Raw genomic sequence first — 55466 nt, forward strand, 5'->3', positions numbered from 1 at the left:
CGCGAATTCCGGTGTCCCGAAGTTTGGATGCATTGGGTCGGGTACAGCGCACCACTACGGCGATCGAGAAACGCCGCCGAATCGTCAGAAGGGTGCAGAGAAATGCCTTCGGCTTCCGGCAAGGACACGGCCCGGCGCGCCGGTGCGTCCTCCAAGAGGGCGTCCGCGTCGAGGACCGCGTCCGCCGCCAAGAAGCGCACCTCCGCCGCAGCGGCCGCGAAGACCACCGCCACCTCGAAGACCGCCGAGGCCGCCAAGGGCGGCAGGAACCTCAAGGACGTCAAGGACGCGAAGAGCCTGAAGAGCGCCGGGAAGGCCGCGGGAGCGGTCAAGGACGGCGCGGGCTCGGCCGCCACGAACGCGGCGGCCTCCGCGCGCCGCACCGGCGAGACCGTCGGCCGCGGCGTCCAGGACGGCGTGACCACCGCCGCGCGGCAGCTGTCCGCCGTCCCCGCACTGGTCGGGAAGCTGGCGGCGCTCGCCAACGTGAAGCGCGTGCTGGCCGCGACCGGGGCGGTGGCCGCCGGTGTGACGGCCGCCGCCGTGGCCCGCAAGGCCACCCGCAAGCAGACCCGCCGCGGCCGCCGGCACTGACCGCGCCGCGGCGACCCCCCCGCGCCGGGGGACGGCCCTGACCGGCCGGAACCCGGCGCCCTCCAAAGGAGTTGATGACATGACTGGGCCCATCGCCCAGCAGACCTCGGGCACCAGCTACGTGCAGAACGGAGGCGGCGGCGGGCGCGGCACCAGCGGCCTCGCCGACGTGGTCGACCTGATCCTGGAAAAGGGACTGGTCATCGACGTGTACGCGCGCGTCGCGCTGGTCGGCATCGAGATCCTCACCGTGGACGTGCGGATCGTCGTCGCCAGCGTCGACACCTACCTGCGGTTCGCGCAGGCGGTCAACCGCCTCGACATCGCGCACGACGGCACCGCGCAGGGCCTGCCGGAGTTCGTCGGCGGGCTGGAGGAGTCCGGCGCCAAGCGCAAGACCAAGGGGATGCTCAGCGGTGCGCAGGAGCGCATCAAGGAGACCCTCGGCGGCGACGATGACGACTCCGACTCCAAGTCGAAGCGGCCGGCCCGCCGGCGCGGGAGCAAGGACGAGGAGGACGACAAGTGAGCGCCTCCGAACCCACCACCCCCACCGCACCGCAGTACGTCTACGGCGTCGTCCGCTCGGACGCGGAGCTGCCCGAGGGCCTCACCGGCCTGGACGGGCAGCCCGTCAAGCTCATCCGGCACGAGCGGGTGGCCGCGCTCATCAGCGACCTGCCGCAGGGCCGGGCGCTCGGCGAGCGCGCCGACCTGGTCGCCCACCAGAGCGTCCTCCAGGCGTTCGTGGACGCGGGCGCCGCGGTGCTGCCGTTCCGCTTCGGCGCGGCGATGGCCGGCGCCGACGCCGTCCGCGACGAGCTGCTCGCGGCCAATGCCGACCGGCTCGCCGCCGTCCTGGAGTCGATCGACGGCCGCGTCGCCGTCCGCGTCAAGGGCCGCTACGAGCAGGACGCGGTGCTACGCGAGGTGCTCGCGGGCGACCCGGAGATCGCGGAGCTGTCCGAGCGGCTGCGCGGCGTCCCCGAGGACGCCGCCGACGCCGTCTACTACGACCGCGTCCGGCTCGGCGAGATGATCGTCGGGGCGCTGCGGGAGCGCCGCGCGAACGACTCCGCGCGGCTGCTCACCGCGCTCGCGCCGCTCGCCGAGGCGGTCTCCGCGCACGAGCCCGTCCGGGACGAGGACGTCGTGGACGCCTCGCTCCTGGTCGCGGCCGGCGAGCGGGACCGCTTCGAGAAGGCGGTCGAGGGCCTCGCCGAGGAGAACCGGGACCGCATCAGCCTGCGGCTCGTCGGGCCGCTGCCGCCGTACGACTTCGTCCCGGAGGGCTGATGGGCCTGTTCACCGGGCTGCTCACGCTGCCGCTCGCCCCCGTCCGCGGGGTCGTGTGGCTGGCCGAGGTCATCCAGGAGCAGGCCGAGGCCGAGCTCTACGACCCCGGCCGTCTCGCGGCCGAGATGCAGGGCATCGCCGACGCCGTCGCGGCCGGTGAGATGAGCGACGCCGAGGCCGCCGAGGCCGAGGAGGGGCTCATCGCCCGGCTGCGCGGCAACGGCCCGGGATGACCGCCGGTGCGACGTCCGCGAAGAAGACCACGACCGGGGTGCGGAGGGACGCCATGACATCCGCTCAGGAGGCGGCCGAGCAGGCCGTCGCGCAGGTCGCGGACCTGACCGGCCGCGACCCGGAGAGCGTCGTCGGCCTCGAACGGCTGGAGGACGGCTGGGCCGTCACGGTCGAGGTCGTGGAGGCCCACCGCATCCCCGACTCCGCCGACATCCTCGCCTGCTACCGCGTCGAGCTGACCGGTGACGGCGACCTGGCGGGCTACCGCCGCACGCAGCGCTACTCGCGCGGCCACGTGGACGGACGCCACCGCACCTGAACGGAGCGGCGGGCGTCCGTCCGGGCCGCCGCCACGAGGGGGAACCGCCTTGACCGACATGTCCTGGACCGGAGCGCGGTCGCCCGCGCGAACCGTGTCCGCCGACAGGCAGAGCGCGAACCTCGCCGACATCCTCGAACGCGTCCTGGACAAGGGCATCGTGATCGTCGGCGACATACGCGTGAACCTGCTCGACATCGAACTGCTGACCATCAAGCTGCGGCTTCTGGTCGCCTCCGTCGACCGCGCCAAGGAGATGGGCATCGACTGGTGGGAGCACGACCCGTCGCTGTCCTCGCGCGCGCGGCCCGCCGCCGAGGGCTCCCGGACGGCCGTCGGCGGCGCCGGGCGGGACGAGCTGGAGGCCGAGAACCGCCGCCTCCGCGACCGCCTCGCCGCGCTGGAGGCTGCCTCCGCCTCCGCCGACGCCTCGCAGCGGACCGAGATCAGGGACGTCCCCGAGGACGCGCAGGACGGCGCGCGGAAGGACACATCCGAGCACGCACGGAAGGAGAGGCCGTGAGCGGGACCGCGATCTATCTGTACGGGGTGGCGCGCGGGCTGGCGCCGTCCGCGCTGGACGGCGTGACCGGTGTCGGCGGCGCGCCGGTCCGGACGGTCGTCCACCCGGAGTCGGGGCTCGCGGCGCTGGTCGGCACGGTCGGCCTCGCCGAGTTCGGCGAGCGGGAGCTGCGCGAGAACCTGGAGGACCTGGGCTGGCTGGAGGCGACCGCGCGCGCCCACCACCAGGTCGTCGCGCTCGCCGCGCGCGAGGCGCCGACCGCGCCGGTCCGGATCGCGACGCTGTACCGCGACGACGACCGCGTCCGGGACGTCCTCGACCGCGACCGGGACCGCCTGGCCGAGCTGCTCGACCGCATCACCGGACGCACCGAGTGGGGCGTGAAGGCGTACGCCGACGCGGGCGCAGCCGCCGCCCAGGAAGCGGCGGCCGTCCAGGAGCCCGAGCCCGCCGCGGACGAGTCGTCCGGCACGGCCTACCTGCGCCGCCGCCAGGCGCAGCGCCGCACCAGGCGGGCGGCACAGGACCGCCTCACCGAGTACGCCCGCGACGTCCACGCCGAGCTGGCCGACCACGCCGTCGCGTCCCGGCAGCACGCCGCGCAGGACCCGCGCCTGTCCGGACGCCGCGACACGCTCATCCTCAACATGGCCTACCTCGTCGACGACGAGCAGGCCGAGGGGTTCCTCGCGGTCGCCAGGGCGATCGACCGGCGGCTGCCGGACGTGACCGTCGAGCTGACCGGCCCCTGGCCGCCGTACTCGTTCATCGACACCGCCGAGACGACGCCCACGGCCGCACACGCGCCCGAGCCCGCGGCCGGGGCGGAGGGGACGCGCCGGTGACGGCCGTCCTGGACACCGGCGACCCGGCCGTCCCGGCCGAGCGGCTCGCGCTGGTCGACCTGCTGGACCGGCTCCTCGCCGGAGGTGTCGTGCTCACCGGCGACCTGGTCATCTCCATCGCCGGGATCGACCTGGTCCGGGTCGACCTGCGGGCCGTGATCACGACCGTCCGCGATCAGCTCGACCTTGCGGAGGGGGAGGAGGAACCATGATCGACAAGTCCCGGGTGTACTCGCCCGCCGCGCACCGCACCGCCCGCCGGCTCGACACCGACCCGGAGAACGTCGAGCGCGACCTGGTGAAGCTCGTCCTGACCCTGGTCGAGCTGGTCCGGCAGCTGATGGAGCGGCAGGCGCTGCGCCGGGTGGACGACGGCAGCCTGACCGACGAGGAGACCGAGAGCCTGGGCCTGGCCCTGATGAACCTGGAGAAGGCCATGGCGCACCTGCGGGACCACTTCGAGCTGGCCCCCGAGGATCTCAACCTGGACCTCGGCCCGCTCGGCCCGCTCCTCCCGGAAGGCTGACACCGGAAGGACGACCCCCCGGAAGGACGCCCCCCGGAAGGACGCCCCCCGCCTTCGTCCCGGGGGCCTGGCGTACCGCTAGGTTCCCGGGCATGGTGAGTCCCCCGAAGTGGCCCGTGTCCGCGAAGGGCGTCGCCGCCGTCGACGGCCGCGTCCTCCTGCTGAAGAACGAACGCGACGAATGGGAGCTGCCCGGCGGGCGCCTCGAAGCGTCCGACGCGACGCCCGAGGCGGCGGTGGAGCGCGAGATCGAGGAGGAGTCCGGCTGGCGCGTCCAGGCCGGGCCGCTCCTGGACGTGTGGATCTACACGCCGCTGCCCGAGACGCACCCGCGGAGCCGGGTGGTGATCGTCACCTACGGCTGCACCGTCCTGACCCCGGACGTCGAGCCGTTCCTGAGCCACGAGCACAAGCAGATCGGGCTGTTCGCCGCCGCCGACGTCCCGGGGCTGCGGATGCCGGACGGCTACAGGAAGTCCATCGCCGCCTATTTCGCCCTGACCTGATACTCACTCTTAGTCCGCGCTTGATCGCTCTGGATGGTTAGGCGGCGGTACCTCCTGGAATATCCAGGGGCATGGCCGGTACGCCTCGGGACGAGTACGCCGCGGGCAAGGCGCTCCGCAAGCGCGTCAAGCGGAGCGCCCACGCCGACTGGACGCCGCCCGCGGACCGCCGCGACCCGGCCGCCGCGATCTTCGCGCAGGACGCGGACCGGCTGCCCGACCTCGTCCCGATCCGGCACGAGCGGATGGCCGCCGGCGCCTTCCCGTTCCTGCGCGGCGCGGCGGCCGTCATGGCCGGGGACCTGGCGGCGACCCCGTCCACCGGGCTGCGCGTCCAGGCGTGCGGCGACGCGCACCTGCTGAACTTCGGCCTCTACGCCTCGCCCGAGCGGATCCTGGTCTTCGACGTCAACGACTTCGACGAGACGCTGCCCGGACCGTGGGAATGGGACGTCAAGCGGCTCGCGGCGAGCCTGGCCGTCGCCGCGCGCGAGCAGGGCTTCGGCGACAAGGACGCCCGCCGGACGGCGCGCAAGGCCGCCACCGCCTACCGGGAGCGGATGCGCGAGCTCGCCGGGATGTCGAACCTCGCCGCCTTCTACACGATGACCAAGGCCGCGGACGTCTACAAGCTGATCAAGAAGAAGGGCGCGCGCAAGCAGGCCCGCAAGCTGTTCCACCACTCGCGCGGCCGCGGCAACCTCCAGGCCGTCGAGAAGCTGACCCGCCGCGAGGGCGGCTCGCTGCGGATCGTGGACCAGCCGCCGCTGGTGGAGCACGCGGGCGCGTTCGACGCCGCCGGGCTCGTCAAGCGCTCCCTGCGCGACTACGCCGGCACCCTGCCGGAGGACGTCGCGACCCTCCTCGACCGGTACCGGTACATGGACGCCGCCCGCAAGGTCGTCGGCGTGGGCAGCGTCGGCACCCGCTGCTTCGTCGTCGTCCTCCAGGGCCGGGACGCCGACGACCCGCTCGTCCTCCAGGTCAAGCAGGCGATGCGGTCGGTGCTGGAGCCGTACCTGTCGCCGAGCGCCTACCCCGACCAGGGCCGCCGGGTCGTGGCCGGGCAGCGCCTGCTCCAGTCGGTCAGCGACGTGTTCCTCGGCTGGTCGGCGGACGGCGCGCACGACTACTACTGGCGGCAGCTGCGCGACATGAAGGGCTCGGTGGACGTCACGTCCATGAACGAGTACGGCCTCGGCCTGTACGCGCGGCTGTGCGGCGGCACCCTGGCCGTCGCGCACGCCAACACCGGGCCGCGCCTCCGCATCGCGGGCTACCTCGGCCGCTCGGACACCTTCGACGACGCCATCGCCGACTTCGCGATGGCCTACGCCGACCAGAACGACAAGGACTACGCCGTCTTCAAGTCCGCCGTGGCGTCCCGCGACTGAGGCCGTCCGCGCCCCGTCACGACCCGCGGCTGAGGCCGTCCGCGCCCCGTCACGTCCCGCGGCCGAGGTCCTCCGGGCTCTGCCTAGTGGACGACGTCGAAGACGTTCTTCTGCAGGCCGTTGGAGTAGGCCTCGTGCTCGACCAGCTTGAGGTGCTGGGTGTCCTTGTCGGTGTCGCTGAACAGGCGCTTGCCCGCGCCGAGCAGCAGCGGGAAGACCAGCAGGTGGTAGCGGTCGATCAGGCCCGCGTCGGACAGCTCGCGGTTCAGTTGCGCGCTGCCGTGCATGATGATCGGCCCGCCCTCGGTCTTCTTCAGCTCGGCGACCGCGTCGAGCGAGCGCAGGATCGTCGTGTCGCCCCAGCCGTCCACCAGGTCGCCCTCGGTGAGCGTGGTGGACACCACGTACTTCGGCAGCGTCTTGTACCGGGCGAACTCCGCCATCTGCGGCCAGACCTTGCTGAACGCCTCGTAGCTGACGCGGCCGAGCAGCATCGCGCCGGCCTCCTCCTGCTCCCGGCCCTTGATCTCGAACGCCTCCGGGACGAAGTCGATGCCCTTGAACGTCCAGCCGGAGTTGCGGTAGCCCTCCTCGCCGCCGGGGGAGTCGACCACGCCGTCCAGGGAGACGAAAGCGGTACTGATCAGGGTGCGCATGGCGGCCTCCGGAGGCTCGTGGATCGCTGGTCAGGTCCGGTGCGGCTCGTCCGCACCGGATGGACCAACTTTAGGGGAGACCTGCGACGACATCCGCGAGCACCGGCCCCCGGGGCGCTAGAGGTAGAGGCCGGTGCCGTGCTCGGGGCGCTCGCTGGCGATGGCGTGCAGGTCGCGCTCGCGCATGACGAGGTAGTCCTCGCCCTGGATCTCGACGACGAACTGGTCCTCCGGGTGGAACAGGACGCGGTCGCCGACCTTCACGGTGCGGACGTGGTGGCCGGTGCCGCAGACCTCGCCCCAGTGCAGCCGGTTGGACTGCTCCACCGTCGCGGGGATGACGATGCCGCCGGTGCTGCGGCGCTCGCCGCTCTCCTTCTCGACCTTGATCATCACGCGGTCGTGGAGCATCTGGACTTCGAACTTGGCCTGCTGTGACACCCTCGGAACATACCAGTCCCGGCCGGTTCGCCCGTCCCGGCGGCGGCGCGCGGTGGCCGGCCGGGTCAGCAGGCGGGCGGGATGGCGGCGATGGTCAGCGCGACGGCGGCGAGCGGCGCGGCGACGGACGCGATCGCGGCGGCCCGGGCCAGCGGACGCGCCAGGCGGCCCGTGCGGGGCGGATCGTCCAGCCGCGCCAGCCGGTGCGTGAGCGGCCGGTCCTCGGCCGGGCCGTCCGCGCTGGTCGGGCCGGTTGCGGCGAGGGTGCCGGACGGGCCGGGGAGCAGGGTCAGGCGTTCCAGCGCCGACCGGACGGTCCGGGGCCCGTGGCGTCGGACGGCGGCGTCGTCGGCGGCCATCTCCAGCAGCAGCGGCACGGTCGCCGCGGCCCGGCGCAGGGTGGGCAGCCAGGGCAGGGCGGCGTGGCTGAGGTCCAGCAGCATCAGCAGGGCGTGGTGGCGCTGCCGCAGGTGGGCGCGCTCGTGGGCGAGGACGGCGGCCAGCTCGTCCGGGGCGAGGCCGGAGCGGGCGCCGCTGCTGATCACGATCGACCGGGCCCCGGCGGGCAGGCAGTAGGCGACCGGGAGCGGGTGGTCCAGGAGCAGGACGTCCGGGTGCCGGTCGTCGGCGCGCGCGACCAGGCCGAGCATGCTGCGGTGCCGCCTGCGGCTCCGGACCGTCCGCCAGGCGCGGGGCACGCCGCGCGACAGCCGGACCGAGCACAGGACGGCCACCGCGCAGCTCGCCAGCGCGCCCCACAGCAGGCCGCGGTGGTGGTGCGGGGTGAGGCAGGTCGACAGCAGCTCGGCGAACCCGTGGCCCGCGGCGGGCGGCCAGAACAGCACCAGCGTGACCAGGCCGAACAGCGACGCCCACAGGCCGAGGATGGCGCCCGTCCAGCACAGCACGGCGCTCGCCGGATGGCTGCGCGGGAACGCGGCGCCGTCCAGCGACGGGCCCGCGCAGCACCCCAGCACGACGATCAGCACGACCAGCTGGACGGCGAGAACGAGCACCCCGTCAGCGCCCCGTCCCCGAGTCGCCCGCGCCGCCCGTCGCCCCCGCGCCGCCCGTCGCCCCCGCGCCGCCTGGGCTGCCCGTCGCGCCCGTGGCGCGGTTCGTGCCCGGTTCGTCCGGGGAGGTGCGGGCGTTGAGGGCGTCCAGCATGCGGCGGGCGTCGGCCTCGGGGACGCTCTCGACCAGCCGCGCCAGGATCGCGCCCTGGTCGGGGGAGTCGGTGAGGGCGTCCAGCATCAGCGCGACGGTGAACTCGTCGCGGCTCTGCGTCGGCGCGTACCGGAACGCCTGCCCGTCGGGGACGCGGCGCAGCAGGTCCTTGCGGGTGAGCCGCTCGGCCACGGTCTGGACGGTGTTGTAGGCGAGCCGCCGGTCGGCGGTGGCGTTGAGCCTGTTGAGCAGCTCGCGGACGCGGAGCGGCTCGTCCGCCGCCCACAGCGCGTCCATGATCGCCCGCTCCAGCGCGCCGCCGAGATCCCCCACGAGTCCCTCCCTGCCGTTCCCGCCCGGCCCATTGTCCCGCACCGCGCGGGCGCGGGCGGCGGGCGGCCCGGTCAGGGGCGGACGGCCCCGGCCCACGGCCGCCCGGCGATCGGGCTGATCTTGACGACGTCGCCGGTCTGCGGCGCGTGCACCATCTTCCCGCCGCCGATGTACATCCCCATGTGGTGCAGGTCGGAGTAGAAGAACACCAGGTCACCGGGCTGGAGCTGGTCGCGGGACACGTGCGTCCCGGCGTTGAACTGGGCTCCGGTGTAGTGCGGCAGGTTGATGCCGACGCGGGCGTACGCGTAGAGCGTCAGCCCGGAGCAGTCGAAGCCCTTGATGTTGGCGCCCTGCGCGATCCCGTACGTGGGCCCGGACGCGCTGCCCCCGCCCCACGAGTACGGCACGCCGAGCTGCGCCAGCGCGTACCGCACCGCCTGCGCGCCCTTGCCCGACCCCGGGACGGACGGCGCCTTGCCCGGCTTGTCCGGTGTCGGCGCGTCCAGCTGCCCCTTGGCCTTCTCGTACAGCTTGGTCACGCTGTCGCGCTTCTTCGCCAGCGCCGCGCTCAGCGCCTCGACCTGCCGGGCCCGTTCCTGCGCGGCGAGCCGGGCCCGCTGCGCGCCCTGGACGGCCTGCATCAGAGCCGAGACGCGGGTGCCGTTCTGCGTGGCGAAGTACCGCAGCGTGGACGCCTGGTCGAGCAGCGACTGCGGGTCGGACGTCGCGAACATCCGCTGCGTCGGGTCGGTCTCGCCGTTGATGTAGCTGGTCGCGGCGACCCGGGCGATGTCGCGCCGGACGGCCTCCAGCGCGCGATCCTGCTGCCGGGCGATCCCGTCCGCTACTTTCGCGGCGCGGCGGGTCTCGGCGAGCTTCACCCTGAGCCCGTTGTACTGCTCGGTGAGCCGTTCGAGCCGGTCCTTGAGCGCCGCCGCGTCCGGCTTGGGCTTCACGGGCGCTGCGTGCGCGGCCGGGACGGGCCCGAGCAGCGCGACGGCGGTGATCCCTGCCGTGACGACCGTCCAGCGCCGGGGAAGGACACGGCGCACGGCCCCGGAGCCGGGCTGGCGGGGGACGGGGGTTGCGGGGGTTGCGGGGCGCACGGGCGTCTCCCTTCGCGGCCGGGCCGGGCGGGCGGCGGCCGGGGGTGTGCGGCTGGCGTCCGGGCCCGCGCCCCTCGGGGTGGGACGCGGGCCCGGACCGTGGACTCCCGACGGCCCTCGGGGGAGGGCGCGGCGGTGCCGGCGCGGCGTCCGGACCGTCCGGCCGCCTCGCAGGCTCCTACAGAGCGTAGGAGGTTCGCCCGACGAATGCCACCCGAGCCCCATCAATCACACAAATCCCCCGCTCCGCAGCGCCCGCGGCGCGCGGAGGGCGCGGGGTGCGCGGAGGGCGCGGAGGGCGGCTAGGCGCCGAAGGGCTTCGCGTAGCGGATCGTGCCGGACGGCAGCGGGCGCGCCGGGTTCAGCGAGAGCGCCATCAGCGCCTCGTCCGGCACGTCGAAGCCCGCCCGGATGCCGTGCCGCGACGCCGGGGTGAAGCCGAAGCGCGGGTAGTACGCCGGGTGCCCGAGCACCACGACGTACCGTTCGTCCTGCTCGGCGGCGTGCTGGAGCGCGGCGCGGATGGCCGCCGAGCCCGCGCCGGAGCGCTGGTGCTCCGGCAGCACCGAGCACGGGGCCAGCGCGAGCGCCGGGGTGCCGCCGATGTGGCAGCGGGTCAGCAGCGCGTGCCCGACGACCTCGCCGTCCGGGGTGGTCGCGACGACCGAGAGGCCGTCGATCCACGCCTCGTCCCGGCGGAGCGCGTCGACCAGGTCGGCCTCCGCGGGCGTGTCGAAGGCGGCGCGGACGACCTCCCGGACGGCCGGCGCGTCGGCCTCCGTCTCGGGGCGCGTGATCCAGGTTCCAGAGTTGCTCGACACGATCCGATCCGTTCTGTGAGAGGCGCGCCGGCGCGGGTCAGGATCGGCGGCGGCGCGTCCGCGTCCGCGTTTCGCAGGCCGCGAGCAGCTCGGCCGCCTGGACGGCCTGCTCCGCCTGCGGCCCGAGCGTGTGCGCCGCGACCTGCTGGACGTACCGGGCCTGCGCCGCCGCCTCCGCGGCCTGCCCGAGGTTCAGCAAGATCCAGCCTATGAGCTGGCGGGTGTCGAGCGTGTCCTCGTGCTGTTCCCCGAGTGTCGCGACCTGCGCCGGAAGCAGCGCCTGCGCGACCGCCATGGCCTCCTGGTCGCGTTCGAGCATGTGCAGCGTCCACGCCAAGGTGCTGCGGCTCTCCAGCGCCGCCGGGTCCTGCGGGCCGAGCGCCGCCTCCCGGTCGGCCAGGACGCCTGCCGCGATCGGCAGCGCGTCGGCGTGCCGTCCGAGCATGAACAGGCATGTCGCGGTGAGGTGCCAGCTCGCGAGCGTGTCGGCGTGCCGCTGCCCGAGCACCCGCGTCCGAGCCTGGGCCGTCGCGGTGAGGACGGGCAGCGCCTCGGGCTCCCGGTCCAGCTCGTACAGGACGCGCCCGAGCAGGTGCCGCGCGTCCAGCGTCGCCGGATGCTCGGCGCCCAGCAGCCGCTCCCGCTCCCGGACGACGTGGTCGGCGAGCGCCAGCGCCAGCTCGGCCCGCTGCTGCTCCAGATGCTCGCCCGCCACCTGGAACTCCTGCTCCAGCGGGACGCTCGGCGGCGCGGGCGGCGCCAGCGCGGGCGCGCCGGGCGCGGCGTCCGGCTTGAGCATGGCTTCGAGGCGCCGGGTCACCACGTCCGCGTCGGCCGGACGGTCCGCCGGGTCCTTCGACAGCAGTTCCAGGACCAGCGCGTCCACGTCCTCGGGCACCTGCGGGTTCACCGCGCGCGGCCCGGTCGGCGGGACGCTCAGGTGCGCGTTGATCAGCGCCGGGATGCCCTTCTCGGTCAGGAACGGCGGCCGCCCGCACAGCATCTGGTGCAGCAGGCAGCCGAGCGAGTACAGGTCGGTGCGCCCGTCGATCTCGCCGGTGGAGATCTGCTCGGGCGCCATGAACACCGGCGACCCGACGACCGCGCTGCCGGTCAGGCCGGTCGCCGACTGCATGAAGCGCGCGATGCCGAAGTCGCAGACCTTCACCCACCCGCCCGAGGTGAGGAACAGGTTCGCGGGCTTGATGTCCCGGTGCACGATGCCGCGCTTGTGCGCCGCCGCGAGCGCGCCGCACACCTGCACCGCGTGCGCGAGCGCCCGCTCGACCGGCAGGCCGTCCGGGTGGCGGGCGAGCAGGCGGGCCATGTCCTCGCCGTCCAGCAGCTCCATGACCAGGTAGAGCAGCCCGTCATCGGCGTCGATGTCGTGCACGACCGTGATGCCCGGATGCTGGAGCACCGCCGCGAGCTGCGCCTCCCGCCGGAACCGCGCCACCACGTCCGGCCCCGCCTCGGTCGCCGCGGGCAGCACCTTCACCGCGACCGGACGGTCCAGGCGCCGGTCGGACGCGCGCCAGACCTCCCCCATGCCGCCGCGCCCGATCCGCTCCTCCAGCAGGTACCGCCCACCCAGCTCGCGCCCCGCGTACACCGCCGCTCCCTCCACCCGTCCGACCCGAGCGATTGTGCCGTGCGAACCGCCCGAAAGCAGACCGACCCCCTGCTGCCGGGGCGTAGGGGATTCCCCCGGACGATCCCGGGGGAGTGCCCCAGTGTGCCGCGAACCGCTTCTTCCTAGCGTCGGGGGACATGAGATTCCCCCCGATCATCACCGCCGGCGCGGCCGTCCTCGCCGTCCTCACACCCGCCCCGGCCCGCGCGGCTCCCGCAGCCGCCGGGTGCTCGCCGGACCATTCGGCCGTCCGGAAGGCCCTTGACGTGCTGACCTCGTCCGGCGAGGCGCCCGGTGCGGCCGTCCGCGTGGACGATCCGCGCTGCGGCGCGTGGTCCGCCGCGTCCGGACGCGCCGACCTGAGCACCGGACGCCCGATGTCCACCGGCGAGCGCGCGCGGATCGGCAGCATCACCAAGTCGTTCACCGCGACCGTCGTGCTGCGGCTCGCCGCCGAACACCGCCTCTCGCTGGACGACACCGTCGACCGCTGGCTGCCCGGCCTCGTCCGGACGGCGCGGTACGACGGCCGCCGCATCACGATCCGCTCGCTGCTCCGGCACACCAGCGGCCTGCCCGACCACGTCGACGCGATCCCCGATGACGGTTCCGCCCGCTGGCGGCACTACGAGCCCGAGCAACTCGTCGCGATGGCGCTGAAGCTCGACCCGCCGGACGCGCCGTGGCACTACTCGTCCACCAACTACGTCCTCGCGGGGATGATCGTCCGGAAGGCGACGGGCCGGAGCGTCGAGGACGAGACCGTCCGGCGCATCCTGCGCCCGCTCGGCATGCGCGACACCTACTGGCCCGGCGACGAGACGTCCATCCGCGGCCCGCATCCCCGCGGCTACGTGCACCAGGACGGCCGCTGGACCGACTACACCGACCTGAACACCAGCTTCGGCGGCGCCGCGGGCGCCCTGATCTCCACCACGCGCGACGTCAACCGCTTCTACTCGGCGCTGCTCTGCGGACGCCTGCTCCCGCCGCGCCTGCTCGCCGAGATGCGCACGACCGTCCCCGCCGACCCCGAGCGCATCTGGCCCGGCGCGCGCTACGGCCTCGGCCTGATCAGCACGCCGCTGCCCTGCGGCGGCCGCTGGACGGGCCACGCGGGCGGCACGCCGGGCTTCGCGGCCGTCGGCGCGGTCGGCCCCGGCGGACGCGCCGCCACCGTCTCCCTCAACGCCGACCCCGACACCCTCCAGGCCCAGAACCACATGCTCGACGTCGTCCAGACCGCCCTGTGCGAATGACAAGGAGCCCAGACGTGCGTGCCCTCACGGCCCTCGGCCTCACCGCCGCCGCCCTCGTCCCGGCCGTCCCGGCGGCGGCCGCGGACCCGCTCGACGCCTTCCACCACCAGAAGCTCCGCTGGACGACCTGCCACATGAAGGAGCTGGACGACGCGGGCGCGCGCTGCGCCGACGTGACCGTCCCGCTCGACTACGCGCGCCCCCGCGGCAGGACGATCAAGGTCGCGATCTCCCGGCTGAAGGCCACCGGCCCGAGGCTCGGCACGATGCTGATCAACGGCGGCGGCCCCGGCCCGGCGATCGACATGCCGCCCTACATCCGCTCGATCACCCCCAAGGCCGGACCGCGCTTCGACCTGATCGGCATGGACCCGCGCGGCCTCGGCCGCAGCACCCCGGTCGACTGCGGCTGGCCCAGCGGCACCTGGATCCGCGCGGCGGGCGGCGACCGGCGCGGCTTCGACGCGTCCGTGGCGTCCGCCCGCTCCCTCGCCGGCCGCTGCCTCGCCAAGTACGGCTCCTACCTGCCGTACATCTCCACCCGCAACATCGCCCGCGACATGGACGTCGTCCGCGCCGCCTTGGGCGAGCGGAAGATCTCCTACAACGGCGCGTCCTACGGCACCTACCTCGGCGCGGTGTACGCGACGCTGTTCCCCGGACGCCTCGACCGGACCGTCCTGGACAGCAACGTCGACCCGGACCGCTGGTCCCCGCGCCTGATCCACGGCACCGAGGAGGCCAACGAACGCGCCCTCGCGCACTGGGCCGACTGGACGGCCCGCCGCGACACCGCCTACCACCTCGGCCGCACCCGCGCCGAGGTGCTCGCGACCGTCCACCGCGTCCTGGCCCGCGCCGGACGCTCACCCCTCCTCGTCGGCCCCTACAAAGTGGACGACACGGTCGTCCCGACCCTCCTGTTCAACCTGCTCAGCGACGACCGCGACCAGCCCCGCACCGACCTGGCGAGGACGGTCGCCGACCTGAACCGCGCTGCGAACGGCGCGCACGTCCCCGCGTCCGGCGCCCTCGGCGACGCCCTGAAGTTCCTGCTCACCGGCGCCGACTCGCGTTACGGCAGCGGCCAGGCCGCGATCATCTGCGGCGACGCGCCCGCGCCCCGGAACCCCGAGACCTACTGGCGCGACATCCAGCGCGAACGCCGCGTCCACCCGGTCTTCGGCTCCCTCGGCGCGAACATCGGCCCCTGCGCCTTCTGGCCGTCCCCGCGCGAGCCCCGCACCAAGGTCCGGACGACCCTCCCGAGCCTCCTCATCGGCGCGACCGGCGACACCCGCACCGTCTACGCCGGCAGCCTGGCCCTCCACCGCGACCTCAAGGGCTCCCGCCTGCTCACCCTCAAGAACGCCGACGTCCACGCCCCCTACCAGGCCGCCTACGGCAACCCCTGCCTGACCACCCACGTGGACACCTACCTCCTCACCACCCACCTCCCCCCAAACACCACCTGCCCCTAACCCGCCCCCATGAACAGGACGGAACGGACAATGGGCGCGGGAGTCGCGGGTCCGGATCTCGGATGTGGATGAGGTGGCGGCTGAGCTGGGGATCTCTCGCCGCCACGTGCATGGGTTGCTGATGCGGCGGCGGTCGGGTTCGGGGGTGGCGAGGGATCTGCTTGCCCGCCGGCGCCGCTGACCTGTGACAGCGGTCGGTCGTGCGTCCCTCGGGCGGGGGAGGTGAAGGGCGGGGCGCTTCCCCCGCCGGGAGCGGACGCTCAGCCTGTCGGGGGAAGTCGGCGACGGCAACGCCCTGACACGCTCGAAGCATGATCGAACTTGTGGGGGCGGAACGGGGCGCGCGGCCTGGGGACCGGCGGTGGCCGCATTGGACAGGTCATGCGGCGGCGGGATGGGCTGCGGTGGAGCCATCCGCTCCACCGCAGCGCGTACGACGGATGGCCTGTCTCGGGGCCGCCGCGTTCCTCCCCTACGCGGTGAGGTTGGGAACTGCATGACGGACATGCGAGAGATCGAGGCGTTTCTCACCGTCTGCGAGGAGGTGCACTTCGGGCGGGCGGCCGAACGGCTGGGGCTGTCGACCTCCCGGGTGAGCTTCCTGGTCAAGCGCCTGGAGCGGCGGCTCGGGGCGCGGTTGTTCGAGCGCACCAGCCGCCGGGTGGGGCTCACCGAGCAGGGCGAGTACCTGTTCGCGGAGATCCGTCCGGCGACGGTGCGCATCGAGCGGGCCCTGGCGGACGTGAGCGCCTGGAGCGGCAGGCGGCGGGAGATCCTGCGGGTCGGGTTCGCCACCACGCTCCTGGAAACCATGGCAGCAGACCTGACGGCCGCGTTCGAGCGGCGCCACCCGGAGTGCCGGGTGGTCCAGTCCACGCATCCGGCCGCCGAGATGCTGCGCTGGCTCGGCCGGGACTGGAACGTCGACGTCATGGTGACCTGGATGCCGGGGGAACCGGCGCTGCTGGCGGTCCCCGGGCTGGAGGCGGGGCCGGTGATCTGGCGCCAGCCGCGCGGGGTCGCGCTGGCCGCCGATCACCCGCTCGCCGATCGTCCCGCCCTGGACGTCGAGGAACTGGCCGACCACGAGGTGCTCTCCTTCGTCGGGATCCCGCAGGGGTACGCCGACGCCTGGACGCCGCCGGTCACCCCGGCGGGGCGGGCGATGAGCCTGCGGCGCGTGCGCGCCACCTACGTGGAGGAGATGATCCGCATGGTGGCCGAGGATGGCGTCGCCCACCTCACCTTCACCTCCCTGCCCGACCGCTACCAGGTGCCCGGTGTGGTGATGGTCCCGGTCATCGGGCTGCCGCCGATGACGGTGGCCGCGATGTGGCCGGGCACGACCACGCGCCATCCGCTGGCCCCCGCCTTCGCCCAGGCGGCGTTCGCCCGCTCGGTCGAGGCGGGCTGGCCGGTCGGCGCCGATCGTGATGGCGGACGGCCCGATCGTCATCCGAGTCGGCTTTGATCATCTCGCCCCTTCCTCGACAGACTCCGGGAGAGGCCGCCGCCCGACCGGGCGCCGGCCGTGTGACAAGGCCGCAGGAAAGGCATCGCACCATGGCTGAAAGCACGATCCGCCGCTTCCAGATCGAGATCTCCCAGGCCGACCTTGACGATCTGCGGGACCGGATCCGCCGTACCCGCTGGTCAAGCGAGGTCCCCGGCCAGGGGTGGAGCCGCGGGGTCCCCGTCGACTACCTCAAGGACCTGGCCGGCTACTGGGCCGACGGTTTCGACTGGCGCAAGGCCGAGGCGCGGCTGAACGAGCTCCCGCAGTTCCTGACCACCATCGACGGACAGGACGTCCACTTCGCCCATGTCAGGTCGGAGAACGCCGACGCGACCCCGCTGCTGCTGATCCACGACTGGCCCGGCTCGTTCGTCCAGTTCGTCGAGGTGGTCGAGAGGCTGTCGGCCGACTTCCACCTGGTGATCACCGACACCCCCGGCGTGGGCTTCTCCGGCCCGCTGAGCGCGCCCGGCTGGAACACCGGCAAGATCGCGTCCGCGTTCACCGAGCTGATGGCACGGCTCGGCTACCGGCGGTACGGCGTCCAGGGCAACGGAGGCGGCGCCTGGATCGCCGCCGAGATGGGCCGCCAGGCCCCGGACGCCGTCATCGGCGTCCACCTCAACGGACTGATCACCTTCCCCTCCGACGACCCCGCCGACTTCGCCGGCCTCACCGAGGTAGAGCAGCAGCGCCTGGCCCGCCTCCAGGAGTTCCGCGACGACAAGATGGGCTTCAACGCCATCCAGTCCACCCGGCCGCAGACCCTCGCCCACGGACTGCACGACTCACCCGTCGGGCAACTGGCCTGGATCGTCGAGAAGTTCAAGGAATGGACCGACACGGCCGCCGACCTTCCCGAGGACGCCGTCGACCGGGACCACCTGCTGACCAACGTGAGCCTGTACTGGTTCACCGGCACCGCGGGCTCCTCGGCCAACCTCTACTACGAGATGGCCCACGACCCGTCCGGCTACGCCCCCAAGCCCCGCGGCACCGTCCCCACCGGCGTCATCGCCACCGCCACCACCGACGTCGCCATCCGACGCTTCGCCGACCGCGACCACAACATCACCCACTGGACCGAGGTCGAACGCGGCGGCAACTTCCTGTCCCTCGAACAGCCCGCCCTCCTCGCCGACGACGTGCGCACCTTCTTCGCCTCCCTGACCTGACACCCCCTCCCGGCCGGCGCCCCCGGGCGCCGGCAACACCCCGGCGAGGCGACGGACGACACGCAGATGGCCGTCCTGGTCGCCGAGTCGCTCCTCGAACGCGGCGGCCTGGACCTGGCCGACATGTTCGGCCGCTTCCGCCGCTGGGCCGCCGCCGACCCGAAGGACATCGGGTTGCAGACCGAGGCCGTCCTGACCAGCGGGTACGAGTGGGACCTCGCTGCCGCGCGGCACTTCCAGACGAACATGTACGCGGCCGGCAATGGTGGCCTGATGCGCGCCGCGCCGTCGGCGGTGTACTTCGCAGGGCAGGGGCGGGACGCGTCGATGGAGGCGGGACGCCGAATTACGGCGCTGACACATGGGGACGGGGCGGCGTGGGAGGGCACGGCGATCCTGCACGAGCTGATCCGCGTGGCGCTGGACGGCGCGGACCCGCTTGCGGCGATCCCCGCCGCGCTTGCGCAGGTCAAGGACGCGCATCGGGAGCGGTACGCGCGCGTGCTCGACCCCGCCTGGCATCCGGACGATGCGACCGAGACCAACGGCGCGGTGTGGGCGTGCCTCGGGTCGGCGGTTTGGGCCGTCCGGAACTCGGACGGGTTCGCGGACGCGCTGCGCATGGCGATCGATCTCGGTGGCGATACCGACACGGTTGCGGCGGTTACGGGAGCGCTCGCCGGGGCGGTTCGTGGGGTGGACGGGGTGCCGGAAGGGTGGCGGGAGGTGTTGCATGTGCCGCTGGTCGGGTTTGGGCGGGTTTTGGGGTTTGTGGGGCTGGCGGAAATGGGTGAGGCGTTGGCTCGGGGAGGGTGTTACGGGCGGGCGTGATGGATGGTTTCGGGTCCTCCTTGTTGGGTTCGGGCTGGTCGGTAGGGGAGTAGGGGGTGGCGGGCCCTAAACGTTGGTGGCCGTTTGTGGATGGTGGGTGAGCGCGTTCGCAGATCCGGGCCGTGGTGGGCGATGTCCGGCCGGTCGGCATCGGGGGTGCGTTGTGGTCGCGTTGGTTTCGCCTGCACGTTTTGGGAACGCGCTGGGCGCGGACGTCCAGGAGGAGTACCGGGGGCGGTTCGAGCGGTGGGGTGATCGGTCCAGCGTCAGGGTGAAACCGGCGCCCGTCCTCCAGGACGGGGACGGGGAGTACTTCTTCTCGCCGGAGCTGGTTCCGGCGGCGGCGCATCCGCTGGTGGCGGGGCTCGGGGACGACGCCGTCCGGCGGTTGCTGGTGCACCGGCTCTACGACTACCTGACGTTCACCGTGGTGCTGGAGCAGGTCGCGGTGATGCCGGTGTCGACGCTGATGAGCCAGGGGCGGCTCGGGGTGGCGCTGCCGGCGGGGCTGCGCGCCGACGCGTTCAAGATCACGACGGACGAGGCGTGGCACGCGCAGTTCTCGTTCGACCTGATGGACCAGGTGGCGCGGCGGACGGGGGTGCCGGTCCGGCTGCCGGAGCGGCCGGCGTTCCTGCGCGGCCTGGCGGAGATCGGCGCGCGCGTCGACCCGGACCTGCGCGGCCTGGACGAGGTGGTCTTCACGATCGTCAGCGAGACGCTGATCTCCGCGCTGCTGTCGGACCTGCCGAAGGACGTCCGGCTGCCGGCCGCGGTGCGGGAGTCGGTCGCCGACCACGCCGCCGACGAGGGACGGCACCACGCGTGCTTCGCCGACCTGCTGACCCGGGTGTGGCCCGCGCTGAGCCGCGACCAGCGGCGGCGGATGGGCCCGTGGGTCCCCGCGTTCGTCCGGACGTTCCTCGAACCCGACCGGCGCGCGCTCGCGTTCGCGCTCCACGAGGTCGGGCTCCCGCCGGACGGCATCGACCAGGTGCTCGCCGAGGCGTACCCGGACGACGCCGTGCGCCGCGCGGTCGCCGACGGCGCGCGGGCGACCGTCCGGCACTTCGCGCGCGCCGGCGCCCTGGACGAGCCCGGAACCCGGGAGGCGTTCCTCGCCTCCGGACTCATCGACGAGAGGTACCCGCTGTGACGACCATCCGCAGAGCGCGCCCGGAGGACGGCAAGCCGATCCGGCGCATGGTCTTCGACGTCCTGTGCGAATACGGCGTCCCCGCCGACCCGGACGACTCCGACGCCGACGTCATGGCGTTCGGGGAGTCGAAGGTCCCGGGCGTCGTGCACCTGGTCGCGGAGGCCGGCGGGAAGCCCGTCGGCTCGGCGATCCTGACGCCCTACGACGCGCGCCGGATCAAGCTCTCCAAGCTGTTCCTCGGCCCCGGCAGCAGGCGGCGCGGCCTCGGCCGGGCGCTGCTGGCGGCGGCGGTCGCGGAGGCCCGCGCCGCCGGCTACGCCGAGATCTTCCTGACCACCCGCGGCCTGTACCGCGAGGCCGTCGGCCTCTACGAGGCGAACGACTGGCTGCGCGGCCCCGACCAGCCGCCGCCCGGACCCGACCGGCTCTACTTCCTGCGATTGGACACCCGATGAAGAAGATCCTGCACGTGCACTCCCCGGGCGGCGCGCCCCTGGAGCACGCGTTCCCGAGGCTCGCCGGATGCGGCGAGCTGCACGTCCTCGCCGTCGGGCCGCTGCCCGACCACACCCGCGACGCGTGGCTGCCGCACTGCGCCGGGCTGACCGACCGCGGCGCGGAGCTGCTGCGCGGCGAGGCGCTGGTCGAGGCGATCACCGCCGAGGCGCGCCGGATCGGCGCGGACGCCGTGACGTTCCTGTCGGAGTTCCTCGTCCTCGCCGTCGCCGAGGCGACCCGGCGGCTCGGCCTGCCCGGGCCCGGCGCGAACGCGATCCGCGCCCGGGACAAGCGGCTGATGCGCGAGGTGTGGCGGGACGCGGGCGTGCCCGTACCGTCCTTCCGGCGGATCGACCGGCCCGCCGACCTCGCGGACGCGTTCGACCGGCTCACGCCGCCGATGCTGCTGAAGCCCGCGTTCGGCGCGGGCTCGGTCGGGCACGCCGTGCTGCGCGACGCCGCCGACCTCGCGTCCGCGCACGACACCGTCGTCCGGACGGTCGGGCAGAGCCTCGACCGGTACGGGTTCGGCGAGATCGGCCTGCCGGACGCGGTGGAGCGGGTGCTGGTCGAGGAGATCGTCGAGGGCTCGACGGACGGCTGGTACGACGACTCCGGGTACGGCGACTACCTCAGCGTCGAGGGCATCGTCGCGGACGGCGTCTACCACCCGGTCTGCATCACCTCGCGGATCCCGACCGTCCCGCCGTTCACCGAGCTGAGCAACAACGCGCCGTGCGTGCTGCCCGAACCGCTCCAGCGCCGGATCGAGGACGTCGCGCACCGCGCCGTGGACGCGCTCGGCCTCGACACCTGCGGGACGCACACCGAGATCAAGCTCGCCGCGGACGGCGCGATGTTCGTGATCGAGTCGGCCGCGCGGTTCGGCGGCTGCATGGTGACCCGCGAGATCGAGGCCGTGTTCGGGATCGACCCGATCGCCCTGCTCACCCGCTGCCTGCTCGGCGAGCGCCCGGCCCTCCCGCCCCGCATGCTCCTGGCGGACGACGGCGAGCGGGCGGCGGCGTCCCTCGCGCTGGTGCCGATCACACCGGACGGCGTGCCCTGGACGTCCAGCCCGGTCTGGGACGCGTCCGCCGCGGACGTCTCCCGGCTCGTCTCGCCCGGCAGCACGATCGAGATCGTCCGCGGCCTCAGCGTCCCGGACGGCACCCGCATCCCGCCCTACGACTTCGCGAACGGCGCGGACAACTGGGCCGGGATCTTCTTCCTCACCGCCAAGGACGCGCCGACGCTCCTCACCGACTGCTACGCGGTCCTGAACGGCCTGGAGGGCCTGCTCATGAACGTCCGACCGTCCATCGCGCGCGCATGAGGGCCGTCGTGGTCATCGGCAGCGGCGAGCAGGCGTACCGCGAGTACCTGCTCGCCGGTGCCGCGCGCGAGGCCCGCCTATGGCTCGTGGACGGCGCGACCCCGACATGGCAGTCCCCGTACCTCGCCGGGGCCGCGACCGCCGACATGTCCGATCCCGACTCCGTCCTCGCCGCCGTCAGAGCGATCGGAGAGGCGGACGACGTCGGCGGCGTGTTCTGCTACGACGAATCCGTTGCGCCCGCGGCCGCGTACGTCGTCCAGGAACTCGGCCTGCCCGGCATGGACGTCGCAACCGTCTGGGCCTGCCGCGACAAGCACCGCACGCGCCGAATCCTCGCCGCGGCCGGCATCCCGCAGCCACCGTCGATCGCGGTCCGCTCGCTGGACGAGGCGCGCGACGCCACCGCCCTGACCGGGTTTCCGGCCGTCCTCAAACCCCGTGCGCTCGGCGCGAGCATGGGCGTCGTCATGGCCCGGACGCCCGCCGAGCTGCCGTCCGCGTACGCCGAAGCGCGCGCGGCCAGGCACGACCGCGTCCCCGGATTCGACGACGGCGTCCTCGTCGAGGGCTACCTGGACGGCCCGGAGATCAGCATCGACGGCATCCTGACCACCGCCGCCCGCACCGAGGCCGCCCGCACCGAGGCCGCCCGCACCGAGGCCGCCCGCACCGAGGCCGCCCGCACCGAGGGCACCCGCACCGAGGGCGCCCGCACCGAGGGCGGCGACTCGGGGGCGGAGTACCGTCCGCTGTTCCTCGCCCGCAAGGAGCTCGGCGCGCCGCCGCACTTCGAGGAGACCGGCCACACCGTCGACCCGCGCGACCCGCTGCTGCGCGACCGGGCCGTCCTCGGGCTGCTCCGCGCCGCGCACCGGGCGCTCGGCGTGCGGGACGCGATCACGCACACCGAGATCAGGCTGACCGCCGCCGGCCCGCGCCTGATCGAGGTCAACCCGCGGCTCGGCGGCGACCTCATCCCGTACCTCGGGATGCTCGCGTCCGGCATCGACCCCGGACGCGCCGCCGCGCGCACCGCGCTCGGACTGCCCGTGCCGCTCGACCCCGACCCGCGCGCCGTCGTCGGCATCCGCTTCCTCTACCCCGACGACGACTGCGAGGTCGAGTCCGTCACGCTCCCCTCGCCGGACGACCATCCCGACCTCCTCGAAGCGGCCGCGACCGTGCACCCCGGCGCCTCCCTGAGAAGGCACCCGCCCGACCGCTACGGCCACGTCATCTGCAAGGGCCCCGACACGGCCTCCTGCCGGTCCGCGCTCAGGCAAGCGGCCCAGGCCGCCCGCCTAACCGCCCGCTCGTGCGAGCCGGCATGACCGTCCTCGATCCACCCCGGCTGCTGACGCGGCCCGTGCTCGTCCTGGCCGCCGGGGTGGCGGTCAACCGGATGGGGGCGTTCGTCCAGATCTTCCTGGTCGTCTACCTCACCGCGGAGGGCTACTCCGCGAGCCGGGCGGGGATCGCGCTCACCGCGTTCGGGGTCGGGTCCGTGCTCGGCGTCCTGCTCGGTGGCGCGGCGACCGACCGGTTCGGCGCGCGGCCCGCGATCATCGGATCGTCGCTGCTCAGCGCGGTCCAGGTCGCCGCGATCCCGGTCACGGGGCCGTTCCCGGCGCTGCTGGCGGTCTGCGCGTCCGCCGGACTGGTCGCGCAGATGTACCGGCCCGCCGCGCTCGTCACGCTATCCGCGCTCGTCCCGCCCGGCCGGCGCGTCCTCGCCACCGCGGTCTACCGGTTCGGGTACAACGTCGGCGCGACGCTCGGCCCGCTGCTCGGCGTCCTGCTGTTCGGCCTGGCGCCCGCCCTCGTCTTCGCCGTGGACGCCGCGAGCTCGGCCCTCTTCGCCCTGGTCGCCTACGCCTGGCTCCCCGCCACCCCGCGCGCCTCGTCCACCACCCGCGAAGCCCCGCCCGAGCGCTCGGCACGCACCGACAGCGGCCCGTCCTCCGGCCGCGAGCCGTCCACCACCCGCGGCCCGTCCCCTCCCCACGGAACGGCGCTCACCCGCGGGACGGCCGCCAACCGCGGTGGGCCGGGCAAGCGCGGGCTGTCCTTTGACGGCGAGGCCGCGGTCGGGCGCGGGGGGTCGGGTGAGCGCGGTGCGCGGACGAGGCGGGCGGGATATCGGGCGGTGGTCGGGGATCCGCGGTTCCTGGGGTTCGCGGTGGCGCTGCTGCTGATCTCCGTCGTGGAGATCCAGTACACCTCCGTGCTGCCGCTGGAGGTCCGCGGGCGCGGGCTGCCGCTCGGCCTGTACGGGGGGCTCGTGGCCGCGAACGGGCTGATCGTGATCGCCGCCGAGATCCCGGTCACCCGGGTCGTCCAGCACTGGAACCGGGGGACCGCGATCCCCGCGGGCATCGCGCTCATCGCCGCCGGCATCACCGGGTTCGCCCTGCCCGGCGCGGCGGGGCTGGTCGCGGCGACGCTGGTTTGGACGGCCGGGGAGATGGTCGCGGCGCCGTCCGCCGCCGCCTACCCGACCCTGGTCTCGGACGATGCGACCCGCGGCCGGTACATCGCCCTCTCCGCGGGCGCGCAGGGTCTCGGGTACGCCCTCGGACCGGCGCTCGGCATCGCGCTCTGGGCCCGGAATTCCGGCGCCTTCTGGCTCGCGTGCGCCCTGCTCGGCCTGCTCGCCGCCGTCCTCGCGCGCTGGACCACGGTCCGGGCGCCGTCCACGCCGGGGGCGGGGATGCTTGACCGCCGGGGTGGGGAGCAGGAGCATGGAGCAGGCGCATAGCCGCGTCAGGAAGCGGAACCGGGGTCTGCCCGGCGGATGAACGGACCGGTGCCGGTGCTGGGTGAGCGAACGGCCCGCCTGCGCGCACTGATCGCCGACCGCGCTGACGGTCAAGGCGTTCCGGTCTCGCTTTCGGTCGTCTGCGAGACCTGCGTGGCGACGGTGGACGTGGACGGTGCCCAGGTGTCGTTGTGGGACGAGGACGGGCAGAGCACGCCGCTCTGCTCGGTGGGGCCGCTCAGTGATCGACTCGAGGAGCTGCGCTTCACCACCGGGGAGGGCCCGGCGATCGAGGCGCTCCGCACGGGCGGTCCGGTACTGGTTTCGGATCTGGACGACGGGCGGAGCGCGCGGCGCTGGCCGCTGTTCGTGCCGGGAGCGCTGGACCTGGGCGTGCAGGCGATGTTCGCGCTGCCGCTCCAGATCGGTGCGGCACAGCTGGGCGTCCTGGAGCTGAACCGGCACCGCCCCGGGCCGCTGGACCGCGAGCCGCTCGCCGACGCGCTGTCGTTCGCGGGCCTGGCCCTCCAGACCGTCCTGGACGAGCAGTCGGGCTTCCGGGGGCGCCGGGTCGTGGACGGCCATGCCCTGGACGGCAATATCCTGGACGGCTGGTTCAGCGACCTGTTCTCGCCCCGCCGAGCGGAGGTGCACCAGGCGACGGGCATGGTCGCGGTGCACCTCAACGTGGGCATCGCCGAGGCGCTGGCCCGGATGCGGGCCTACGCCTACGCCCACGACGAGCCGCTCGGCCGGGTCGCGTCCCGCATCATCTCCGGCGAGCTCCGACTCGAATCCGACGACAGGGACAAGGGAACAGATGACCGCTGATTCTGGACGGGACCCGGAAGCGAGGCCCGAACGTCCCGTGGCGGAGCCGGGGGACACCGCGACGACCCGCGAGGAGCGGCTGGCGCTGACCTTCGTCGAGCTGGCCGACACCCTCACCGACGACTTCGACGTCATAGCGTTCCTGGACAACCTCGCCCGGCGCGCGGTGGAGCTGCTGGACCTGGCGGCGGTCGGGCTGATGCTGACCGACCACGAGGGCCGGCTGCACGTGATGGCCGCCTCGGACGAGCAGGCCCGGCTGCTCGACCTGTTCCAGCTGCAGAACGAGGAGGGGCCATGCCTCGACTCGTTCCGCAGCGGTTTCCCAGTGATCGCGAAGGACCTGGAACGCGAGGGGGACCGCTGGCCGCGCGCGTCCCAGGCCGCGCTGGCCAACGGCTTCCACGCCGTCGCGGCGCTGCCGCTGCGGCTGCGCGACCAGGTGATCGGCGCGATGAACCTGCTCAGCGCCGAGCCCGGACGGCCCGGCCCGCGCGAGGTCGCCGTCGGCCAGGCCTTCGCGGACGTCGCGACCATCGGCATCCTGCAGCAGCGCGCCCTCCAGGAGCAGCACCTGCTGGCCGAGCAACTGCAGACCGCGCTGAACAGCCGGATCATCATCGAGCAGGCCAAGGGCGTCCTCGCCGCCCGCCGGAACATCGACATGGAAGCGGCGTTCGCGCTGCTCAGGGACCGTGCGCGGAGCACCAACCGGCGGCTCTCGGAACTCGCCGCCGCCGTCGTCCGGGGCAAGGCCGACGTGGCGGACCTCCTGGCCGGGGGGCAGAAGGCCGAATAGGGCCCAATCGGCCGTCCGCGCCCTTGGCGGACGCAGCGCACGGGCATACGCTCCGTATGTCGGTCGGCGAACTCCCCGACGAGGGGGGCAAGCAACAGCCGCTGCCCCGGACCCCGGCAGCTCTACCAGATGTGGAGAGCGATGGTCCGACGGGCGGACGGCGTGTGTGCCAGGGCGAGATGCCGTGCATGACCGCCCCCGCTCCTGCTGAGCCGTCACGGTCCTCCGGGCCGTGACGGGATCGCCGCGGGGTGCCCTCCCCCCACTGCCGGCCCCACCCGCCCCCGGGACGGCAGCCCACCCTGCGGCGATCCCTCAGCCGACCTGACCCCCAGGCCACCTGGGTCCCTCGGCCACCCGGCCCGTCCACCCTCCGCCATCCAGGCGCCTTCACCTTCGGCCACCCGGCCTCCCCCCGGCCTCTTGGCTCTCGGCCGTCCCGGCTTCCTCCGCCGCTCTGCTTCTCCACGCCGAAGCGTCCTCGCGGGCGCCTACAGGGTGTGGACGGAGCGCGGAGCGGCGTAGTCGATCGGGCCGTGATACCTGGTCGCGGCGCGCTTCGTCGCCTCGTCCGGGATGAGGAACGGGCCGACGTGCGTGACCAGCAGGCGCCGGGCGCCCGCCGCCCGCGCGGTGTCCCCGGCGTCCTCGGGCGTGTGGTGGACGGCCTCGTCCGGCGGGAGGCGATCCGGGGTGTCGGCCTCGCAGAGCAGCAGGTCGCAGCCGGCGGCCAGCTCGGTCAGGGCCGTGCAGGGGGCGGTGTCGCCCGAGTAGGCGAGCGTCCGTCCCGCCGCCTCGGCGCGCAGGGCGAAGGCGGGCATGCCGTGGGACACGGCCCGGCTGGTCAGGCCGACCCCGCCGACCTCGGCGCGGTGCCCGTCGGACAGCTCCTCGATCGCGAACGCCGACTCGACCGGACTGCGCCGGGACGAGTTGGTCAGGAAGCGCGCCAGCCGGTCGGCGATGCCGGGCGGCCCGTACAGCGGGATCGGCGCGTCCAGCCGGATGTCGGCGTAGAGCGCGCCGTAGTAGGCCGTGAGCAGGTCGGCGGTGTGGTCGGCGTGCAGGTGCGAGACCCAGATCGCGTCCAGCTCGTCCAGCCGGACGTGGCGGCGGAGCTCGGCGAGCGTGCCCGTCCCGGCGTCCAGCCAGATCCGGGTGCGCCCGGCGGTGAGCAGGTAGCCGGAGCACGGGTTGCCGGGGTCCGGGTACGGGGTCGCGGATCCGAGGACGGTGAGGCGGGGCGTGTCGGCGGGCATCCGCGCAGGCTAGCGGGAAAAACCCCGCCGGGTAGTGTCCATTTCCGCGTCCTCCGTCCGTGGACGGGGTGCGCGCCGCGGCGGCGCGGGACGCGAGAGGGAGACGGCGTTGAAGTACATGATGATGATCTACGCGGGCTCGGTCGGCGAGGAGGTCGCGTCCGGCGAGGAGGCCGCGTCCGGCGCCGCAGACACCGCCGGGTTCGAGGCGTGGCAGCGCTACCACGAGCAGGTCCGGGACGCGGGGATCCTGGTCTCGTCCGAGTCCCTGGCCGACCTGGTCACCGCCACGACCGTCCGGGTGGACGAGGCGGGCGAGCGGACGGTCACCGACGGCCCGTTCGCCGAGTCCCGCGAGGTGCTGGGCGGCTTCTACGTCATCGACGTCCCCGACCTGGACGCCGCCCTCGACTGGGCCGCCCGCTGCCCCGGGTCCCGGGGCGACGGCGCCGTGGTCGTCCGCCCGGTCGCCGACTTCGGAGCCTGACCGTGCCCGCGTCCTCCGCCCGGAACGAGGACTCCGGGTCCGGTTCGGGGCGGGTGCGGGTCGAGGAGGTGTTCCGGGAGGAGCACGGGCGGCTGCTGGCGGCGCTCGCCCGCCGGTTCGGCGATCTCGACCTGGCCGAGGAGGCCGCGGCGGACGCGCTGGAGGCGGCCGTGACCCGCTGGCCGGTGGACGGCGTCCCGCCCAACCCCGGCGGGTGGCTGATGACGACGGCCCGCCGCCGCGCCGTGGACAGGCTGCGCCGCGACAAGGCCCTCGCCGTCCGGCTGGCGATGCTGCGGGTCGAGGCCGAGCGCGCGGAAACCGCCCCGGACGCGTCGGGGGCGTTCGAGGTGTCCGGCGCGTCCGGCGCGTCCGGCGCGTCCGGGGCGTCAGGCGAGGCCGACCTTCCGGACGAGCGGCTCCGGCTGTTCTTCACCTGCGCCCATCCGGCGCTGCCCGCCGAGGACCGGGTGGCGCTCACCCTGCGCTTCCTCGGCGGCCTCGGCACGCCGGAGGTCGCGCGCGCCTTCCTGGTGCCGGTCGAGACGATGGCGAAGCGGATCACCCGCGCCAAGAAGAAGATCACCCAGGCGCGGATCCCGTTCCGCGGGCCTGCTCGCGTTGATGCTGCTCGTGCACGCGCGGCGCGCGACGCGCATCGGCCCGGACGGGAGCCTCGCGCTGCTGGCCGACCAGGACCGCACCCGCTGGGACCGCGAGATGATCGCGGAGGGCCGCGCCCTGGTCGTCACCGCCCTCACCGGCGGACGCCCCGGCCCCTACGGCGTCCAGGCGGCGATCGCGGCGCTGCACGCCGAGGCGCCGGACGTCGAACGCACCGACTGGCCGCAGATCGCCGCGCTGTACGACGTGCTGCTCGCGCTCGCGCCGTCCCCGGTCGTGGCGCTGAACCGGGCCGTCGCCATCGCCATGCGGGACGGCCCGGAGGCGGGCCTGGCACTCCTCGACGACCTCAAGGACGAGCCGAAACTGCGCGCCTACCACCCCTACCTGGCCGCCCGCGCCGACCTGCTGGACCGCCTCGGCCGCCTGCCCGAGGCGGCGTCCGCCTACCGCGCGGCCCTGGAACTGGCCGGAACCGAGCCCGAACGCGCCCACCTCCGCCACCGCCTGGCCGCCATCGAGGAACAGCCGTAACAGGCCGGGCCCGGTTGGCCTCCCGGCTTCCTCAGCGGGCGTCGATCCAGACGGGGTTGGTGAGGGCGGCCATCGGTCCTGGCGTCCCGTCCGCGGCGGCCGCGTGCCGGACCTCCGCGCGGACGTAGGTCGCGTAGGACGGCGTCGTCCGCCACTCGAATGTGCCGGCGCCCGAGTCGGGCAGCGCGGACGTGAACAGCGGCCCCTGGTCGGTGATGAACCGGACCGTGCACCCCGAACCGACCCCGGACACCTCCAGCCGGACGGTCACCTCGGCGTCGGCCCGCGCCGAGAGCCGCTCGCCGATGCCGGCCTTCCGCCCGCCGCCGGACACCCCGAAGTCCAGGTTCACCTTGGACGACTCGGCGATCCAGCTCCGCCCGGCGCGCAGCCCCGCGAGGATCGCCGGGCGCGTCAGGTCGTCCGCCAGCACGACGGTCTGCGGCAGCCCGACGACCTGCGGCTCCCGGTGCGCGTCGCTGTTGCCCATCGCGGGCAGCCAGCGCTTCCGGCCTCGCGCGGCGGCGACGAGCTGGTTGTCCCAGTCGCCGATCGACATCTCGTCGTCGGGGGAGTAGGTGGAGTTCCACACCTCCATCGCGTCCGCCTGCTCGTAGCCGTACTTCCAGAACGAGCCGATGGACGTCCCGTGCGGGTGCGCCGGGACCACGATCCCGCCCGCCTCGCGGATCTGGTGCGCGTACCGCTCCCACTCGTCGTCCCGCGCGCGGTAGCGCCAGTCGATGAACGTGCCGGGCTCGATGCCGAGCGCGAGGACGTGCCCGTTGCGGGTGGTGACCTCCTCGCCGGTGAGGATCAGCAGGTCGTCGCCCCACAGCCCGCCCCACGCGCCGTGCGAGGACGAGGTGTTGTGCTCGGTCGTGGTGATGAAGTCGAGCCCGGCGGCGCGCGCTGCGGCGGCGACCTCGGCGGGCGTCCGCTTGCCGTCGGAGTAGACCGTGTGCAGGTGGCAGTCGCCGCGGTACCAGGCGCGGCCGCGGCCCTTGGCGCGCGCCGGCGGGTACACCGGGCGCGGCGCCGCGCCCGCCTTGCCGTACCGCAGGGTGATCGTCACGTTGTAGTTCACGCCCTGCGGCGCGACCGTGTACGGGCCGAGGACGATGTGCCAGGTCCCGGGGTTGACCGGCCCGGCGAGGTAGCCGGGCGTCGCCTGCTCCGCGCTGATCGCGAACTCGGTGCGCGCGCCGCCGGACCAGCCGCGGAACCCGCGCCCGCCGAGCTTGGTGCCGCGCTCGTCGAAGATGCCGATGTCGCACGCGTTGCCCTGCGTCCCGGACGGCACGGTCGGCCGGTCGTAGGAGTAGGAGACCGCGATCTCCCGGACGCCGCGCGGCACCTCCACCGGCAGGTACACGTAGTCGGCGGCGCCGGTCGGCAGGTGCCCGCTGACCGTCTTGGTCACCTCCCCGGACCCGGGCGGCGGCGTGCCGGGAGCCGCGCCGGGCGCGTCCGCGTGCGCGAACGTGACGGGGTCGAGGGTGAGCACCCCCGCACCCGCGATCACCGAGAGCCTGAGTACGTCGCGACGCCGCATGCGTGCCTCCAACCGGAACGGGAACCGCCGGTCAGCGTCGTCCCCGCCGGTTACGGGCGCGCGACGCGATCACGATCATCCGATGGCGCCCAGGCGAAGCCGCCGCTCCTTCCGCCGGCCGGAACGCCGCCGGCTACGTGGGCCGGCTAAGGGGAGGTGGCGGCCAGGCAGGAGTGGACGAAGTCGCGGACGGCCGCGTCGTCGTCCCGGTGCGGCGGCCAGGCGACGCCGACGCGGCTGGGGGAGACGCCGGTGAGCGGCCGGTACACGACGCCCGGACGCGCGTAGTACCGGGACGCGGATTCCGGCGCGAGCGCGATTCCGTAGCCGTTCGCGATCGCGTTGAGCCATTCGTCCGGCTGGGCGGTGACGGCGCCGATGCGGGCCGCTTGTCCGTGGCGTTGATCGGACGCGAGCCAGTAGTCGCGCCATTCTCCCGTCTCCGGCGGTGCGGCGACGAAAGGCTCGTCGAGCAGTTCGTGAAACGCGATGACGTCGCGTTCCGCGAGGGGATGCGCGGCCGCGAGGGCGAGGCAGCGCGGCTCGGTGAACAGGTCGCGGACGTTCCAGGCGTCCGAGCCGGGGAACGGGAGGCGGACGAGCGCCGCGTCCACCTCGCCCGACGCGAGTCCCGCCGTCGGGTCGCTCCAGGCGGCCTGGACCGTGTCGACGCGCCATCCGGGACGCCGTCCGGCGAACTCCGCGATGATCTGCTGCGTGGCCTCGTTCGCGCCGCTCGCCACGAACCCGACGCGCAGCACATGGACGGCCCGCCGCGCCTCGGCCCGCGTCTCCCGGACCGTCCGGTCCCAGGCCGCGAGCAGCGACGGCACGCGCCCGGCGAGCGCGCGGCCGGCCTCGGTGAGCGCCATCCCCGTGTGCGACCGGACGAACAGCTGCACCCCGAGGACGTCCTCCAGCCGCTTCATCTGCTTGGTGAGCGCGGGCTGCGACACCCGCATGAGCTCGGCGGCGGCCGTCAGGTTCTCCTCCTCGGCGACCGTGGCGAAATACCGCAGCAGCTTCGAGTCGAAGTCCATTCCTCCAGGTTATCGACGCGGGAATTGGACGGTCCCGAGGGCCTGCAGAAGGCTGGGCGGCGCAACGTCCCCCGGTTCGGGAGTGATTGTCCATGTTCGCTGCTTACGTCGCCGTGACCGCCGTCGCGATCGCGGCCAACCTCGCGATAGCCGTCGCCGACTTCGCGCGGGCGCCGTTCGTCCTCGCCAACGCGGCCGAGGTGCGGATGCCGATGCGTCTGCTCCCGGTCGTCGCCGTCCTCAAGACCGCCGGGGCGCTCGGACTGCTGGCCGGGCTGCTCGGCGTCCGCTGGCTGGGCGCCGCGGCGGCCCTCGGGCTCACGCTGTTCTTCGCCTGCGCGCTCGGCGCGCACGTCCGCGCCCGCGTCTTCTACAACATCGCCTTCCCAGGCGCCTTCTTCGCCGTCTCCCTCGCCGCCCTCCTCCTCGCACTCGCCCGGCTCTGACAGACGGTTTTGTTCCCTTGACTCGGCGTTCCTGGGAGGATCTCCCCGGAACCGAACGACGAAGGGAGCGCCGCGGGATGGAACCGCTGCGGGACGCCGACCCCCGGCACGCGGGCCCCTACCGGCTCGCCGCCCGGCTGGGCGGCGGCGGGATGGGCGAGGTCTACCTGGGCACCTCGCCCGGCGGGATGACCGTCGCGGTCAAGATCGTCCGGCGGCACCTGCTCCAGGGCGACCCGTCCTTCCGGCGCCGGTTCGCCCGCGAGGTCGACGCCGCGCGCAGCGTCGGCGGCTTCTACACCGCGCAGGTCGTGGACGCCGATACCGAGGCCGAGCAGCCCTGGCTCGCGACCGCCTACATCCCCGGGCCGTCCCTGTTCGACGCCGTGAGCGGGCGCGGCCGGCCGATGCCCGAGCAGGCGGTCCGGGTGCTCGGCGCGGGCCTCGCCGAGGGGCTCGCCGCGATCCACGGCTTCGGCGTCGTGCACCGCGACCTGACCCCGCGCAACGTGATCCTCGCGGACGGCGGCCCGCGCATCATCGACTTCGGCATCGCCCGCGCCCTGGACGCCGCGCCGAACCCGGCCAGCGGCCTGATCGGCACCCCCGAGTACATGTCGCCCGAGCACGCGAAGGGACGCGCGACCGGCCCGTCCGGCGACGTGTTCTCGCTCGGGTCGGTGCTCGCGTTCGCCGCCACCGGACGCAGCCCGTTCGCGGCCGAGTCGACGCTCGCCGCGCTGCACCGCGTCATCGACGACGCGCCCGACCTGCGCGACGTCCCGGCCGGGCTGGTGCCGGTGATCGCCGCCTGCCTCGCCAAGTCCCCGGACGCGCGCCCGGACGTCACCGAGGTCCTCGAACGCCTCGCCTCGCCCGCCGAAGCGGTCACCGAATGGCTGCCGCGCGACCTGACCGACATGGTCACCGACTACAGGGCCCGCTCGATCGAGGTCCTGCGCGGGACGCTGCCCTACACGGAACAGATCGACCAGCCGCCGAAACCCAGGGAACGGCCCGATCCACGGCCCGACTCCGTGGTGGTCGCACCGAAGCCCGACCCTGCCAGCCCGCCGCCGAGCCCTGTGGCGCCGAGTCCGGCGGTGCAGAAGCCAGCCGAGCCGACCCCGGTCGCCTCGTCGAAGGCTCCACCTCAGAAACCGGCCACTCCACGACAGGCCCCAACGAAAGCGGCCGCCCCGAAACCGACCCCGCCGAGAGTGGCCGCCTCGAAACCAGCCCCGCCGAAGCAGGCCGCCGCGAGACCGGCCGCACGAAAGCGTGTGGCGGCGAAACCGGCCGCGACGCCGACTCCGGCGCCGAAACCGGCGGCACCGCCCAGGCCCGCCACGCAGCCGAGACCCTCGTCCGCCGCGTCCTCGACCACCAGGCCGTCAAGCCCGGCGAGCAGCGGAGGGACGACAGCGGCATCCGCGTCGTCCAGCTCATCCGGTTCGTCCGACAATGGCTTCGGCAAGGGGGCCGCCGTCGTGGTGGCGCTCATCCTCGGCTGGGTGCTGCTGCACTTCTACGTGGGCGGCGCGCGCCAGGCGAGCATCGGCGACTGCGTCTACCTGTGGAACGGCCGGACGTGGAACAAGGAACCGTGCAAGCACCCGATGATGGGGGAGCCCAGTTTCGTGGTTGTGGGCCGCTACGTCGACGGCAGCAACGCCTACCGTCCGCCCGCCAACTCGCTCTACCCCAGCAGCCTCTACAGCACGACGACGCCGTGCGTGCTCGCCGACCGGAAGGCGTACTTCCCCGCGACGAAGAAGAGCGTCGGCGTCACCCTGTGCCTGCGCGCCTTCGTCAAGAAGAAGAAGTGACCGCGCGGACGCTCGGTCAGGAGTGCGTGGGACTGGCGGGGGGCGTGGCGGTGAAACGGAAGGTGACGTCGGCGGGCTCGCTCGCGGACGCCGCGTCCCGTGCGACGGACGTCGAGATCTCGTAGACGACCTCGTGGTCCTCGCCGTCGCCGCGGCCGGTCCAGCGGCCGAACGGGCGGTCCCGGCGGGCGAGGTCGAGCAGCGTCCCGCTGAAGACGGGGAACGGCATCAGGCCGCCCGCCTGCTCGAACACCCCGACATGCACGTTCCTGGACATCGCACCCGGCTCCGGGCACTCGACCTGGAGGCCGATCACGGCGTCCTCGGCGTCCCGGTAGCGGACGACGACGCTGCTCACGCCGTGCTCGCCGGGTGCGAGCCCCTCCAGGTGGAGGTTCGCGGCGGCTTCCGTGCCGCCGGCCAACGACAGCACCGGGCCGGACGCGGCGGCCGACGGCCCGGGGGCGGGGACGGCGGCCGAGGGGCCAGGGGCGGACGCGGACTGAACGGTCATACGACTACTCCTCCGACACTCTCTGCTTAGTTTTGCTAACAAAAATGAGAGGTCGGATATTCCGCTCAGCCGCGGGCCCGCAGCGCCTCCCAGGCGCCCCCGATGATCTCCGTGAGCCCGGACCGCGCGGGCTCCCAGCCAAGGTCGCGGCGGATCGCGGCGGCGTCGCACAGCAGCACCGGAGGCTCCGGCGACGGCGGCCGGTGGACGACCGGCACGTCCCGTCCCGTCACCGCCTCGACCGCCATGACCACCTCCATGACGGACGTGCCGACGCCCGAGCCCACGTTGTAGGTGCGATGCGTCCCGGGCGTCCCGGCGGCCAAGGCGGCCTCGTACGCGCGCGCGAGATCGTCCACATGCAGGTACTCCCGGACGGCCGCGCCGTCGCCGTTCACCTCCAGATGCGGAGCCTGCCCAGCGGCCACCGCTAGCGCGCGCGGGATCAGGCGGGTCGGGTCAGGGTCGCCTCGTCCGTCCACTGAGCCGGACACGTTGAACGTCCGCAGAACGACCGCACCGATCCGTCCCGTAGCCGCCTGGTACCGGACGACCTCCTCGGCCGCCAGTTTGGACGTCCCGTAGGGGCTCGACGGTGCAGGTGGCTGCGTCTCTGGAATCGGCTGCGTTTCAGGCGTCCCGTACACGGCCGCTGTAGAGCCGAACACGACCGTGGGCGTGCCCTTGAGCGCGTCCAGCAGATGCACGGTGCCCTGGACGTTCGCAGTGAAGAACCGCAGCGGCTCGGTGAACGACTCGCGCACGCGCGTGAGCGCGGCCAGATGGCACACCGCGTCGTACGCCTCGTCCAATTCGAGAGGCGCGAGCAGGTCACCGACCACGAGACGCACGCCGAACGGCAGCGTCCTGTCGTGCGCGCGCACGAGACCGTCCACCTCGTGCCCGGCGGCGACCAGTCGCCGCCCTACCGCGTACCCGACGTAACCCGAAGCCCCCGTGACCAGAACCCGCATCCTCCCAGCATGACGAGCGGACGCGCCCCCAGGCAACGAACCCGCCCGAGCACGCCCACGCCCCTTACCGCACGCGCGCGAAGACGGCTCACCGCACGCGCGCGGAGACGGCTCACCGCACGCGCGCGTAGACGCCCGGGTAGCCGGGGCGGGCGCAGCCGTAGGCCCATGAGGTCAGCGCGACGACGCGTCCGTTCACCAGAAGCGGTCCGCCGCTGTCGAACTGGCACGTGTCGGCCTTCGGCGAGCCCGCGCACAGCATGTCGGACGCGTCGTACGACGACCCGTAGGCCGAGGCGCACGCCGCGTCCCCGCGCAGCGGAACCGTCGCCGCGTGCAGCCGCGTGTTGAACCAGTCCGATTCCGACGTCGTCCCCCAGCCGACGACCTCGCCCTCGCGCGCGTCACCGGCCTGCCCGGTCGCGACGGTGGGCCGGTTCACGCGCCGCGAGAGCGTCAGGACGGCGAGGTCGTGGTGCTCGACGTCCTCGTTCTTGAACTTGGTCTCGTGGTAGCGCGGATCGACCCACACGCTCTTCACACCCGCGGACTCGCCGCCCTTGGCGCGCAGGTCGCTCAGCCCGAACGTCACCTTCAGGACGCCCGGAAAGCCCTTCACGGACGCGACGCAGTGCGCGGCCGTCAGCATCTTGTCGGGCGCGGTGAGCACGCCGCCGCAGTACTGCCCGGCGGGACGCACGAAGAAGAACGGCGAGCCGACGGCCCCCAGCCACGGGTACCGCGCGGCGGACACCGCGTGCCCGTGCACGACCGCCGAGGCGGACGCGACGGGCAGGACGGCGGTGAGGGACGCGGCGGCAGCGGCGGTGAGAGCGGCACGGCGCAGGGGGGAGGGGAGTGCCATGGAGCGAATGTAGGAAATTACTGGAGCTGGCGCACGTTTTTCCGTCCGGTGCGGCGGCCCGTGACGTCCCGGCGCTCGTACCGCGGGAAGTTCAGCAGCGCTATGAGCGCGAGGATGAGACCGCCCGTGCGCAGCGCGAACGGCCCCGGGGACGACGGCCAGCCCTCGTGGTAGAGCACCGTGCTCGCCAGTACCAGGTAGCTGCGGCCGATGACGGTCAGCACCGTCGCGATGATTGCCAGGCGGCAACGCTGAAGCGCCACCTGCAACTGGCCGAGCGCTAGCGCGGCGAGCCCGAGCGTCAAGTACGGGTAAGGCGTGTTGAGGACGGCGACGACGTCCCGGTGCGACTGCTCGAACACCAGCGCCATCCCCCGGATGCCCGCCTCGGCCAAGCCCGCACACGCGCCCGCACCGATCCCGTAGGCGACCCCGGCCAGCCGCTTCGCGTGCCGTCCGCCCGCGCGCCGGTCACCGACCAGCCACACCAGCACCGCGATCAGCAGCGCCGGCAGCGTCACCCCGACGACCGGCCACGGGTTCGCCAGCGTGTTCCGCCAGCCCGTGTCCGCCACCGCCGTCGAGCCCTCCCCGGCGGACAGCCCGACCAGCACCGTCGCCACCACGAACAGCGCCACGCTCGTCCACTCGCGGCCGGTCATCCGCTCGCCGAGCACCCACACCGCGTAGATCACCAGCAGCACGAGGCTGACCGCGAACACCGGCTGCGCGACCGCCAGCGGCAGCGCCTCGAACGCCACGACCTCGCCCGCCAGCCCCGCGAACAGCAGCAGCCCGCCGCCGAACCACACCGGGTCGGTCAGCATCGTCCAGGCGACATGGAACGGACGGCTGCCCCGCAGGGGCGGCATCCGCCGGGCCGCCGTTCGAAACACCACAAATGCGACGTAATACGTACTGGTCGCGAGCAGGGCGAGAGCGGCGTAACCGAGGTCGTGGCCCATCGACGGGACCTTTCGGGGCAGGACGGCGGGGGAGTTTTGGGATGACACCATTCCGTGTCACCCGGTTCCGTGACAATCCCCTCACGCGATTTCCCACGACTCATCCGTCATCCAACGAGCCGCCTCGCGCGTCCTAACGTCTCACCCCACCCGTCGCTCGGGCCCCGCGCGGTGTCAGTTCCGCTCGGTGGGGTCCCACTTGCGGCCGGAGCGGGAGAACCGGCCGACCAGCGACGGCGGGATCACCTTGCTCAGCCCGACGATCGCCTTGTACTGGACGCTCGGGACGCTGACCTCCACCCCGCGCCGCAGGTCCCGCAGCCCCTCGTCGACGACCTGGTCCTGCTCCAGCCACATGAACTCGGGAATGCCCGAGATGTCCATTCCGGCGCGCTCGTGGAACTCGGTGTGCACGAACCCGGGGCACAGCGCCATGACCCGGACCTTCTCCGCGCCCGGCCGTCCCGCGATCTCCGACGCGGCGCCCTGCGAGAACGACACCACCCACGCCTTGGACGCCCCGTACGTGCCGCGCGTCGCGAACGCCGCCACCGACGCCACGTTGATCACGCCGCCGCGGCCGCGCTCCAGCATCGGCGGAAGCGCCGCGTAGGTGAGCCGCAGCACCGCCTCGCAGTGCACCCGCAGCATCTTCACCTCGTCCTCGACCGGCGCGTCCAGGAACGCCCCCCGGTTGCCGAACCCGGCGTTGTTGACCAGGAGGTCCACGCCCTCGCGCAGCCGCTCCTCGGCCTTGCCGACCCCCTCGTCCGTGGCGAGGTCGGCGGGCAGCGTCTCCGCCCGGACGCCGTACTTGTCGCGCAGCTCGCGCGCGCACGCGTCCAGCCGCTCCGCATCGCGCGCGAGCAGCACCAGATCGAATCCGTCGGAGGCCAGTCGGCGGGCGAACGCGGCGCCCAGGCCCGCCGTGGCGCCAGTGATCAGAGCAGTCGGCATGGCTTCGAGCCTAGGCCGTCCGATACCGCGCGTCCCGTTGCGGGGCCGCGCTGTTGCGTCCCCTCAAGAAATCGCGCGGATCCGGCCGGCGCGTCGCCCGCCGGTAAGCGAAAGTGAATCCCGGCCAGTTGTTGACGATCCGCCCGTCTTCCGTCATGTACCAGCTCTGGCAGCCGCTGTTCCAGACGGTCGTCCGCAGCAGCTCCTGCATGCGCCGGTCGAACTCGTCCTGGACGTCCGGCCGCACCTCGATCCAGTCGAGCCCCGCCCGGCGCATCGCCGCCACGCACCCCACCACGTACCGGAACTGCGACTCCAGCATGTAGATGATCGAGTTGTGCCCGAGGTTGGTGTACGGGCCGTACAGCAGGAACAGGTTCGGGAACCCGCTGACCGTGATGCCCAGGTGCGCCGACGCGCCGCCGTCCCGCCACGCCTTGTCGAGCTCGCGCCCGTCCCGTCCGACGATCCGCATGGGCGCCAGGAAGTCGGTGGACGCGAACCCCGTCGCGTAGACGACCGCGTCCAACTGCCGCGCCGTGCCGTCCGCGGTGACGACGCCGTCCTTGGTCATCCGCTTCACCGGCTCGGTCACCAGCTCGACATGCGGCTCGGCGAACGCGGGGTAGTAGTCGTCCGACAGCAGGATCCGCTTGCAGCCCATCGGGTAGTCCGGACGCAGCCGTTCCAGCAGTTCCCTGTCACCGACCTGCCGTTCCAGCTCCCGCCGGAACCGCCACGCCATCGTGCCCATCAGCTTCGGATACTTCACGAAGCCCAGCGCCCGCGACTCGTACTGCGCGTAGATCCGCGCCCGGCTGGCCCCGTACACGCCGGGCACCGTCCGCAGCAGCGCCTTCTCCCACGCCCGGTACGGACGGTCCGGTTTGCTGATGACGTACGGCGCCGACCGCTGGAACACGTGCAGCCGCCCGGCCACCTTCGCCAGCTCCGGGACGATCTGGATCGCGCTCGCGCCCGTCCCGATCACGGCCACGCGCTTCCCCGCCAGATCGACCCCGTGCTCCCAGCGGGACGAGTGGAACGCCGTCCCCTGGAACTCGTCCCGCCCCGGGATCTCCGGCAGAACCGGACGGTTCAGCTGCCCGCACGCCGACACGAGCACGCGCGCGCTCAGCTCACCGTTGGACGTGGACACCCGCCACAGGCTCTCCGCCTCGTCCCACTCCGCCCCCGTGACCTCGGTACCGAACCGGATGCGGGGGAGCACCTCGTACTTCCGCGCGCAGTGCCACAGGTAGTCGAGGATCTCCTCCTGCGGCGGGAACCGACGGCTCCAGTCCGTCTTCCGCTCGAACGAGAACGAGTACAGATGGGACGGCACGTCGCACGCCGCTCCCGGGTAGGTGTTGTCCCGCCACGTCCCGCCCAGCCCGCCGGCCTTCTCCAGCACCACCAGGTCCTCGACCCCGGCCCGCCGCAACCGGATCGCCACCCCGATCCCGCCGAACCCGCTGCCAATGATCACCACGTCGTGCGGAGCGCTCATGCCGCCACCCGAATCTCGTTCAGTCCGACCTCCCGAGCCTAATGAGCAACCCGCCACCTGAGAACCCCGCCCAACAGCCCACCCCTCATCGGCCCCTCAGCCTCACCATCGCTGACCTCCCCATCCACCTCGAAAGCACGCGCCTCTGAGGGCACGACCTCGGGCACGAGCACGTGGCAGCAACGCCGGCGGTTCCCGGTGGCCGTGATCAGGACGGCCCCAGACCAACTCTCCGCTCGACCTCCAGGGCGCGCAGACTCACTGCCGAGCTCGGTTTGACGGACGCGTGAGGGTTGCGTACAGTCATTCCTCGCGCCTCGATGGGATGCAGGACGCCGTGCTGCGGTGGACGGCCCGAGGGCGCGACCTCTCTAACGATCTTGCGGATGCGATCCGTCGTGTCCGTGTGTTCGTTGTTCTCGGCAAATGGCTCGATTTTGACAATCGCGCCGGATCTGCTGGGATAGAGACACCGCACCGGAACGAACCGCTTCGGCAGTTCACGAAGGGGTGGAATCAGGAAAGTCGGGCCGAATTGACAAGCCGGACGGAACTGATAAAGTAAGCGAGTCGCCACGGAGCGAAGCCGCAGAGGGATCTGCGGGGGAGCGCGTGGGTGTCCGTTTCTTGAGAACTCAACAGCGTGTTAAAAGCCAGTGCCTTTATCGATCAGGCCATGTGCCTGATCGCCCCGTGGCCCTAGTTTCGGCTGGGGTCGGGGATTTCTTTGAGGCAAGCGATCTTTCGGGATTGCTTTGCTGGGATCTTCGGATCCTTCATGAGGTTTGGCTGCCTGGGGTTCGCCCCCTGGGTGGTCGTTGGACCTTGATGGAGAGTTTGATCCTGGCTCAGGACGAACGCTGGCGGCGTGCTTAACACATGCAAGTCGAGCGGAAAGGCCCCTTCGGGGGGTACTCGAGCGGCGAACGGGTGAGTAACACGTGAGCAACCTGCCCCTGACTCTGGGATAAGCCTGGGAAACTGGGTCTAATACCGGATGCGACGCACTCTCGCATGGGATGTGTGTGGAAAGTTTTTCGGTTGGGGATGGGCTCGCGGCCTATCAGCTTGTTGGTGGGGTGATGGCCTACCAAGGCGACGACGGGTAACCGGCCTGAGAGGGCGACCGGTCACACTGGGACTGAGACACGGCCCAGACTCCTACGGGAGGCAGCAGTGGGGAATATTGCGCAATGGGCGGAAGCCTGACGCAGCGACGCCGCGTGGGGGATGACGGCCTTCGGGTTGTAAACCCCTTTCAGCACCGACGAAGCTAACGTGACGGTAGGTGCAGAAGAAGCGCCGGCTAACTACGTGCCAGCAGCCGCGGTAATACGTAGGGCGCAAGCGTTGTCCGGAATTATTGGGCGTAAAGAGCTCGTAGGCGGCTTGTCGCGTCGGGTGTGAAAGCCCACGGCTTAACCGTGGGTCTGCATTCGATACGGGCAGGCTAGAGGCAGGTAGGGGAGCATGGAATTCCCGGTGTAGCGGTGAAATGCGCAGATATCGGGAGGAACACCGGTGGCGAAGGCGGTGCTCTGGGCCTGTACTGACGCTGAGGAGCGAAAGCGTGGGGAGCGAACAGGATTAGATACCCTGGTAGTCCACGCCGTAAACGTTGGGCGCTAGGTGTGGGGTTCTTCCACGGATTCCGCGCCGTAGCTAACGCATTAAGCGCCCCGCCTGGGGAGTACGGCCGCAAGGCTAAAACTCAAAGGAATTGACGGGGGCCCGCACAAGCGGCGGAGCATGTTGCTTAATTCGACGCAACGCGAAGAACCTTACCAAGGCTTGACATCGCCCATGCCCCGGTAGAGATATCGGTTCCTTTAGTGGGTGGGTGACAGGTGGTGCATGGCTGTCGTCAGCTCGTGTCGTGAGATGTTGGGTTAAGTCCCGCAACGAGCGCAACCCTCGTTCCATGTTGCCAGCACGCTCCTTCGGGGGTGGTGGGGACTCATGGGAGACCGCCGGGGTCAACTCGGAGGAAGGTGGGGATGACGTCAAGTCATCATGCCCCTTATGTCTTGGGCTGCAAACATGCTACAATGGCCGGTACAGAGGGCAGCGATACCGTGAGGTGGAGCGAATCCCGTAAAGCCGGTCTCAGTTCGGATTGGGGTCTGCAACTCGACCCCATGAAGTCGGAGTCGCTAGTAATCGCAGATCAGCAACGCTGCGGTGAATACGTTCCCGGGCCTTGTACACACCGCCCGTCACGTCACGAAAGTCGGCAACACCCGAAGCCCGTGGCCCAACCACTTGTGGGGGGAGCGGTCGAAGGTGGGGCCGGCGATTGGGACGAAGTCGTAACAAGGTAGCCGTACCGGAAGGTGCGGCTGGATCACCTCCTTTCTAAGGAGCACCAACTGGCCGGAAGGATCCCCCTGGTGGGATGTTCCGGTCGGTGGCCATCATCAGCGGCGAATGTTCGCTGGGTGGCTGCTCATAGATGTGGAGCACTGGCTACTCAACCCGGTGGGGTTGTCTTCACTGCTAGTACTGCGACCTGGTCGCGTGGAGCGCAGTGGAGAGGGTTCCACTTGGTTGGACACGCTGTTGGGTCCTGAAGGAACGGGCACGTTGAGTGTCCGGGTCTTCTGGACTGCGGGACCAAGCCCGGCCGGACAGGTTTTCTGTTCGGTCGTCTTGGTGGGCCCGGTTGTTTTTTGAGAACTACACAGTGGACGCGAGCATCTCTGAACGAGACTCCTTTGTGAGTTTTGTTCTCTGTTGCGATTTGTTTGATCGTTTTGTGTGTTCAAGTTTTTAAGGGCATACGGTGGATGCCTTGGCATCAGGAGCCGATGAAGGACGTGGGAGCCTGCGATATGCCTCGGGGAGTCGGCAACCAGACTTTGATCCGGGGATTTCCGAATGGGGGAACCTGGCACTCGTCATGGGGTGTCGCCGCCGGTTGAATGTATAGGCCGGTTGGTGGGAACGCGGGGAAGTGAAACATCTCAGTACCCGCAGGAAGAGAAAACAATAGTGATTCCGTGAGTAGTGGTGAGCGAAAGCGGAGGAGCCTAAACCGTGCGCGTGTGATACCTGGCAGGGGTTGCGTGTGCGGGGTTGTGGGACCATCCGATCAGGCCTGCCAGCCTGGTAAGGAGTTACAAAACACTTTGGTAGTTGAACGGCTTGGGATGGCCGACCGTAGACGGTGAGAGTCCGGTAGACGAAACCATGGTGTCTCCTGGGTGTGTTCCCGAGTAGCACGAGGCCCGTGAAATCTCGTGTGAATCTGCCACGACCACGTGGTAAGGCTGAATACTTCCTGATGACCGATAGCGGACCAGTACCGTGAGGGAAAGGTGAAAAGTGCCCCGGTGAGGGGTCGTGAAATAGTACCTGAAACCGTGTGCCTACAAGCCGTCAGAGCGTCCTCACAGGGTTTCGGCTCTGTGTTCGTGATGGCGTGCCTTTTGAAGAATGAGCCTGCGAGTTATGGTGTGTGGCGAGGTTAACCAGTGGTGGGTAGCCGTAGCGAAAGCGAGTCTGAAGAGGGCGTTTGAGTCGCATGCTGTAGACCCGAAGCGGGGTGATCTAGCCATGGGCAGGGTGAAGCGCCGGTAAGACGGTGTGGAGGCCCGAACCCACCAGGGTTGAAAACCTGGGGGATGACCTGTGGTTAGGGGTGAAAGGCCAATCAAACTCCGTGATAGCTGGTTCTCCCCGAAATGCATTTAGGTGCAGCGTTGCGTGTTTCTTGCCGGAGGTAGAGCTACTGGATGGCCGATGGGCCCGACAAGGTTACTGACGTCAGCCAAACTCCGAATGCCGGTAAGTGAGAGCGTGGCAGTGAGACTGCGGGGGATAAGCTTCGTAGTCGAGAGGGAAACAGCCCAGATCATCGGCTAAGGCCCCTAAGCGTGTGCTAAGTGGTAAAGGATGTGGAGTTGCCGTGACAACCAGGAGGTTGGCTTAGAAGCAGCCATCCTTGAAAGAGTGCGTAATAGCTCACTGGTCAAGTGATTCCGCGCCGACAATGTAGCGGGGCTCAAGCACACCGCCGAAGCCGTGGCATTCAAGACTTTGTCTTGGATGGGTAGGGGAGCGTCCTGCATCCTAAGAAGCCGTCGAGTGATCGTGCGGTGGAGGGTGTGGGAGTGAGAATGCAGGCATGAGTAGCGAATCACACGTGAGAAACGTGTGCGCCGGATGACCAAGGGTTCCTGGGGCAGGCTAATCCGCCCAGGGTAAGTCGGGACCTAAGGCGAGGCCGACAGGCGTAGTCGATGGACAACGGGTTGATATTCCCGTACCCGCTGGTACGCGCCAACGCCGAGCCCGTTGATGCTAACCACCCGAACCACCTTTTGGACCTTCGGGTCCGTCTGTGTGGGGAGCGTGGGGCCCGAGACGGTAGTAGGTGAGCGATGGGGTGACGCAGGAGGGTAGCTCAGCCCGGGCGATGGTTGTCCCGGGGTAAGCCCGTAGCCCGAGGGATAGGTAAATCCGTCCCTCACACAGGGTGAGAGGTGATGCCGAGCCGTTTTTGGTGAAGTGAGTGATCCCATGCTGCCGAGAAAAGCCTCTAGTGAGTGTGCCGGCGGCCCGTACCCTAAACCGACTCAGGTGGTCAGGTAGAGAATACCAAGGCGATCGGGTGAACTGTGGTTAAGGAACTCGGCAAATTGCCCCCGTAACTTTGGGAGAAGGGGGACCATGCCCGGTGACCGGTCTTGCACCGTGAGCTGGGGGTGGTCGCAGAGGCCAGGGGGAAGCGACTGTTTACTAAAAACACAGGTCCGTGCGAAGTCGTAAGACGCTGTATACGGACTGACGCCTGCCCGGTGCCGGAACGTTAAGAGGACCGGTTAGAGCCTTTCGGGGTTCGAGGCTGAGAATCTAAGCGCCGGTAAACGGCGGTGGTAACTATAACCATCCTAAGGTAGCGAAATTCCTTGTCGGGTAAGTTCCGACCTGCACGAATGGCGTAACGACTTCCCCGCTGTCTCAACCACAGGCCCGGCGAAATTGCAGTACGAGTAAAGATGCTCGTTTCGCGCAGCAGGACGGAAAGACCCCGGGACCTTCACTATAGCTTGGCATTGGCGTTTGATGTGTCTTGTGTAGGATAGGTGGGAGACTGTGAAGCGGGCACGCCAGTGTTCGTGGAGTCGTTGGTGAAATACCACTCTGGTCGCCTTAGACGTCTAACCCGCACCCGTGGATCCGGGTGGGGGACAGTGCCTGGTGGGTAGTTTAACTGGGGCGGTTGCCTCCCAAAGAGTAACGGAGGCGCCCAAAGGTTCCCTCAGCCTGGTTGGTCATCAGGTGGTGAGTGCAAGGGCACAAGGGAGCTTGACTGTGAGACCGACAGGTCGAGCAGGTGCGAAAGCAGGGCCTAGTGATCCGGCACCGGCGTGTGGAAGCGGTGTCGCTCAACGGCTAAAAGGTACCCCGGGGATAACAGGCTGATCTTCCCCAAGAGTCCATATCGACGGGATGGTTTGGCACCTCGATGTCGGCTCGTCGCATCCTGGGGCTGGAGTAGGTCCCAAGGGTTGGGCTGTTCGCCCATTAAAGCGGCACGCGAGCTGGGTTTAGAACGTCGCGAGACAGTTCGGTCCCTATCCGCTGTGCGCGTAGGAGAATTGATGAGGGTCTGTCCCTAGTACGAGAGGACCGGGACGGACGAACCTCTGGTGTGCCAGTTGTCCCGCCAGGGGCATGGCTGGTTGGCTACGTTCGGTCGGGATAACCGCTGAAAGCATCTAAGCGGGAAGCCTTCCTCGAGATGAGTTCTCCCACACCTTCGGGTGTGTAAGGCCCCCAAGAGACGATTGGGTTGATAGGCCGGGGATGGAAGCGCGGTAACGTGTGGAGTCGACCGGTACTAATAGGCCGAGTGGCTTGAACACACTGAACGTTCAAACCAATCGCATCTGCTGTGAGATGATTCGCGTCCCTGTGTGGTTCCCAGAAAGCAAACGGGTACCGTACAACAGAATATGCCGAGCCTGGCTCGGACGAGACTTGCCGCACCCTCTTGGGGTGTGTGCGTTGATCGTTCGGTGGTTATGGCGAGGGGGAAACACCCGGTCCCATCCCGAACCCGGTAGTTAAGCCCCTCAGCGCCGATGGTACTGCATGGGAGACTGTGTGGGAGAGTAGGACGCCGCCGGACATATATTGGATGAGGCCCCGCCAGAAATGGCGGGGCCTCATTTCATTTCAGGAGCTAATTACCCCGGCTGTTCAGCCGAAGTTCTCGACTCCCATCGGACGCGACGGGAACGGCGTCGGGGCTTCTTCGACGGCAGGAGCCGCCGTTTCGGCGCGCGACGGGGACGGCTCCTTCGCGGTCGAACGGGCCGTCCGTCCGGAGGCCGCGGAACGGGCCGGGCGGCGAAGCCCGAGGCGCTTGAGTTCCTTGGCCGTCCAGCCGAGGCGTTCGGCCTCGGCCCAGTCGCGGGTGCGCTCGGCCTGAACCTGGGCGAGGCGCGCTTGCAGTTCCTCTTCGTCGTCCTGGGAGCGGACGAGCTTCTCGATGACGGCCAGCCGCTCGGCCATCTGCTGCTCGATGAGCTCCCGCGCGGCGTCCCGGACGTCGTTGATCTTCGAGGGGTCCATGGCCGCGCAGCCTACCGGCTCGTCCCGCCGGCGGATCTGAGTATCCGTACTCAGGCACGCGCCGCCGAACGTGCGCGATCATCTGCGGTGTGGACGAACCGGTGAGGCTCGGACGGGCGTGCGGGTGCCTGGCCGGCACGGGGCTGGTGGCCGTCGGGCTGGTGATCGCGTTCGGGTTATGGGCGCTGAGTTCGTGTGCGCCTCAGAAGCCACCCGACGTCGCCGCCGTGTCTCGCTCCGAGCGTGTGGACGCCGCGGACCGCCAGGCGTCCGCGTCCCTCGCCGACATGGCCTCTTCGGTCTGGCCGAGGCAATCGTGGGCGGAGCCCTCGTCCGGCAGCGGGGTTGAGGACGCGTGTGGGAGCAACCGGATCGGGATGTTCTCCTCTACCTGGCTCCCGGTTTCCTGCTTCAGGCAAGTCGTTCGGGTGGCCACGTTCGGAGGTGACTTCGCCGGACGTGCGATGTTGCTGCACCAGCGGTTGGCTGAGCTTGGCTGGCGTGACGGCACCGGTCCGGACCTTCCCCGGCTCTTGGCCGAGTTTCACCAGGAGGTCACGCAGAGACGCCCTCTGGGAAGCCCGCCACATCCCTATGGCCCTTCGGATTTCCCGGCGGCCTTCTACAAGCGCGGCCCGGTGTCGCTGGTCATCACCTGGCGAGACCGCACCATGCCCGAGGACGATTCCAGCCCCAACCCTGCCAGCCGCCTGTACGGCTGGGCCGTCGCTGCGACGGTCGTCCGGGAGCACCAGGCATTGGACCTGCGGAAATCGGTCGCCGATGCCGCTCGGAGGCATCGATACCTCGCGATCCTCACCTTGGGGCAGAAGTACTTCGATCTTGCGGAGACGCCCTCACCGACGCCCACCACGTCCGCTAGGGAGAAGTGCATCTGCTGGAGTGGGAACCTCTGCACCTGTGGCGGAGGGTGAGCGCGGGCGAGGCCGGGGGGCGTGTCGATCTTGTGGTCGGGGTGCGGCCTAGGGTTGGGGGATGCGGATCGAGCGGATTGATCACCTTGTGCTGACCGTGGCGGACATCGGGGTCACGGCGGAGTTCTACGGGCGGGTGCTCGGCATGGACGTCGTGACGTTCGGGGCAGGGCGGACGGCGCTGGCGTTCGGGCAGAGCAAGATCAATCTGCATCAGGTGGGGCGGGAGTTCGAGCCGAAGGCGCACCGGCCCACGGCGGGCAGTGCCGACCTGTGCCTGATCACCGAGGAACCGTTGGAGCAGGTGCTTGCGGAGCTGGCGGCGCACGGGGTTGAGGTCGAGGAAGGGCCGGTCGACCGGACGGGGGCCTTGGGCCCGATCCGGAGCGTGTACTTCCGTGATCCGGATCTGAACCTGATCGAGGTCAGCAACTACGCCGGCTAGTTTCGCGCTGGTACGTCCATGCGCATGCGGCCAGGGCGCTGCCCACTCCGCAGAAGGCCAGGACGCCGGCGATGACGATCCACGGGTTAAGGGACGGTCCTTTGCCCGCATCCTCGGTGAGCGCCAGGACGCCGGTGAGGACGCCGTAGGGGACGAAGAACGCAGCGCCCAGCCAGGCGGGGACCAGCAGGAGAGGGCGCGGCAGCCTCGCGCCCCAGCCTCGGGACAGTGCCAGGACGACGAGGGCGCCCAATGCCGCCAGTACCGCCGTGAAGTCGATGCCGTGTTCTTCCAGCCAGATGAGTGCGTTCGGCGCGCCGTTCTTGCGGAATTCGGCGACCATGTCCCAGCCCTGGGGCACGCCCGCCCTGCCGCCGCATGCCCAATAGGTCTTGGTGATCGCGTAAGGCATCAGCGCCAGCGCGCCGGTCCGGCCGACCCAGTGCAGGGAACGCGTCCGAAGTGAGGAGGTCATGGAGGAACGATCTCCGACTGGCGCTGCTCGTCGCCTCCCCCGCGCTGCCGAGTGGCACCCCCCGTCAGAGGGAGAGCGGTGTTAACCGGGGGTTAGTGGATCGTGGGGTTTGGCGGAGGTTGCGCGGTTATGCTGCCCCGCATGTCTCGTCTTCCGCCAGAGGTGCGGTCCCAGCTCGCGGAGTCCGGCCGCCTCCGGCGGGGACGCGCCGGGACGGTCCTGGGGTGCCTGGTGCTGCTCGGGATCGGCGCCGTCGCCGCGTGGCCGCACGTCAAAGTGCTGCTTCGGAATGACGCGGTCACGGCGCGGATGATCTATTGCGGAGGGGCGCTCAACCACACGGTCGGGCCGCCCTTGCAGGATTTCATCGTGACGGACGAGCTGCACAACCGGACCGGCAAGGTGCGCACGGTCGTCGTGAAGGACACTTCGGGGCGCATACTCACCGACGTCAGCTCGCAGAACGCGGACGCGCGGATGACGTTCCAGCCCAACGAGACCGTCACCGTGCAGTACCGCATGACGGGAACGTTCAGCAGCAAGTGCAAGGACTTCACCGTGAGGGCTTACGTGGTGAAGTCGTAGCAGTGATGAGCAGCAGGACCATGGCGGTGGCGGTTGCGCCGCCCCACACCATGACGGTCGAGGGACTCGTGCGGTCCACGATCAGGCCGCCCACCAACGCACCCGTGGAGAAGGTCGCCTGGAAGGACGCGGTGAACAGGACGGACGCGGCCTCTGACGGCAGCGCCGTCGAGAACCAGGTCTGTGAGCAGACCGGGATCGCTCCGTAGCCCGCTCCCCAGACGATGAGGAGGGCGGCGGCGCCAAGTGGACTGGTGCCGAGAGCCGGGAGTGCGAGGGTGGCGGACGCGATGAGCGTCCCGGCCACTGCCGAGGTCAGAGTTGGGTGGCGGGTGATGGTCTGGCCCGCCACGAAGTTTCCGGCCAAGCCCGCCACGCCGTAGAGCAGCAGGAAGGCGGTCGGCGAGACGTGGGTGACGTCTTGGAGGAACGGCGTCACATACGTGTAGGTGCCGAAGTGTGCCAGGACGATCAGGGCGGTCAGGGCCAGCGCCAGCCAGGTGCCGCGCGTCCGGAAGGCTCCGAGCAGGACGTCCAGCCGGGTGACCTGCGAGACGGGCAGGGGCGGTAGCAGGACGGCCAGGGCGACGACCAGGGCGAAGGACAGCGCGGCCATGACGGCGAAGCTGACCCGCCAGCTCGTGGCGTCCCCGATCAGGGTGCCCAGCGGGACGCCGAGGACCGAGCCCAGCGGCACGGACGAGAAGATCACTGCCGTGGCGCGGGGGACGCGCGGCGGTGCGACCAGGCGCTCGGCCAGGCCCGCCGCGAGCGACCAGAAGCCGCCGATGACGACGCCGACCAGGACGCGGGAGAGCAGCATCGCCCAGAAGGCGGGAGCGGACGCGGCCAGGACGTTCGCGACCGCCAGCAGGAGCATGCACGCGCACAGCATCAGGCGGCGGTCGGCGCGGGCGGTCGCGACCCTCAGCGTGGGGGCGGCGACAGCGGCGAGGTAGCCGGGCATCGTCATCATCAGCCCGGCCGTGCCGTCCGAGAGGGTGAAGCTGGAGCCGATGGACGTGAGGAGGCCGACCGGCAGGATCTCGGTGGTGACGATGGTGAAGATGCCCAGCGTGACCGCGAGGACGGCGGGCCAGCCCGGTGTTCGGGTGCGAGGCGGAGAGGGAAGCGTGGCCGTGGACGGCAAGGTCGGTCCTCGGAGGGAGACGATGGGACGTCTCCGACCCAACCGGGCGGGCGCCGCCGGGGCTGGCGGGAAAGCGACGGCATAGTGCGGCCCGCGTGGCCGGCCCCCGGCGCCACAAGTCCCGAGGCCCCCGGCGCCGCCAAGGCCCGCGGGGCTGGGCGCGGGCCTGCGCGGGTCTGCGCGGGGTCAGGCCGTCCGGCGGCGGACGAGCCAGACGGTCGCGGCGGCGAGGACGGCGGCGAGGGCCAGCATCCAGCCCGCCTCGATCGCCTGGAAGGTCCAGAAGCGTCCGGACGGGTGGTAGTGGGTGACGATCTGGTAGTGCCGTGCGGCCAGCCACCCGCGGAACGTCGCGTCCGGCCGGTTGGCGCTGGCGGCCTGGAACTGGACGTAGAGCTGATGCGACTCCGGGCCGCTCACCGCCGAGCCGGACGGGGACAGGTACGAGGTGCCGACGCCCCAGTCGCCGGAGCCGATCCTGCTCGTGGTCGTCTTCGCCGGCAGGTAGTGCGGGCGCAGGAAGAACACGGTGAGAAGGTTCAACCCGAACGTCACGACGAAGGCCGCGCCAATCCCGACGATCACCCGCCGGGCCAGGACTCCGGCGAAGGCGCCGATGGCGAAACCGAGGACGGTCTGCGCCGGGAACACGAGACCGCCGAACTCGAACTCCAGGTACGAGCCGAAACCGGTGGGCAGGACGCGCACGAACGGCGCGTCCCAGTACTTGAAGGCCGGGCCGAACGCGGCGCCCGCGGCGGCCAGCGCCAGCGCGAGGACGGCGAGCTTGGTGACCAGCCAGCGGGTGCGGCCCGCGCCCTGCGTCCAGGCGAAGCGGAACGTCCCGGTTTCGAGCTCGCGGGCGACGGTCGGGCCGCCGACGAACGCGCCGAGCGCCGCGGGCAGCACCAGCAGGAAGATCAGCAGCAGGTGCGGGGTCTGGTACTGGCCGTTGAACTGGATCGACAGCTTGTCGCAGCGCGTGCCCGGCGTGAAGGACGTGCACTTGTCCAGGCCGAGCTGGTTGGAGGTGTCGCGCGCGTCCAGGCCGCCGTAGACGAGCATCGCGGCGAGCCCGAGCAGCAGCAGGACGGTGCAGAGCAGCGCGAAGCGGTGCTGCCGCCAGGTGACCCAGAGCGGGCCGAACCGGGGGAGCGAGGCGGACGGCAGGGTCGTCATCGGGCGACCGCCTTCGGGCCGGGCAGCGCGGCGGCGGCCGGCTCGCGCATGTACGTCAAGACGAGTTCCTCCAGGGTGACCGGGTGGCGCTGCCATCCGGGCGGGACGTTGTGGGCGCCGGTGGCGCGGACGAGCAGGTGCGCCTGCGCGAACGCCCGGCGGTCGCGGACGACCGGGAACAGCGAGGCGACCTCGTCCGCCTGGTCGGCCGGTCCGACCAGGACGTGGTGCTCGTAGGTGAGTTCCTCGACGCTGCCGGACACCTGCACCTGGCCGTCCTGCACGACGACGAGGTAGTCGCAGACGCGTTCCAGCTCGGCGACGACGTGGGACGAGAAGACGACCGAGACGCCGTCGTCGGCGACCGCGGCCATCAGCGAGGCCATGAACTCGTGCCGGGCGAGCGGGTCGAGCGCGGCGAGCGGCTCGTCCAGGACGAGCAGGCCGGGCCGCTTGGCGAGGGCGAGGGTCAGCGCGACCTGCGCGCGCTGGCCGCCGGACAGCGCGCCGATGCGGCGGTCCAGCGGGATGCCGGTCTCGGCGAGCCGGGCCCGCGCGGACGCCTCGTCCCAGCGCCGGTTCAGGCTGCGCCCGACGCGGAGCATCTCGGCGACTGACAGGTTGCGGTAGAGCGCGGCGTCCTGGGCGACGAACGCGACCATGTCGAGCGCGTCGGGGGAGCCCGCGGCGTGCCGGCCGAGCACGCGGACCTCGCCGGTCGTCGGCGGGGTGAGCCCGACGGCCATGCTGAGGAACGTGGTCTTGCCCGCGCCGTTCGGCCCGACGAGCCCGACGACGTGCCCGCTCGGGATGGTCAGCGAGCAGTCGCGGAGCGCCCAGGTGCGTCCGTAGCGCTTGCCGAGGTCGGTCGCCTCGATCGCGACGCCGTTCACGCGATCCCCTCCGTCCGCTCGTTCCGCTCGCCGCGCTCGTTCCGGTCATCGCGCTCGCCGTGCCCGGCGGTGTGCCGGTCCTGGAGGGCGGCGGTGAACAGGGCGGACATGCCCGCGTCGTCGAGTCCGGCGGCGTCCGCGGCGGCCATCCACTCCAGCAGGGAGCGGCGCAGCCCGGCCTGCTCGCGCAGCCCGGCGCGGTCGAGGGCGCGCTCGACGAAGGTGCCCTGCCCGCGGCGGCCGGCGACCAGGCCGCGGTGCTCCAGCTCGCGGTACGCCTTGAGCACGGTGTTCGGGTTGATCGCGAGCCCGCCGACGACGTCCCGGACGCGCGGCAGCTGGTCGCCGACCTGGAGGTGGCCGAGCCGGAGCGCCTGCTCCACCTGCTGGACGAGCTGGAGGTAGGTCGGCACCCCCGAGCCGGGATCGAGCCGGAACACGATCGGCGACGGCCCTTTATCTATATCCATAGATATAGAGTTAAAGGGTGACGATCACCGGATGTCAACCCGGCCCGGCCCGGCCGCCGCGCACCGGCCCCCGCGCCGCGGCCCCCGCGCCCCCCGCCGCGCCGCGGCTACGGGACGAGGCCGAGGGACCGGGCGCGCAGGCCCGCCTGGAAGCGGGACTCGGCGTCCAGCAGCTCCATCAGCTCGGCGACGCGGCGGCGGTAGGTGCGCAGCGAGATGCCGAGCCGGCGGCACGCCGCCTCGTCCTTCATGCCCTCGGCCAGCAGCGCGAGGATGTCCCGGCTCTGCTCGCCCAGCGCCGGGGCCGGGGCGGTGAGCTCGGACACCTCGGTGGCGGCGCGCCACGTCGACCAGAACAGCGCCAGGATGCCCGCGACGACGGCGGGCGTCCGGACGACGGTGAACTCGCGCTCGCCGCTCGCGAGCGGCCCGGCGATCACGGCGACCCGCCGGTCCACGACGATCGTCTCGTGCGGGATCGGGCCGTCCAGGATGCGGACGCGCGGGCCGCGCCCGGCGAGGTCGGTCAGCAGCCGGACGGCCGAGTCGTCCGCCAGCGCCTCGCTCCCGTACAGCTTGTACGCCTTGACGTCCGGATGCCCGCGGCGCGCGGCGACGATCTGCTCGCGCGCGCCGGGCAGGGCCCAGGTGCGGGGATGCGCGGCCGCGCACACGAACTCCTCGCGCGCGCCCGCGAACAGCGGGGTGGCGCGCTCGACCAGCTCGCGCTCCCCGCGCAGGACGACGTTCTGGTCGACATTGCTGCTCACCGTCCCAGTGTCCGGCATCGTGGCAGCTTGGTGCCACCGGCTCGCCCGTCCCCGCCCCGGACGGCACGCTGGATCCATGACGACCTTCGACATGGGCGCCGACCTGCGGGTTCGGCGGATGGGCTTCGGCGCGATGCGGCTTCCGGCGCGGGAGATCCGCGGCCCCGCCAACGACCGCGGGACCGGTCTCGCCGTGCTGCGCCGCGCGGTGGAGCTCGGCGTGAACCACATCGACACCGCCGCGTTCTACTTCCGCGGCGGCCTCACCGCCAACGGCATGATCCGGGAGGCGCTGCACCCCTACGCGGACGATCTGGTCATCGCGACCAAGGTCGGCCCGCGCCGCGAGCCGGACGACCCGATGCCGACGGGGCAGCTCGCGGCGGACGCGCTGCGCCGCGAGGTCGAGCGCAACCTGCGCGAGCTCGGCCTCGACCGGCTCGACCTGGTCTACCTGCGGCCCGGCGGCGGGCTCGACGCGCCGGGCGGCGAGCCGGTCGCCGAGCGCTTCGAGGTGCTCGCCGCGCTCCGCGAGGAGGGCCTGATCAGGCACCTCGGCGTCAGCCACGTGGACGCCGCGCAGCTCGCCGAGGCCCGCGCGGTCGCGCCGGTCGCGGCCGTCCAGAACCGGTTCGACGTGACGCGGCCCGCGGACGTCGAGCTGCTCCGGACGTGCGAGCGCGACGGCATCGCCTACGTCCCGTACTTCCCGCTCGGCGGGTTCGGAGTGCCGGACGACGCGCGCCTCAAGGCCGTCGCCGCGCGGCACGGCGCCACGACCGCGCAGGTGCTGCTCGCGGGCCTGCTGGCGCTGTCGCCGGTGACGCTCGCGATCCCCGGGACGTCCTCGCTGAAGCACCTGGAGGAGAACATCGCCGCAGGTGAGCTGGAACTCACGCCGGAAGACCTGCGGGAACTCCAGGCGTGACGAGTGGCGTCGGCGTGGTCTCCGGCATCACCGAGGTGAGGTCGAAGACGGGTTCCGCGGGCGGCTCGTCCAGGGCCGCGGCGGCGGCGCTCGGCGCGGGACGCGGGCGGCGCGGCAGCGGCGAACCGGACGATCCGCCCCGGCCGCGGTAGACGACCAGGCCGTTCACCGGATCGGGAACGGCGTCGAGCGCGGCCCGGACGCCGGGCAGCTCGCGCCAGATCAGCCAGTCCTTCTCGTCCGGGAAGCAGATCTCGAAGACCACGCCCCACGGCGTGACGTCCCAGAGCCACCCCAGGGCGCCGTGGGTGAGGGCGGACTCGGTCAGCATGTCCTGCCAGGCGTCGCGCCACGACCGCGCGGCCTGCTCGCCGTTGAAGACCTCGATGGACCACCAGTCCATGGCGTCAACGGTAAGCGCGCGATCGTGCGGCGGCCAGGAGCGTGAAGGTTCCGGCATGGTTGCCCTCGAAGGGCCGGTTCGCCGGTTCCGGCCAGGTGCGCTGCGGGCGCGTCCCGGCAGGGAACGCTCCCTGCCGGGACGAGGAGGCGCGCATGGCCGTCAGGTTCGTGGTCGCGGGGATCTCGATGCTCCTGCTCGCCGGGTGCACCGGGCAGGGATCGTCCACGGAGAACATGGACACGCCTGGTCACACGCTCGCCGCGCGGTCGCCGCAGGCGCTGCTGAGGATCGGGACGACCTCGCGCGGCACCGCCCTGACGGACGAAACGGGCACCGCGCTCTACCTCTTCGCCGCCGATCGCGGCCGGTCGTCCGGCTGCACCGGGACGTGCCTGGCGATGTGGCCGCCCTACCTGACGCGCGGCGCGCCGCGTGCCGCCTCGGGCGCGCGGTCCGACCTGCTCGGCACCGTCCAGCGGCCGGACGGAACCACCCAGGTCACTTATGCCGGGCATCCGCTCTACCGGTACAAGAAGGACTACTACACCGGCGACGCGCGCGGGCAGCGCCTCTACGATTTCGGCGGCCTCTGGTACCTGCTCGGCGCCTCGGGCGCGCCGCTCTGACCGTTGCCGCCTCGTCTCTACGTGTCGATGAAGGACTGCGGGACGATCACGCGCAGCGCGTTGCCGAGCAGCCGGATCTCGACCGGCGTGCGGCCGCGGATCTCGCCGTCCACGTCCACCGGCAGCGGCGGGTCGGTCGCGATGCGGACGTGCTGGGTGGTCAGGAACGCCTCCTCGTCCAGCGTCCGCCACGGCCCGGTCAGGACGTGCCGGGCCGTCGCGGACGCCAGCCGCAGCCGCCGCCCGTCGCCCAGCCGGTAGACCGCGAGCAGCCGGTCGTCGGGGCTCGCGTCGCGCGCGATGCGCTGCCCGCTGTGGTGCGCGCCGTTCGCGATGTTGAGCTGGTGCGTCTCGACCTCGGTCGTCACGCCGTCGATCTCGATCGTGGCGTGGAACGCGTCGTGCCGGGGCAGCAGCCGCGCC

56 protein-coding genes, 3 rRNA genes and 2 pseudogenes (1 of these 61 running past the window's edge) are annotated in these 55466 nt (G+C 71.8%); 36 read left to right on the plus strand and 25 right to left on the minus strand.

Annotated elements, in window-relative coordinates; translation table 11 throughout:
• Window positions 1–102 precede the first annotated feature (102 nt).
• From FHU30_RS08200 to FHU30_RS08250, 11 genes are all read left to right on the plus strand, one after another.
• Entirely contained in the window at window positions 103–594 is a 492-nt protein-coding gene (locus FHU30_RS08200; protein WP_253873582.1) for a hypothetical protein, read from the plus strand.
• Window positions 595–673: 79 nt separating this feature from the next.
• Window positions 674–1123: a gas vesicle protein GvpJ gene (gene gvpJ, locus FHU30_RS08205; RefSeq protein WP_253873584.1), complete on the plus strand. Its 450-nt coding sequence runs from the start codon at window positions 674–676 to the stop codon at window positions 1121–1123.
• On the plus strand, window positions 1120–1890 hold the full coding sequence (locus FHU30_RS08210; protein ID WP_253873586.1) for a GvpL/GvpF family gas vesicle protein: 771 nt from the start codon (window positions 1120–1122) through the stop codon (window positions 1888–1890). Before gvpJ ends, FHU30_RS08210 begins: the two co-directional genes overlap by 4 nt.
• A complete protein-coding gene (locus FHU30_RS08215) occupies window positions 1890–2123 on the plus strand; it encodes a gas vesicle protein GvpG (protein ID WP_253873588.1) in 234 nt (77 codons plus the stop codon). The genes FHU30_RS08210 and FHU30_RS08215 overlap by 1 nt, the downstream gene beginning before the upstream one ends.
• Window positions 2120–2443, plus strand: a complete 324-nt coding sequence (locus FHU30_RS08220) for a gas vesicle protein GvpO (RefSeq protein WP_301322761.1) — start codon at window positions 2120–2122, stop codon at window positions 2441–2443. Before FHU30_RS08215 ends, FHU30_RS08220 begins: the two co-directional genes overlap by 4 nt.
• Before the next feature lie 58 nt (window positions 2444–2501).
• Entirely contained in the window at window positions 2502–2966 is a 465-nt protein-coding gene (locus tag FHU30_RS08225; protein WP_253873905.1) for a gas vesicle protein, read from the plus strand.
• On the plus strand, window positions 2963–3811 hold the full coding sequence (locus FHU30_RS08230; RefSeq protein WP_253873592.1) for a GvpL/GvpF family gas vesicle protein: 849 nt from the start codon (window positions 2963–2965) through the stop codon (window positions 3809–3811). Before FHU30_RS08225 ends, FHU30_RS08230 begins: the two co-directional genes overlap by 4 nt.
• On the plus strand, window positions 3808–4023 hold the full coding sequence (locus FHU30_RS08235; RefSeq protein ID WP_253873594.1) for a gas vesicle protein: 216 nt from the start codon (window positions 3808–3810) through the stop codon (window positions 4021–4023). Before FHU30_RS08230 ends, FHU30_RS08235 begins: the two co-directional genes overlap by 4 nt.
• On the plus strand, window positions 4020–4337 hold the full coding sequence (locus tag FHU30_RS08240; RefSeq protein ID WP_253873596.1) for a gas vesicle protein K: 318 nt from the start codon (window positions 4020–4022) through the stop codon (window positions 4335–4337). The genes FHU30_RS08235 and FHU30_RS08240 overlap by 4 nt, the downstream gene beginning before the upstream one ends.
• A gap of 92 nt (window positions 4338–4429) precedes the next feature.
• Entirely contained in the window at window positions 4430–4843 is a 414-nt protein-coding gene (locus FHU30_RS08245; protein ID WP_253873598.1) for an NUDIX hydrolase, read from the plus strand.
• A gap of 71 nt (window positions 4844–4914) precedes the next feature.
• A complete protein-coding gene (locus FHU30_RS08250) occupies window positions 4915–6237 on the plus strand; it encodes a DUF2252 domain-containing protein (RefSeq protein WP_253873600.1) in 1323 nt (440 codons plus the stop codon).
• A gap of 83 nt (window positions 6238–6320) precedes the next feature.
• Here FHU30_RS08250 and FHU30_RS08255 read toward each other — a convergent pair whose 3' ends face one another.
• The 7 genes from FHU30_RS08255 to FHU30_RS08285 all read right to left on the minus strand — a co-directional run bounded on the left by FHU30_RS08255 (window position 6321) and on the right by FHU30_RS08285 (window position 12376).
• Window positions 6321–6893, minus strand: a complete 573-nt coding sequence (locus FHU30_RS08255; protein ID WP_253873602.1) for a dihydrofolate reductase family protein — start codon at window positions 6891–6893, stop codon at window positions 6321–6323.
• Window positions 6894–7010: 117 nt separating this feature from the next.
• Window positions 7011–7304 carry a GroES family chaperonin gene (locus FHU30_RS08260; RefSeq protein ID WP_253873907.1) on the minus strand — a complete coding sequence of 98 codons (294 nt, stop codon included), beginning with the start codon at window positions 7302–7304 and terminating at the stop codon, window positions 7011–7013.
• Window positions 7305–7399: 95 nt separating this feature from the next.
• Window positions 7400–8350: a M56 family metallopeptidase gene (locus tag FHU30_RS08265; RefSeq protein WP_253873604.1), complete on the minus strand. Its 951-nt coding sequence runs from the start codon at window positions 8348–8350 to the stop codon at window positions 7400–7402.
• A gap of 4 nt (window positions 8351–8354) precedes the next feature.
• Window positions 8355–8834 (minus strand): BlaI/MecI/CopY family transcriptional regulator, encoded by a 480-nt coding sequence (locus tag FHU30_RS08270; protein ID WP_253873606.1) that lies wholly within the window; start codon window positions 8832–8834, stop codon window positions 8355–8357.
• Between the two features lie 71 nt (window positions 8835–8905).
• Complete coding sequence (locus FHU30_RS46940) at window positions 8906–9943, minus strand: C40 family peptidase (protein ID WP_253873608.1); 1038 nt, start codon at window positions 9941–9943, stop codon at window positions 8906–8908.
• 302 nt (window positions 9944–10245) lie between these two features.
• On the minus strand, window positions 10246–10764 hold the full coding sequence (locus tag FHU30_RS08280; protein WP_253873610.1) for a GNAT family N-acetyltransferase: 519 nt from the start codon (window positions 10762–10764) through the stop codon (window positions 10246–10248).
• A 37-nt stretch (window positions 10765–10801) separates the two neighbouring features.
• On the minus strand, window positions 10802–12376 hold the full coding sequence (locus FHU30_RS08285) for a serine/threonine-protein kinase (RefSeq protein WP_253873612.1): 1575 nt from the start codon (window positions 12374–12376) through the stop codon (window positions 10802–10804).
• A 158-nt stretch (window positions 12377–12534) separates the two neighbouring features.
• On the opposite strand from FHU30_RS08285, the gene FHU30_RS08290 reads away from it, so the two are divergent.
• From FHU30_RS08290 to FHU30_RS08345, 12 genes and pseudogenes are all read left to right on the plus strand, one after another.
• Window positions 12535–13656, plus strand: a complete 1122-nt coding sequence (locus FHU30_RS08290) for a serine hydrolase domain-containing protein (protein ID WP_253873614.1) — start codon at window positions 12535–12537, stop codon at window positions 13654–13656.
• Window positions 13657–13670: 14 nt separating this feature from the next.
• On the plus strand, window positions 13671–15137 hold the full coding sequence (locus FHU30_RS08295) for an alpha/beta fold hydrolase (RefSeq protein WP_253873615.1): 1467 nt from the start codon (window positions 13671–13673) through the stop codon (window positions 15135–15137).
• A 496-nt stretch (window positions 15138–15633) separates the two neighbouring features.
• Window positions 15634–16608, plus strand: coding sequence for a LysR family transcriptional regulator (locus FHU30_RS08300; RefSeq protein WP_253873617.1), 975 nt, complete (start codon window positions 15634–15636; stop codon window positions 16606–16608).
• 92 nt (window positions 16609–16700) lie between these two features.
• Window positions 16701–17828 (plus strand): epoxide hydrolase family protein, encoded by a 1128-nt coding sequence (locus FHU30_RS08305; protein ID WP_253873619.1) that lies wholly within the window; start codon window positions 16701–16703, stop codon window positions 17826–17828.
• Between the two features lie 42 nt (window positions 17829–17870).
• Window positions 17871–18659 (plus strand): annotated as a pseudogene (locus tag FHU30_RS08310) (ADP-ribosylglycohydrolase family protein); the annotation flags it as partial.
• Between the two features lie 163 nt (window positions 18660–18822).
• Window positions 18823–19815 (plus strand): diiron oxygenase, encoded by a 993-nt coding sequence (locus FHU30_RS08315; protein WP_253873623.1) that lies wholly within the window; start codon window positions 18823–18825, stop codon window positions 19813–19815.
• Window positions 19812–20273 carry a GNAT family N-acetyltransferase gene (locus FHU30_RS08320; RefSeq protein ID WP_253873625.1) on the plus strand — a complete coding sequence of 154 codons (462 nt, stop codon included), beginning with the start codon at window positions 19812–19814 and terminating at the stop codon, window positions 20271–20273. Before FHU30_RS08315 ends, FHU30_RS08320 begins: the two co-directional genes overlap by 4 nt.
• The gene (locus FHU30_RS08325) at window positions 20270–21652 is read left to right on the plus strand and encodes an ATP-grasp domain-containing protein (RefSeq protein ID WP_253873627.1); all 1383 of its coding nucleotides are present in this window, start codon (window positions 20270–20272) and stop codon (window positions 21650–21652) included. Before FHU30_RS08320 ends, FHU30_RS08325 begins: the two co-directional genes overlap by 4 nt.
• The gene (locus tag FHU30_RS08330) at window positions 21649–22986 is read left to right on the plus strand and encodes an ATP-grasp domain-containing protein (protein ID WP_253873629.1); all 1338 of its coding nucleotides are present in this window, start codon (window positions 21649–21651) and stop codon (window positions 22984–22986) included. Before FHU30_RS08325 ends, FHU30_RS08330 begins: the two co-directional genes overlap by 4 nt.
• Entirely contained in the window at window positions 22983–24413 is a 1431-nt protein-coding gene (locus FHU30_RS08335; protein ID WP_253873631.1) for an MFS transporter, read from the plus strand. The genes FHU30_RS08330 and FHU30_RS08335 overlap by 4 nt, the downstream gene beginning before the upstream one ends.
• Before the next feature lie 54 nt (window positions 24414–24467).
• A complete protein-coding gene (locus FHU30_RS08340) occupies window positions 24468–25244 on the plus strand; it encodes a GAF and ANTAR domain-containing protein (RefSeq protein ID WP_253873633.1) in 777 nt (258 codons plus the stop codon).
• Window positions 25245–25281: 37 nt separating this feature from the next.
• Complete coding sequence (locus FHU30_RS08345) at window positions 25282–26043, plus strand: ANTAR domain-containing protein (protein WP_253873635.1); 762 nt, start codon at window positions 25282–25284, stop codon at window positions 26041–26043.
• A 491-nt stretch (window positions 26044–26534) separates the two neighbouring features.
• On the opposite strand, the gene FHU30_RS08350 is transcribed toward FHU30_RS08345, so the two are convergent.
• Window positions 26535–27302 (minus strand): MBL fold metallo-hydrolase, encoded by a 768-nt coding sequence (locus FHU30_RS08350; protein WP_253873637.1) that lies wholly within the window; start codon window positions 27300–27302, stop codon window positions 26535–26537.
• A gap of 118 nt (window positions 27303–27420) precedes the next feature.
• Here FHU30_RS08350 and FHU30_RS08355 point away from each other — a divergent pair, with 118 nt between their 5' ends.
• From FHU30_RS08355 to FHU30_RS46950, 3 genes and pseudogenes are all read left to right on the plus strand, one after another.
• Window positions 27421–27789 (plus strand): YciI family protein, encoded by a 369-nt coding sequence (locus FHU30_RS08355; RefSeq protein WP_253873909.1) that lies wholly within the window; start codon window positions 27421–27423, stop codon window positions 27787–27789.
• 68 nt (window positions 27790–27857) lie between these two features.
• Window positions 27858–28313, plus strand: a pseudogene (locus FHU30_RS46945) (sigma factor); the annotation flags it as partial.
• A gap of 100 nt (window positions 28314–28413) precedes the next feature.
• Window positions 28414–28947 (plus strand): DUF6596 domain-containing protein, encoded by a 534-nt coding sequence (locus tag FHU30_RS46950; protein WP_308211232.1) that lies wholly within the window; start codon window positions 28414–28416, stop codon window positions 28945–28947.
• Between the two features lie 31 nt (window positions 28948–28978).
• Here FHU30_RS46950 and FHU30_RS08365 read toward each other — a convergent pair whose 3' ends face one another.
• Together FHU30_RS08365 and FHU30_RS08370 are read right to left on the minus strand one after the other, a co-directional pair.
• On the minus strand, window positions 28979–30502 hold the full coding sequence (locus FHU30_RS08365) for a CehA/McbA family metallohydrolase (RefSeq protein ID WP_253873639.1): 1524 nt from the start codon (window positions 30500–30502) through the stop codon (window positions 28979–28981).
• A gap of 146 nt (window positions 30503–30648) precedes the next feature.
• Window positions 30649–31542: a LysR family transcriptional regulator gene (locus FHU30_RS08370; RefSeq protein ID WP_253873641.1), complete on the minus strand. Its 894-nt coding sequence runs from the start codon at window positions 31540–31542 to the stop codon at window positions 30649–30651.
• A gap of 92 nt (window positions 31543–31634) precedes the next feature.
• Here FHU30_RS08370 and FHU30_RS08375 point away from each other — a divergent pair, with 92 nt between their 5' ends.
• Window positions 31635–31988 carry a DoxX family protein gene (locus FHU30_RS08375; protein WP_253873643.1) on the plus strand — a complete coding sequence of 118 codons (354 nt, stop codon included), beginning with the start codon at window positions 31635–31637 and terminating at the stop codon, window positions 31986–31988.
• A gap of 77 nt (window positions 31989–32065) precedes the next feature.
• The gene (locus FHU30_RS08380) at window positions 32066–33817 is read left to right on the plus strand and encodes a serine/threonine-protein kinase (RefSeq protein WP_253873645.1); all 1752 of its coding nucleotides are present in this window, start codon (window positions 32066–32068) and stop codon (window positions 33815–33817) included.
• A 16-nt stretch (window positions 33818–33833) separates the two neighbouring features.
• Here the strand turns inward: FHU30_RS08380 and FHU30_RS08385 are convergent, their stop codons facing one another.
• From FHU30_RS08385 to FHU30_RS08410, 6 genes are all read right to left on the minus strand, one after another.
• Window positions 33834–34331, minus strand: a complete 498-nt coding sequence (locus tag FHU30_RS08385) for a hypothetical protein (protein WP_253873647.1) — start codon at window positions 34329–34331, stop codon at window positions 33834–33836.
• Window positions 34332–34396: 65 nt separating this feature from the next.
• Window positions 34397–35305 carry an NAD-dependent epimerase/dehydratase family protein gene (locus FHU30_RS08390; RefSeq protein ID WP_253873649.1) on the minus strand — a complete coding sequence of 303 codons (909 nt, stop codon included), beginning with the start codon at window positions 35303–35305 and terminating at the stop codon, window positions 34397–34399.
• A gap of 112 nt (window positions 35306–35417) precedes the next feature.
• Window positions 35418–36170: a serine protease gene (locus tag FHU30_RS08395; protein WP_253873651.1), complete on the minus strand. Its 753-nt coding sequence runs from the start codon at window positions 36168–36170 to the stop codon at window positions 35418–35420.
• A 17-nt stretch (window positions 36171–36187) separates the two neighbouring features.
• Window positions 36188–37135, minus strand: a complete 948-nt coding sequence (locus tag FHU30_RS08400; RefSeq protein ID WP_253873653.1) for a DMT family transporter — start codon at window positions 37133–37135, stop codon at window positions 36188–36190.
• A gap of 174 nt (window positions 37136–37309) precedes the next feature.
• The gene (locus FHU30_RS08405) at window positions 37310–38092 is read right to left on the minus strand and encodes an SDR family NAD(P)-dependent oxidoreductase (protein WP_253873655.1); all 783 of its coding nucleotides are present in this window, start codon (window positions 38090–38092) and stop codon (window positions 37310–37312) included.
• 10 nt (window positions 38093–38102) lie between these two features.
• On the minus strand, window positions 38103–39602 hold the full coding sequence (locus FHU30_RS08410; protein ID WP_253873657.1) for a flavin-containing monooxygenase: 1500 nt from the start codon (window positions 39600–39602) through the stop codon (window positions 38103–38105).
• Window positions 39603–40427: 825 nt separating this feature from the next.
• Between FHU30_RS08410 and FHU30_RS08415 the strand changes: the two genes are divergently transcribed.
• The 3 genes from FHU30_RS08415 to rrf all read left to right on the plus strand — a co-directional run bounded on the left by FHU30_RS08415 (window position 40428) and on the right by rrf (window position 45738).
• Window positions 40428–41957: ribosomal RNA gene (locus FHU30_RS08415) — 16S ribosomal RNA — on the plus strand.
• Window positions 41958–42361: 404 nt separating this feature from the next.
• A 23S ribosomal RNA gene (locus tag FHU30_RS08420) occupies window positions 42362–45472 on the plus strand.
• Window positions 45473–45621: 149 nt separating this feature from the next.
• Window positions 45622–45738, plus strand: a 5S ribosomal RNA gene (gene rrf / locus FHU30_RS08425).
• Together the 16S, 23S and 5S rRNA genes form the textbook arrangement of a ribosomal RNA operon.
• A 71-nt stretch (window positions 45739–45809) precedes the next feature.
• Here the strand turns inward: rrf and FHU30_RS08430 are convergent.
• On the minus strand, window positions 45810–46184 hold the full coding sequence (locus FHU30_RS08430) for a hypothetical protein (protein WP_253873659.1): 375 nt from the start codon (window positions 46182–46184) through the stop codon (window positions 45810–45812).
• Window positions 46185–46273: 89 nt separating this feature from the next.
• On the opposite strand from FHU30_RS08430, the gene FHU30_RS08435 reads away from it, so the two are divergent.
• Window positions 46274–47119 (plus strand): hypothetical protein, encoded by an 846-nt coding sequence (locus tag FHU30_RS08435; protein WP_253873660.1) that lies wholly within the window; start codon window positions 46274–46276, stop codon window positions 47117–47119.
• A gap of 61 nt (window positions 47120–47180) precedes the next feature.
• On the plus strand, window positions 47181–47564 hold the full coding sequence (locus tag FHU30_RS08440; protein ID WP_253873662.1) for a VOC family protein: 384 nt from the start codon (window positions 47181–47183) through the stop codon (window positions 47562–47564).
• Here the strand turns inward: FHU30_RS08440 and FHU30_RS08445 are convergent.
• Window positions 47545–48039: a DUF3995 domain-containing protein gene (locus FHU30_RS08445; RefSeq protein WP_253873664.1), complete on the minus strand. Its 495-nt coding sequence runs from the start codon at window positions 48037–48039 to the stop codon at window positions 47545–47547. The genes FHU30_RS08440 and FHU30_RS08445 overlap by 20 nt on opposite strands.
• A gap of 141 nt (window positions 48040–48180) precedes the next feature.
• Between FHU30_RS08445 and FHU30_RS08450 the strand changes: the two genes are divergently transcribed.
• Window positions 48181–48624: a hypothetical protein gene (locus tag FHU30_RS08450; protein WP_253873665.1), complete on the plus strand. Its 444-nt coding sequence runs from the start codon at window positions 48181–48183 to the stop codon at window positions 48622–48624.
• Here the strand turns inward: FHU30_RS08450 and FHU30_RS08455 are convergent.
• The 5 genes from FHU30_RS08455 to FHU30_RS08475 all read right to left on the minus strand — a co-directional run bounded on the left by FHU30_RS08455 (window position 48593) and on the right by FHU30_RS08475 (window position 53086).
• A complete protein-coding gene (locus FHU30_RS08455; protein ID WP_253873668.1) occupies window positions 48593–49774 on the minus strand; it encodes an MFS transporter in 1182 nt (393 codons plus the stop codon). The two genes, FHU30_RS08450 and FHU30_RS08455, sit on opposite strands and share 32 nt — an antisense overlap.
• A 186-nt stretch (window positions 49775–49960) precedes the next feature.
• The gene (locus FHU30_RS08460; RefSeq protein ID WP_253873669.1) at window positions 49961–50953 is read right to left on the minus strand and encodes an ABC-2 membrane transporter-related protein; all 993 of its coding nucleotides are present in this window, start codon (window positions 50951–50953) and stop codon (window positions 49961–49963) included.
• A complete protein-coding gene (locus tag FHU30_RS08465; RefSeq protein WP_253873671.1) occupies window positions 50950–51846 on the minus strand; it encodes an ABC transporter ATP-binding protein in 897 nt (298 codons plus the stop codon). Before FHU30_RS08465 ends, FHU30_RS08460 begins: the two co-directional genes overlap by 4 nt.
• Complete coding sequence (locus FHU30_RS08470; protein WP_253873673.1) at window positions 51843–52316, minus strand: GntR family transcriptional regulator; 474 nt, start codon at window positions 52314–52316, stop codon at window positions 51843–51845. Before FHU30_RS08470 ends, FHU30_RS08465 begins: the two co-directional genes overlap by 4 nt.
• Window positions 52317–52423: 107 nt before the next feature.
• Window positions 52424–53086: a helix-turn-helix transcriptional regulator gene (locus FHU30_RS08475; RefSeq protein WP_253873675.1), complete on the minus strand. Its 663-nt coding sequence runs from the start codon at window positions 53084–53086 to the stop codon at window positions 52424–52426.
• Between the two features lie 76 nt (window positions 53087–53162).
• Here FHU30_RS08475 and FHU30_RS08480 point away from each other — a divergent pair, with 76 nt between their 5' ends.
• A complete protein-coding gene (locus FHU30_RS08480) occupies window positions 53163–54014 on the plus strand; it encodes an oxidoreductase (protein ID WP_253873677.1) in 852 nt (283 codons plus the stop codon).
• Here the strand turns inward: FHU30_RS08480 and FHU30_RS08485 are convergent.
• Window positions 53980–54417 (minus strand): hypothetical protein, encoded by a 438-nt coding sequence (locus FHU30_RS08485; RefSeq protein WP_253873679.1) that lies wholly within the window; start codon window positions 54415–54417, stop codon window positions 53980–53982. The genes FHU30_RS08480 and FHU30_RS08485 overlap by 35 nt on opposite strands.
• A gap of 152 nt (window positions 54418–54569) precedes the next feature.
• Here FHU30_RS08485 and FHU30_RS08490 point away from each other — a divergent pair, with 152 nt between their 5' ends.
• Window positions 54570–55043 carry a COG4315 family predicted lipoprotein gene (locus tag FHU30_RS08490; RefSeq protein WP_253873681.1) on the plus strand — a complete coding sequence of 158 codons (474 nt, stop codon included), beginning with the start codon at window positions 54570–54572 and terminating at the stop codon, window positions 55041–55043.
• 17 nt (window positions 55044–55060) lie between these two features.
• On the opposite strand, the gene FHU30_RS08495 is transcribed toward FHU30_RS08490, so the two are convergent.
• Window positions 55061–55466, minus strand: partial view of a diacylglycerol/lipid kinase family protein gene (locus tag FHU30_RS08495; RefSeq protein ID WP_253873683.1) — the 3' portion only. 608 nt of this gene lie beyond the right edge of the window; the window shows 406 of its 1014 coding nt (coding positions 609–1014); the start codon falls outside the window, past its right edge; it ends in the stop codon at window positions 55061–55063.

It is taken from the genome of Actinomadura rupiterrae (assembly GCF_024172125.1).
In the GTDB taxonomy this organism is placed as follows: Bacteria; Actinomycetota; Actinomycetes; order Streptosporangiales; family Streptosporangiaceae; genus Spirillospora; species Spirillospora rupiterrae.

What these genes read in the sequence shown, in the direction of transcription:
- FHU30_RS08200 (WP_253873582.1), top strand. Translation starts at nt 103, where the DNA reads ATGCCTTCGGCTTCCGGCAAGGACACGGCCCGGCGCGCCGGTGCGTCC.
- gvpJ (WP_253873584.1), top strand. Translation starts at nt 674, where the DNA reads ATGACTGGGCCCATCGCCCAGCAGACCTCGGGCACCAGCTACGTGCAG.
- FHU30_RS08215 (WP_253873588.1), top strand. Translation starts at nt 1,890, where the DNA reads ATGGGCCTGTTCACCGGGCTGCTCACGCTGCCGCTCGCCCCCGTCCGC.
- FHU30_RS08220 (WP_301322761.1), top strand. Translation starts at nt 2,120, where the DNA reads ATGACCGCCGGTGCGACGTCCGCGAAGAAGACCACGACCGGGGTGCGG.
- FHU30_RS08225 (WP_253873905.1), top strand. Translation starts at nt 2,502, where the DNA reads ATGTCCTGGACCGGAGCGCGGTCGCCCGCGCGAACCGTGTCCGCCGAC.
- FHU30_RS08240 (WP_253873596.1), top strand. Translation starts at nt 4,020, where the DNA reads ATGATCGACAAGTCCCGGGTGTACTCGCCCGCCGCGCACCGCACCGCC.
- FHU30_RS08245 (WP_253873598.1), top strand. Translation starts at nt 4,430, where the DNA reads ATGGTGAGTCCCCCGAAGTGGCCCGTGTCCGCGAAGGGCGTCGCCGCC.
- FHU30_RS08250 (WP_253873600.1), top strand. Translation starts at nt 4,915, where the DNA reads ATGGCCGGTACGCCTCGGGACGAGTACGCCGCGGGCAAGGCGCTCCGC.
- FHU30_RS08255 (WP_253873602.1), bottom strand. Translation starts at nt 6,893, where the DNA reads ATGCGCACCCTGATCAGTACCGCTTTCGTCTCCCTGGACGGCGTGGTC.
- FHU30_RS08260 (WP_253873907.1), bottom strand. Translation starts at nt 7,304, where the DNA reads ATGCTCCACGACCGCGTGATGATCAAGGTCGAGAAGGAGAGCGGCGAG.
- FHU30_RS08290 (WP_253873614.1), top strand. Translation starts at nt 12,535, where the DNA reads ATGAGATTCCCCCCGATCATCACCGCCGGCGCGGCCGTCCTCGCCGTC.
- FHU30_RS08300 (WP_253873617.1), top strand. Translation starts at nt 15,634, where the DNA reads ATGACGGACATGCGAGAGATCGAGGCGTTTCTCACCGTCTGCGAGGAG.
- FHU30_RS08305 (WP_253873619.1), top strand. Translation starts at nt 16,701, where the DNA reads ATGGCTGAAAGCACGATCCGCCGCTTCCAGATCGAGATCTCCCAGGCC.
- FHU30_RS08325 (WP_253873627.1), top strand. Translation starts at nt 20,270, where the DNA reads ATGAAGAAGATCCTGCACGTGCACTCCCCGGGCGGCGCGCCCCTGGAG.
- FHU30_RS08330 (WP_253873629.1), top strand. Translation starts at nt 21,649, where the DNA reads ATGAGGGCCGTCGTGGTCATCGGCAGCGGCGAGCAGGCGTACCGCGAG.
- FHU30_RS08335 (WP_253873631.1), top strand. Translation starts at nt 22,983, where the DNA reads ATGACCGTCCTCGATCCACCCCGGCTGCTGACGCGGCCCGTGCTCGTC.
- FHU30_RS08350 (WP_253873637.1), bottom strand. Translation starts at nt 27,302, where the DNA reads ATGCCCGCCGACACGCCCCGCCTCACCGTCCTCGGATCCGCGACCCCG.
- FHU30_RS08355 (WP_253873909.1), top strand. Translation starts at nt 27,421, where the DNA reads ATGATGATGATCTACGCGGGCTCGGTCGGCGAGGAGGTCGCGTCCGGC.
- FHU30_RS46950 (WP_308211232.1), top strand. Translation starts at nt 28,414, where the DNA reads ATGCTGCTCGTGCACGCGCGGCGCGCGACGCGCATCGGCCCGGACGGG.
- FHU30_RS08365 (WP_253873639.1), bottom strand. Translation starts at nt 30,502, where the DNA reads ATGCGGCGTCGCGACGTACTCAGGCTCTCGGTGATCGCGGGTGCGGGG.
- FHU30_RS08370 (WP_253873641.1), bottom strand. Translation starts at nt 31,542, where the DNA reads ATGGACTTCGACTCGAAGCTGCTGCGGTATTTCGCCACGGTCGCCGAG.
- FHU30_RS08375 (WP_253873643.1), top strand. Translation starts at nt 31,635, where the DNA reads ATGTTCGCTGCTTACGTCGCCGTGACCGCCGTCGCGATCGCGGCCAAC.
- FHU30_RS08380 (WP_253873645.1), top strand. Translation starts at nt 32,066, where the DNA reads ATGGAACCGCTGCGGGACGCCGACCCCCGGCACGCGGGCCCCTACCGG.
- FHU30_RS08385 (WP_253873647.1), bottom strand. Translation starts at nt 34,331, where the DNA reads ATGACCGTTCAGTCCGCGTCCGCCCCTGGCCCCTCGGCCGCCGTCCCC.
- FHU30_RS08390 (WP_253873649.1), bottom strand. Translation starts at nt 35,305, where the DNA reads ATGCGGGTTCTGGTCACGGGGGCTTCGGGTTACGTCGGGTACGCGGTA.
- FHU30_RS08395 (WP_253873651.1), bottom strand. Translation starts at nt 36,170, where the DNA reads ATGGCACTCCCCTCCCCCCTGCGCCGTGCCGCTCTCACCGCCGCTGCC.
- FHU30_RS08400 (WP_253873653.1), bottom strand. Translation starts at nt 37,135, where the DNA reads ATGGGCCACGACCTCGGTTACGCCGCTCTCGCCCTGCTCGCGACCAGT.
- FHU30_RS08405 (WP_253873655.1), bottom strand. Translation starts at nt 38,092, where the DNA reads ATGCCGACTGCTCTGATCACTGGCGCCACGGCGGGCCTGGGCGCCGCG.
- FHU30_RS08410 (WP_253873657.1), bottom strand. Translation starts at nt 39,602, where the DNA reads ATGAGCGCTCCGCACGACGTGGTGATCATTGGCAGCGGGTTCGGCGGG.
- FHU30_RS08430 (WP_253873659.1), bottom strand. Translation starts at nt 46,184, where the DNA reads ATGGACCCCTCGAAGATCAACGACGTCCGGGACGCCGCGCGGGAGCTC.
- FHU30_RS08440 (WP_253873662.1), top strand. Translation starts at nt 47,181, where the DNA reads ATGCGGATCGAGCGGATTGATCACCTTGTGCTGACCGTGGCGGACATC.
- FHU30_RS08445 (WP_253873664.1), bottom strand. Translation starts at nt 48,039, where the DNA reads ATGACCTCCTCACTTCGGACGCGTTCCCTGCACTGGGTCGGCCGGACC.
- FHU30_RS08450 (WP_253873665.1), top strand. Translation starts at nt 48,181, where the DNA reads ATGTCTCGTCTTCCGCCAGAGGTGCGGTCCCAGCTCGCGGAGTCCGGC.
- FHU30_RS08460 (WP_253873669.1), bottom strand. Translation starts at nt 50,953, where the DNA reads ATGACGACCCTGCCGTCCGCCTCGCTCCCCCGGTTCGGCCCGCTCTGG.
- FHU30_RS08470 (WP_253873673.1), bottom strand. Translation starts at nt 52,316, where the DNA reads ATGGATATAGATAAAGGGCCGTCGCCGATCGTGTTCCGGCTCGATCCC.
- FHU30_RS08480 (WP_253873677.1), top strand. Translation starts at nt 53,163, where the DNA reads ATGACGACCTTCGACATGGGCGCCGACCTGCGGGTTCGGCGGATGGGC.
- FHU30_RS08485 (WP_253873679.1), bottom strand. Translation starts at nt 54,417, where the DNA reads ATGGACTGGTGGTCCATCGAGGTCTTCAACGGCGAGCAGGCCGCGCGG.
- FHU30_RS08490 (WP_253873681.1), top strand. Translation starts at nt 54,570, where the DNA reads ATGGCCGTCAGGTTCGTGGTCGCGGGGATCTCGATGCTCCTGCTCGCC.